The organism is Actinoplanes sp. NPDC026619 (assembly GCF_040638295.1).
Lineage (GTDB): Bacteria > Actinomycetota > Actinomycetes > Mycobacteriales > Micromonosporaceae > Actinoplanes.
On sequence record NZ_JBEZYA010000006.1, the window covers coordinates 1 to 57,671 of the forward strand.

Genomic DNA, 57,671 nt, shown 5'->3' on the forward strand with positions numbered 1-57,671 from the left:
AACTCCGGCGGGAACGCTTTCGGCATGGGATACATCCTCCCAGCGAGGACTCACGTCCTCACAGGTCAGGAGTCAACCGAACCGGGGGCAGTCCCTTGCGACTACTCCGTCGGCTTCGCTGCGATCATCTGCAGCGAACGTGAGGAAGCTGAAGGCTGTGAGTTCAGAGCTGGACATGGAATCGACACTGAGCCCGCCGGCGAGTGCGTCCAACACGAGTTCGTCGAGCGTGCTCTGCAGGTCGGTAGATGCGTCTTCGTCTCGCAGGAACCGGGCCCGTTGGACGGCGCGCTGAGCGTCGGCGGCGGAGCTGAGATAGACCGCCTTGTTGGGCACGACGACGGCCATCGACCGGGGGGCGACATGGGCGCGGCCGGCCCGGCCGATCGCATTCAGCAGCTGGGCGCGGGTCTTGTCCTGCCGTTGCTGTTCGCTGGCGTTCTCGTCGTAGCCGATGTCGGTTCCGCCGATCACGACCGCGGTCGCGGGCAGGTTGAGCCCTTGGGCCATCGTCCCGGTTGCGTATAAAGCGATCGCGGCCTCGCTGTCGAAGGCGATTTCGCTGGCGCGTTGCTCTTCGCGCAGCAGCGCGCTGGTGTGCACCGCGACCCGGCGCTGCAGCAACACACGGAGCGCGGAGGGCACACCCAGCTCGAGATCTGCCAGCCGGATGAGGGCGGCGACGGGGCTGTCGAGCTCGATTGGCTCGAAGGCGGTCAGCCCGGCTGCGCGGAAGCCGTCGTGCCGGCTGCGGGGCAGGAAGGCGAGGACTTTGTCGCCGCGCTCGCCGAGGCGTTGCACGATGGCTGCTGCCGTGGGTGTGCAGTAGCCGTCGGGGACGATGTTCCGGTCGCGGTTGACCGCAAGGGTAGCCTCGATGTCGGTTCGGACGAGCTTATAGTCGCTGTCGCTGCTGCTGGTCCAGGCCCCTTGTAACCCTGCGAGCAAGGCGACCGGAGCGTCAAACTTCTCCTTCTTCCGGTTCGGCCCCATTTTCTCGAGGCGTCTCAAGGCGGCCGTCCCGGCTTCGATGCCCCGCTCGCGGTCAATGCCGGCGATCGACCGAAGGGTGCGCGTCGGCCGCCACGGCGCGTCGACCACGGCGGCTGGGGCTCCCGTAGCCGCGCTGAGCCACTCGCCGATCTCACCCGGGTTCGCGATCAATGCGGACATGAGCAGCAACCGCGCTCCTGTCGCACGGTGCATGATCTCGGCGAGGACGAGTTCTGCGATCACTCCACGTCCGCCGCGCTCGCCGAGCAGATGAGCCTCGTCGAAGATGCACAGCGAAAGGTCGGCGAAGGCCTCCGGATTTTGGCGCAGTGCGAGCGAGCATTTCTCCGGCGTCATCACCAGCACTTGACGTTCGTTGATGTCGTCAAGGGACTCGCCGGAAAGCTGTGTGTATTCGGCGCCGCCGAGAAACTCGCGAGCCATGGAACGGCCGAACACGTCGGCGACTTGCCGGCGGATCTGACCGACTAGTGCGTTCGTTGGGGCCAGGTAGAGCACCCATCCGCGGGACAGGGCTTGACTGATGGCGAGTTCAGCGACCGAGGACTTGCCCGAGCCAGTCGGCACCGTCACCACCGCGTGGGCTGTTGGCCCGGGCAGCGCCCTGTGTGCGTAAGCCTGCGCAGCGGGCCACAGCAGCGGTCTGCCAGTGGCGCGGGTCCGTTGGTAGGCCCCGAATTGGTCGCCGGGATCGTCCGGCGGTGGTGGGACGCCGCGGAGCGAACGTCCACCGGTCTCGTCGCAGGCTGAGGCGAGTAGCAGCAGCAGGTGGTGCAGGTCAGCGTGACCAGCCGGGCGGGGTGTCCCGTTCTGCCGGTTTTCGAGCTGCTCGGCGAGCGCTCGGAGCGCGGCGCCAGCTTCGGCGTCGGGTGCAGGGCCGAAGGTGAGCCAATCGAGATGCCCGCCGACGTGGAGCCCGATTCTGCGCCAGAGTTCGCGGCGCACCGCGAGGTGCAGCGTCGGAGCTTGGTCGGCCGATGCTGGCACGCCCTCGTCGTTGAACACCGACACCCGGCACAACGCCAGAATCCGGTTGGCCGCCCATGCGACGACCGGCCCGTCCTCAGTTGCATCGTCGAAAGCGTTGATGCCCAGGTCGGCGACGGTCAGTGCGGCGTTCGCGTCGTAGCCGGCCACCAGATAGAGCAATGCCGCCTCGACTCGTTCGAAGGTACGAACCGACCCGAGCATCCAGGATTGGCCGGCTTCTGCCGGCTCTGGAACTCCGGAAGGCCCGGCGGGCAGCAGCTCGTGCGCGATTGTCAGCGCCTCGGCGGCGACGAAGGCGCACGCTCGCACCGTCGACCGGTCGGCGGCCAAGGGCAAGATGGCGTGCAACTCCAAGGCAGTCGCCATGCGGCGCAGCATCTCCACGGAAGCGCCGGTTGATTGCTGGTCGCCGAAACGTGGCGTCGTTGTCTCCAGCCACGCCGCGGTCAGCAACCTCCGAATACTGTCGACATCCAGGTCAGCGACCTCGGGCAGCGCCGCTAGGAGGCCGTCTATACCGCGATTGAACACTAGAGGATCACCTCGTCGACGGCGGCGCGCATGGCGTCTGCCACCGCGTCGAAGAAGCCGTGGAAGTCCGGAAGCTGCACGACGATGACGCGGCGCCGCTGTGCCGGCTGCTTTAATTGCGCGAGCTTTGGTCGTTTGGCGGTGACGTCAAAGTTTTCTTGGAACACCACGATCGGCAGGTAGGAGGCGTTGTCAGTCCATAACGAGTCCTTGACCTGATCCTTGAGGCCGGGATCGAGCACGAATCGAAACGCGGCGAGCCGTGCGCGCAGGTCAGGCCCGTGGATGCCCTCCTCGACCTCGATGAACAGCCCTGCCGCATCGGTGAGGTTTTCGCTGGCTGCGGCTCGGGTCGCCTTGCTCTCGCCGATGCCGACCCCGAGCACATTGTTCTGTACGTAGGTGCTGACCGAGTCCAGACCCTGCCGGTTCGGCGTTTGATGAATCTCGGTCAGGGTGCACACCTGGCCATCAACACACGATGTGACCTTGTGGGCGCTGAGCGTCAACAGTGCATGCCCGACGCCCTCACCGATCCAGGCGTTGCGGCGCGTATCGCGCATGAGTATCTGTTTCGGCCCGGTGAATACGTTGTCGGGACCGATCAGGCGGTTGACGGTGCCACGAATTTCCTCGCGGCGATCGACGCCTCGTGCAAGAAGGTCCTCGAACAACTGAGCATCAAGGCCGACGGCGCCAGCCAGTGCGCCGACCAGATAGCGCCCCAGCGCGACGGGAACCTCGATCGAGTCCAGGCCGGAGACTTGGACGACGGTGTGACTCTCGACGAGCGAACCAGGATGGAAGACGAGACTCTTTTCAAGTTGGCTCAACGATGCGGTGAGCAGGTCGATGACGCTGCTGGTGCCCGCGGCCAACCTGTTCTCCTTTCACCGGCTGCAAGCAGCAAGTCCCCGAATCGGCCTCGGCGGCCGTAACCATGGATGGCGTAGACCACATCATGCACTGGCGCGGGCGCCCCGCGTCGATGGGCTCGCAAATTCGCCCGCGCGATCCTGAGGTCGCGGTGGTCGCCGCGATCCGGCAGTTCACCCCGACGTAGGGGGCAGGGGCAAGCCCAACATGCGAGCCATGGTCAAGCCGGACGGCACCGGCGCGGCGCCGTGCTGGAACACGATGCTTGCCCGCTGTTCGGCCTTGATCAGGGATTGAGGACTCGATCCCACACGGTGACGCTGACAGGTACCCCATCGTCCTTGCGGGCACCGATCCGCGCAGCTGTGACCTGGTGCTCGGAAGTAAGGAAGCAGTACCACAGATGCGAGGTCGTCTCGGGTACCGCGCTAGTAGTAGCGCCCTGGCCCCGCTCGATCAGAGACGTGCAGTCCTCCAGCGATCCGCTACGAGATTTGAAGAACAGCCCTTGCCCATCGGGGATTGGCGCGGCCTTGAGGTTGCCATTGGCCCAGCCGTCGACGTAAAGATCCATGCTGTCGCCATCGGTGATCGACACACCGCGTTGGATTTTTGTCGTGCCGGTGTCCAGGTTGATGCCTTCGCTGGTGTCGAGGTTGACGCTGTCGTTGTAGACCACGTGCGCCGGGCTCGTACCGTGCGCTGACGGTGTCGAGGTCGACGGGTCCGAGATCGGTTCGGTGGTCCTCTCCGACGTCGACTGTCGAGTTGAGGTGGCCGGGCTGTTTGGTGCTGAGGATGGCAGTGGCTGGCCGTCGGGCCGAGCCTGCGGTGTCGTGACTGAGGGCTGCGGTTCGTCGCGCCCGCCCCACACGCCGTCGCCGAAGGCGAAGGTGAGGATCGCAACGACAACCCCTATCACGGTCAGCGCGCCGACGAACCTCCTGTCCGCCATGAACTCCCACACCTGCCTCCATAGCGGCGTGGCGCGGTCCGATTCGCTCAAGATCAGCCTTTCGAGACAATGGATCCTCTGCTCTAGAGTGTCCGGTCCGCGCAACCACTGGGAACTGACGAACGGTCCGATTTGCCTACCATCCGGCCGCACCGGGGCTACCTGTCACACCCTCGCCTCTCCCGGCGGGATGAAGGCCGCCACCGCCACGCCTGCTCAACCCGCTGTCGGGGCCGGAGCTCGGGACGTCACACGCCCAATACCAGCAGCAGGTGCTCCGGCACGGGCGTACCACCGAACTGATGACCAGCTGAGCCGGTCACGAGCTTCTCGGGCGCTGAGACCCAAGCTGCCCAACTGCTGGCCGTCGGACCTGGCCTCGTGCGGGCGCGGCAACCCGTAGCCGCTACGGCGCTTACCGGAAGACGTCGGCGAAGGTATAGGCCAGTGCAAGTGCCTGCTGGTTGCCGGCGGCGGCGAAGGTTTGCAGGAGATGCCGAAACGCCGCTATTCCGTGGCTGTCATCCAGGACGAGGGAGCGTTGTTCGGTCAACAGCCGTTGCAGGTAGTCGATCACGAGGGTGCCGGCAAGGCCGTCGTGGGCGTAGGTGTTTCTTGGTGGTATGGCGGCGGCGATCGCTTGCAGTGCCCGGCTTTCGTCAAGTCCGGCGAGGAACACCATGGTCTCTACGGCGTGGTGAATGGTCTGCGGGTCGTGCAGTTTGGTGCAGGTCGATAGGACCGGGAAGGCGAGTTCTCCGAAACTTGCCAGGGCGGCCAGTGGTGCGGGTTCGCGGCCTTGTGTGTGGTCGAACGCGCCGCTGGCGAAGTAGATCTGCTGGCTGATCTCGTGGGCGACCTGCGCCGCGCCGCGAAGCTCGGCGAGTTGCTCGGGCGGCAGGTCCGCGCCGGTGAGGTGTTCGGCGCGGTTGCTGGTCCATCGTTTCAGGCACGCCTGCGCGGCGAGGCCGAGCAGCTGGAATGCCCTCTGTTGCTCGGTTGTCCCGTGTGCGGCGAGGTAGTTGCGGCTGTGCCGGGCGAACGCCGTGGCCGTGGCCGGGTACTGGGGTGCTTGTTCGCACCAGCGGTGGATGGTGCGTGCCGCGAACGGGGTCTGCGGTACGCATGCCAGGTAGGTCAGCAGTGCCATCAAGCTCGTGCCGAGGTCGTCGTTGACTGCGGCGGCCAGTATGCTGGTGTCGGTCTCGAGCAGCTGCTCGAGGACGGTGTCGACGGCCGTGGCGTCGTCACGTACGGTCGAGCTCAGCTGGTCGATGAGCCCGGCGCACACCACCCGGTTGGTTTCGGTGAACGCCCGCTGCCCGATCTTGGCGGCGAGTTCAGCTGCGGAGACGCCGGGGTGCAGGGCGGTGACCATGCGGGCCGCGTGCATGCGCACGAGCGGGTTGGTGTCGTCCAGGGCGGCGGTGACGGCGGCGGTGATGTCCTCGCCGGCGTCGCTGTCGCGCCACTCGGGCCGGCGCAGGAGCACTCCAAGACCGGTGATGGCGCTGTCGCGTACGCCGGGACTCCAGACGATGCTCATGACTGTAACTTTCCGGCGTGTGGGCTGGTCGCGGCGTCGGCGAGGATGGCCAGGACGCGTCGGCCGATCGCGGTCTCCGGCCGGACCTGCGGATCGTAGGCCAGGGCTTGCGCTGCCCGCACGAGCAGCAGGTGGAGTTCGTCCGGCAGCGGTATCAGGGTAGTCAGCTGGGCGTCGGCGTCGGTGAACAGCCGGGGCAGCTGAGCTGCGGCGGCCGGCCTATCCTCCTGATTGGTGCCGGCCGTCGCGTTCAGGGCCTCTTCCAGGGCCGCGATCGTTGCTACTGCGGCCTCGGACGCGAGGCGAGTGCCGCGTTCAGACAGCCGATCGATGATCGACCAGGACCCAAAGGTCGCAGTCGGGCGGGGTCGGGGTGTGGCCGAAGGCGGCCCGTCGGGGCCGAGCTCGGCGAGGCGGGCGGCCAGGCCGGGCGAGGTGATCAGGTCTGGTCGCAGGCATCCGAGCAGGGCGTCTTTGACCTGGTGGGACAGCTCGTTGGCGTCAGCTAGGGCGTGGGCGTTGAGGACCGCCGCCTCGAGCCGGCCGGCCAGTGCGGGGTCGTGTTCGGCGAGCGCGCTCAGCAGTGTGGCGGCGGCCGCGTGGGTGTCCGGGTGGGCCAGCAGCGCACCGGAGTCCATGGCGGGCAGTAACGCGCGGGCCAGGTGGTCGGCGTTGTCGGTGGAGGGCATCAGCGCCGTCCACGCGGACGTGTTGTGCAGCCGTTCGACCAGCATTGCGACCGCCGGTTGCGCGGCGGCCGGGTCGGCGTCGGCCAGCGCGGCGGACAACGCGGCTGCGGCGGTCGTGCCGACATCACGGCCGGCCAGGGTGATGTCTCTGCCCCAGCTGAGCCATCCGCGGATTCCGGGCATCGTCAGCGGCCAGGCGTCGTGGTCGGCCGCCGGGGTGTCGCCGGCCAGCAGCTGGCAGAAGATTTCGGCGCCCAGCAGCAGGTCGGCGGTGCAAAGCGCAGAAAACGATTGGCCGAGCCGGTAGCTGCTGAACGCGGCCTGGTCACGGCGCGACTGGTTGAGCGTCAGCAGTGGTCCGCCGCCGAAGGTCACCTGCTCGTCGCGGGTCTCCTCGAACAACAGGACGGTGGAAGCGATGCGCCGGGCCAGGCCACGATCGATCGGGACCACGGCGACGACGCAGTCGGCCAGCCAGGTCAGCACAGTGCCGCCCCACATGCGCAGCGCGTGCAGGTCGTCGATGACAGCGGCGACGGCGGTGCGCACCTCGGCGCTCTGGGCGATCGTGTGGGGCAGTTGGCGGGCCACAAAGCCGGCCAATTGTTCGTGGGGCTGTGGGTCGATGCGGCAGGCGTCGAGCAGCGCTGCGATGGCTTGCCCACGCTGGTCCGCGCCGGGCTGTCCGGCGATCATCGGGGTGCGGTCCTGCAGTGCGCTGATCAGGTTGGCGGCCAGGCCGGCATCATGATCGGACCCGCCCGCGTTCGTGGCGAGGCGGGCGGCCAGTACGGACAAGGGCTCGACCGCCGACACCGCGTCGGCCAGCACTGCCGTCGTGCGCAGCGCACTGACGAGGTGCCCGATGAACTCCTGCCGCGCCGGCGGGCCCCCGCGGTCGTCAGCCGAGTCCGGTGGTGGGGCGAGCGCGGCGAGGTCGTCGGGTACCTCGATCAGCCTTAGCAGCCGCGCGGCGAACGCCAGCGAAGCCAGCACGTGCGCCGATCCGGCGACCTGCAAACACAGTGGCCAGAATCCGCCGGCGTCACGGCGTGCCCAGAGCAACTCCACCAGCATTTCGAAGCTGGGCCGCACGATCAGCGGCAGGGACGGATCTGCGTCGAGCAGCCGGAGAAGACGGGCAGGTTCGACGGGGTCGTCCAGCACGTAGAGCGCGGCCGCGTAGTCGAACAGGATGTTGTGGGCGAATGCCAGGACCCGGCGGCTAGCGGTGTGTGCGCCGTCGGCCGACAGCACGTTCGCGCTGAGCATGGCCTGCACGGCGCTGCTGTCGGCGCCGGTGACGGCGGGCTCGGCCTCGACGATACGCAGCCTGCGGTCGTTGACCATCTGCCGGCTGATACGGGCGAGTAGCGCCTCGCGGGCGGTGCTATCGGTGTCGCGGACCCGCCACGCCCACAAGGCCGACATCAGGTCCACGCGGCTTCGCGCCGCCCGCAGCTGCGCGGGCTGGCCGGCGGACAGGTGCTCGGCCAGACGGGCTGCGATCGCCAAGTTGAACGGGTTACGCAGCAACGTGTGCAGCTCGGCGGGTGCCTCGGCGAGCAGCGACGCCAGCGGCAGCGCCGTGACGGCGGCGGCCAGTTCGTCGTCGGTCAGGTCGCCCACCAGCAGATGCCGCACGCTGCTGAGCCGTAGGTCGGTCGCCGCCGGCGTTGCCGAGACCGGCGTACCGGGAAACGCTGCCCTCAGCTGCTGGTTGTTGCGGGCATCGAACGTGCGCACGGTCGCGGCTACCTGCCAGCGCGAGCCGCGTAGGCCGGTCACCACGGCTCCCAGCACGTCCCGGTCCTCTGCCCCCCGCAGCGCGTCCACGCCGTCGATCAGCAGCAGGGCGGCCGGTCCGGTCCAACCGCGCAGCACCACCGGCAATGGCGCGGCCAGGATGATCCGGTTGACCCCGGCGATGTCGGCAGCCCGCAACACGACCACGTCTTGCGCCGTGGAGCGAACGGTAGCGAACTCCTGCGCCGCAGCCGACTTGCCGGCGCCGGCATCCCCGACGATCAGCACGTTGTCGTCCCCGGCGGCTGCGAGCTGTTCTCCGACACCTCGGGGGATGTAGATGCCGCCTGCCACCGGCAGGACCGCTTCCGCCTGCATGGCCTGCAGGTTCATCGCGGAGACCTCACGCAGCGCGGCGATGTCTTCGGCGTACCTGGCCAGCGGCGCCAGGGCGATCTTGCGCTGCGACAGTGCGACGCCGAGCGCTGCCCGATCCCGCCAGCCACGCGCGATTGCAGTTGCTTGGCCTACGGCGACCAGCGCCGGCCACGCATCGCGGGCCTTGGCGTTGCTCTGCACGACCGTCGCCAGCGCGGCGACCGCGCTCGACTGATCCGGACGACCCTCGTCCGCGTCGATCGCCAGAACCCGCAGCGCTCGCAGGAACCGGCGCAACTGCTCATCATCCGGGTCAGGCTGCCCGGCCGCCGTCCAGAAGCGGCGCACGTGGACCAGGACGATATCGAGGGCTTCGCGCTGTTTCTGGGTCAGTTCGTGCCCCAGCGGGGTTCCGGGCGGCTGGGAGCCTGTCCGCGCCAAGGCCTTGGCAAGGTTCACCCGAACCGTGGCCGGGGCCGCCGCATCGGTGCACAGCACCACCATGTCCCGCTCAGGGTCCAGCGGCCGTGCAGCGGCACCGACCACCGGCAGCCGGCCCAGCAGATACTGCCCGACCGCCTGCTCCAGCGCCTCCGCCAACGGCCCGGTAAGCGACTTGCCGAGCGACAGCCGACCCTTGGCCTGGAACAGCACGAAATTGTCGGCATCGGTGCGGGCCGCGACATCATCGACATGCTCGCCTGTCTGCGCCCCGACCTGAACGACGACACCAGCGACGGCGTCGGGCATCAACAGCGGCCGTTCCGCGGCCACCGCAGCCGCCACCCACGCGAACACCAGGTTCTGCAGTTCCACGCCGAACGCCCCACCGGCGCCGCCTGCGGACGCGGCCGACGTCACCCGCTGGCGGCGCTTCCCCGCTGCCGTCGCGCGGCCGACAGACGCCTGGGCCGGCTGCCCGAAATGCGGCACGTGACGTTGCTCCTTTCCTTAATCCGAGTCCATTGCTACGCATCCGGGACCAACCGGCACGCGGACCGGGCACCCCGAGAGCGCATCGTCGCTGCTGAGATTATCCGGCGTGGCTTGACCCACCTCCACGGACCCTCACTACCGGTGTTCGCTGTCTGACAACCCGTTTAGGGAGGGTCGGCCGACCGCCCACATCCCGGCCGCGTTCGCGCCGGCGCATCTCCGGCTGCCCGCGTCACGTGATAAGAGTGTGGTGGGCTAGCCCGGTGGTGATAGCCCAACACCGAACTCGGTGAGGTCCCTGACGCTTGCGCACCGCAGCGGACACCGTGGCATCACCGCCCGCCCGGTTCCACGACGGGTCATGCGGCCCCGCACGTCGTGGTCCGTTGCATCGGCTTGCTGGTGTTAGCGGCGCGCCCTGGCTCACTCATGCCGTGCTCGGCCTGGATCGCTGGCTGCTGCCCAAGCTGCTCGGCCCGGCGGAGAGCTCGTTGCGGATCAGAGAGCTTGAGGGAACGCGGCTACATGCGGTCAATGAAGCCGCCGAGACGCTGCGGCGCGTCGAGCGTGACCTTCACGACGGTGCGCAGGCTCCCCTGGTCGCACTTGGCATCCGGCTCGGACGGGTCGAAAGCCGGCTCGACAAGGCCGATGTCACCCACGCACGAGAGCTTCTTCGCGAAGCTCGCGACGACGTTAAAACGATCATTGTCGGCCTTCGTGAACTGGTACGCGGGATTCACCCACCCGCGCTCGATGCCGGCCTCGAACCGGCGCTGGCCACGCTCGCCGCCCGAGCACCGATCCCGACAACGGTGCGCGTCCAACTACCGAACCGGCCGCCCGCCGCGGTCGAGACGATGGTGTACTTCGCCGTCACCGAGCTGTTGGCCAACGCCGGGAAGCATAGCCAGGCGACGGCCTGTGCCATCGGGATCGCCACCGACGGGGACACGCTGCGCCTGACCGTCAGCGACAACGGGACCGGCGGGGCGAACTGCGGCGGCGCCGGCACCGGGCTGCGCGGCCTCGCCGAACGCATGCGCACCCTCGGCGGCTCGTTCGCGATCAACAGTCCACCCGGTGGCCCCACCATCATCACCGTGGACGTTCCGCCCACAGCAAGCACGGCGAAGGCAGACGCATGAGGGTGGTCATCGCAGAGGACACGGCAGTGCTCCGAGTGGGCCCCATTCCGCTGCTGGAGGAGCAGGGCTACGAGGTCGTCGCTGCCGTGGCCGACGGCGAGGCGTTGAAGGCCGCGGTCGGCCGCCTCCGGCCAGACATCGTCGTCGCCGACATTCGGATGCCCCCAACCCACACCGACGAGGGGCTACGCACCGTAGTGGAACTGCGTACACAAGATCCAGATCTGAAGGTGCTGATATTTTCGCAGTACGTCGAAACTCAGCACGCGAGCCGGCTGTTGGCCCGTAGTTCTGCCGGGGTCGGCTACCTGCTCAAGGAACGCGTGTTGGACGTGAAAGACTTCACCGACGCGCTGGACCGCGTCGCCGCGGGCGGCACCGTACTCGACCCCGAAGTCGTCAGCCAACTACTGGGAGCCGGACGCAGCCGAGCCGCGGCGAGCGCACTCAGCCCTCGCGAACGCGAAGTCCTGGCGTTAATGGCCCAAGGCCGGTCGAACCCCGCGATCGCCGCGGAACTGACCATCACCGAACGCGCAGTGGAAAAGCACGTAGCCAACATCTTTACCAAACTCGCGCTGCCGGTCTCCACCGCCGACAGCCGCCGCGTGCTGGCGGTGCTGCGCTACCTCGGCGAATGACACGGCCGCCCGCCCCACCTCAATCTTGCGAGCCGAGGCCGGCACCTGCGCCATCATCGACACGGCGACACGGCGTGCGCACCGCCGCACTTTGCTGCACGCCTACCTCTTCATTGGTGTCCTTGACAACGAACGCGCGTACCTACCTCGGCCCGAGTGAGCGGGGATGCCAGTGGGTAAGACGCTGAAGCCATGGCGGTTGTCGTGCTCGTCAACCAAATGGAGCCGCTGACAGGGCCAGTGTCATCGCCGCCTCGCTTCTAATGCAAATAGTTGAAACTCGGTCAAATGGTGCACTACCCCAAGATGGTATCGGCGCGCGCGTCGGGCGGGCGCATTCACATTCGGTGGTTGCTGTTGGGGTCTGTGGGACCTTCCGAGGGTGAGCTATTTTGGCTGCTTGCCCACGCTGCTAGCGCGGTGCGGTTCCGCAGATCGAGTTTCGCAAGGATTCGCTTGACGTGGCTATCGACAGTGCCCGTGGTGATGTGGAGACGGTTTCCGATCTCCTTGTTGGTCAGCCCTTCCGCGACGGCTTCGACGATTTGGTCCTCGCGTTTCGACAACCCGTTGCGCATTGTGGTCCGGCGGCTACGAGGTAGGGGGTCGCCGAGCGCGACACCGATCGCCATGTCGTGGCTTCGCTTGCCGGTGGCGAACAGCACGTCGACAGCGTGCTCCGAGAGGTGGCCACCGATCAGGTTCCGGGCGCATATGTGCAGGCTCGCGAACGGTGCGAGCCCGGCGAGTTGGATGCCGAGTTTGTCCTGGCGGGCTTGGGCGGCGCCGAGTAGCCAGGCCGCCCGGCGGGCTTCCTCGCGGGGTTTCGGTGCATCACTGAGGCTGTCCGCCAAGATCCAGACGCATAGCGCTATCGACCAGGTTTGACCCCACGCGTCATCCATGTCTTGCTGAAGCTGCAAGCATCGGTTGAGGTAGGTCGTCGCCTTTTGTCTGTCGCCGCTCTTCAGGGCCGCGAGGGAGGATGTCCACAGCGCCCACGAGATCGCCCAGGGCGCTTTGGCCTCGTCGGCTTCGCGAAGGTAAAGACAGCTGGCATCGACAGCGTGTTCGGGCTCGCCGGCGAACGCGTAGCTCATCGCCCACACCATCATCGCCATGTGGCGATCGCCGTCCAACTCGTCACCGCTCATGAGATCGCGCGCCGCTGCGAGTAGGCCAATCCCTTCGCGCAGGCCATCGCCCAGGGACTTGTGGCCGCCGATGGCGAACAGCACGGCTGGCAGGGTGGGCATCCGGTGTTCGCGGAGTACCCCTTCGGCCCTGGCGATCAGAGCGCCGGCGTCGTCGCTGTTGCCGACTGTTACCGCCATCCAGCCGGCCATGGCGATGGTGGTAGCGATGTCCGCGGCCTCGGTCGGATCGGCAGCGCTGCCGGAGGCGGCGAGCACCCGGCGCAGGAGCTGGCTGACGAGTCCCAGGGATCCCCAGAAGAAGGGTGCTCTGCTGCGAACGAGGTTGCGGCAGATCGCTCGCGCGGCGGCTGTCTCGCCGTTCACGAGGCAGTGGTCGACGACCGCGAGGATGTCGGGTAGCTGCCGGTGGACCGACTCCATGACGTCGAGTTCAGCGGGGCCGAACCAGGACTCTGCTGCCTGGGCTACGACGCCTTGGAAGTAGTCGCTATGCGGTCGACGCAGGTGATCGGCGGCGCCTTGGCGGTCGAGTTCGCGGAGCCCGTAGTCCCTCACGGTGTTGAGCATGGTGTAGGTGGTGACGCCGGAGCTGCTGTCGGCGGTCAGCACGGACTTGCGCACGAGGCCGGCGACAAGGTGGGTGACCTGCGCCGATGCAACACCTGCGGGGTCGGCAATCGCCGTCAGCGCAGCGAGCCCGACGGGTCCCGTGAATACGGACGCGATCGCCCAGATTCGCTGCTCATCAGTGGTGCATTGCTGGTAGCTCCAGGCGACGATTTCCTCGATGTCGCTCAGAACCCGGAATCGATCCTTGAGTAGGCCGAGTAGTTCGCGCACCGACAGTGCAGGAGCCAGCGCCGCGGCGAGGTTGATGGCCAGCGGGAGACAATCTAGCTTCGCGCAGAGGATTTCGACGTCGGGATCATCTGCGAGAACGGTAGGGTCTGCGCCCGCCGCGACCGCCTGGGTGACGAAGAGGCCCACCGCGTCGGCAACGGCGAGCGGCGGGACCAGAACCGTGTGCTCACCTTCCACCTCGAGTGCCTGACGAGAGGTCGCGAGGATCCTCACCTGCGGTGCCGCCATCAGAAGGGTGCGGACAAAGGTCCGGGTCTGGGGAACGAGCGACTCACAGTTGTCGAGGACGAGCAAGACTCGACGGCCGCGAAGATGATCGAGGATCGTGTCGAGGTCCGCAGTTCCGTTGTGGCGGATTCCCAACGACAAGGCCAGATGGGCGTAGAGGCCCTCAGGAGTCCGGTCGGCCGGATTCGCCAGCGCCTTAATGTCGATCATCCAGGCCCCATCGGCAGCCATGTGCTGCAGAATCCGGAGCGCGAGTCGCGTCTTGCCGACGCCGCCCGATCCCGTCAAGGTGAGCAGACGCACATGGCCGAGCAACCGGCTTGCTCGCTCCAGCAGAGCCTCTCGACCCACGAACGCGGTGATGTCGATCGGCAGAGTTCCGTGGATTCGCCCCACGATCATCAGCGGAGATTACCCCGATCTAGGTATCAACGTGAATCACATTCCCCAATTCCGGCGATGCGAACAGGCAGCCGCAGCGGGGAGACTGAGCCGCAGGCGCAATGTTCGCGCAGGTCGGTGGAGTGGCCGAACACGAAGCCGTCGTCCCGCCAGCCCGATGCGTTCGTCCTCATCGGACTAGACGCGGGGGTTGTCCGGTGCAGGCTTGAGGAGAGGCCCGAAGGTGACGTTGAACGTACTCGAACGCATGGTTCGCGACTATTACCACCCAAACGCTGCGGCGCCGGCCGAAACGCAGGAGCGCAAGGTCCGCGACTACTACGACCAAGGCGCCGCCGAGGCCTTCGCATTGCACATGGGGCCCATGTGGTTCCACGGGGCCTGGAAGGTCGAAAAGGCCGGCGGCACCGCGCTTGAAGCAAGACACGCGATGCTGCGACGGATCGCCGATCGGACCGGAATCGGCCCCGGCAGCCGCGTGCTCGAGTTCGGGTCAGGAGTGGGGGGCGCAGCCGTGGCACTCGCCCTGATGACGGGCGCCACGATCGTGGGCGTCTCGAACTCGGAGTGGCTCAGCGAACGCGCCCGTCGGCTGGCGCACGAGCAAGGCGTGGCTGACCGGGTGACCTTCCTGACCGTCGGAGACCACGACTACAAGCAGCTCGCAGCTTTTCAGGACGGGGCATTCGAGGGTGCGTTTCTTCCTGAGTGACCCGCTCGATGAGCATCGATGTCGACCCGTTGCGGCATTCGATGGCCGGTTGGTATGGGTTGGCTGACCGGTGTTCGGTGGGGGTGGGCGGGTGGATGGTGATCAGATCGTGCGGTTGCTGGCTGAGCGGGAGGCGGCGGCTCGGGTCGAGTGGCTGCGGCTGGAACAGGAGGCCGCGCAGATCGCCGGTCTGATCGAGGCGTGCCGGCGGGAGATCGAACGGCTGACGGTCACGCGGGAGGTGCTGTCCGGGCTGGTCACTGTCCCGGCGGAGCCGGTGTCGGCGGACCCGGAGCCGGCCCCGGACGGGGTCTTCGCGGATCAGTTGCTGGCGATCCTCGCCGAGGCGGGCCGGCCGGTGCGGTGCCGGGAGGTCGTCGCCGTCATGGGCGAGGACCCGGCGGTGGCCCGGCATGGCGAACGGGTCCGGCACCGGCTGAAGAAGCTGGTGACGGCCGGGCGAGTGATCGAAGTGGAGCCCGGACTGTTCACTCTCACGAATGATTGCGCCCCCTCGCCGGAGTGACCCGGCCGGAGTGGCTGCGACGCGTTGGCGGGTCTTCCTGGATGGCCTGGGTTTGTCGAAGAACCGGCTGACCCGAGGAAGACCCGATGGCACCATATCCCTGTCCCGAGCCCGGCAACGCCGCTTTTGCCGCGTCCCGGGCCCTGTTCGACGCATTGATCACCCGGCTGAGTGACCCGCGGATGGCGACGCGGCCGGAACATGCTGTGGAGGAGTTCATCGTCGGCTCCGGCCGTGACGTGCTGCGCCAGGCGTTGCAGGATCATCTCGACGCCCGCGCCGCCGCGGAACGGCGCCTCGCGGAGGTGACCGGCGCCGACCAGGTGCCACGACGGCGGGCCGAGCCGGGGCATACCCGGCTGCTGTCGACCACGCTCGGCCAGGTCGAGGTCACCCGGATCGCCTACCGCCGTCCGGGAGTGTCCAATCTGTATCCGGCCGACGCCAGGCTCGCCCTGCCGGACGGCCGGTACTCGTTCCCGCTGCAGCAAGCGGTGGTGCACGAGACCGTGACCGGCGCCCTGCGGCAGGCCCGCGACGGCCTGGGCCGCCTCCTCGGGGCCCGGGTCGGCACCCGGCAGTTGATGCAGATCACCACCGACGCCGCCCGCGACGTGCGCGACTTCTACCCCCAGCATCCCGTTCCCGCGCCGGCCGTCCGTCCCGGCGGCCAGGCCGGGCCGCGTGACCTGCTCGTTCTCAGCATCGACGCCACCGGCATCAACATGATCGATTCCGGGCTGCGCGAGAGCCCACCGGTCCGTGACGACGGGCCGCAACCCCCGTCGGCCCAGCTCTCCTGCCGCGAACACACCGGCCGCACCCGCATGGCCGTGGTCACCGCCGTCTATGACGCGGCACCCGCGGTCCGCGGCCCGGCCGACATCATGCCCGCCGACGCGACCGAACGCGCCACCCGCCGGCCCGGGCCGAAAGCCGTCAACCGGGAGGTCGATGCGTCGATCGTCGATTCCACCGCCCCGATGACCCGCCGGTTGTTCGACCGGGCCCAGCAACGCGACCCGCAGCACCTACGCCGCTGGATCGTGCTGGTCGACGGCAACAACCACCAGATCGACCGCATCAACGCCGAAGCCCACACCCACGGCGTCCGGATCAACCTGATCCTCGACTTCGTCCACGTCCTGGAATACCTCTGGAAAGCCGCCGAGGACCTGCACCCCACCCAGCCCGGCCGCGCCGCGTTCGTCGCCCGCACCGCCCGCGACCTGCTCGAACACCACCCAGCCCGCGTCATCGCCGACCTGACCAGCTACTACGAGGCCACTGCCCAGGCCGGCACCACAGCATCCGGACTGAAACGCTGCATCGACTACCTCACCGCGAAACAGCCCTACCTCATCTACCAGATCGCGCTGACCATGGGCTGGCCCATCGCCACCGGCGTCATCGAGGGAACCTGCCGCTACCTGGTGAAGGACCGCCTCGCGATCACCGGCGCCCGCTGGAGCCTGCCCGGCGCTGAAGCCGTCCTCCTACTACGAGCAGTGATCACCAACGGCGACATCGACGCCTACTGGAGGTTCCACCTCCAGCAAGAACACCAACGGACCCACACCAGCCGCTACCAGCACCAATACGACCTGGCGGCCTGACCAACATCGAGAAAGTCACTCAGAGAGAAACGCACCCGGCATTCGATGGCGCCTACGTCAACGAAGCAGCTTGCCACCTGCCCGACAGGCCGTCCCTCTTCCGTTCCCTGCGGCGCGTCGTCAAGGGACCTCTCGCGGTCCTCGATTGGGCCGAAAGGCCCTACGGTGATCTCCAAACCGCCGCGCAGATCGCAGAGTTCATCGACCCCGTTTGCGAGCTTTTCCGCCTGGCCAGACCTCTGGGCACAGTCCAGTCGTACGCATTCGACATGGACGGGGCCGGCTACGAAATCATCGAGGCGCAGGACGAGTTCGCCGGAGACCTGTGCCTTGGCAGCACCGAGACCGCCGACCACTGGTCTTCCTACCAGGGCCCCAGTAGCGAACTGATCTTGGACGGCAAGGAAGCGCTCGACAGAGCCCGGCATGCCGGGGTCTTCACCGTGGGCTGGTGGGTTGCACGTCCCCGTTGAGTCAGCCAGACCGCTCGCCCCTGCAGCTGGCGTCGCCGCCGCACCTGCGCCCGAGCATCGAAGCGGCGGGGACTGCGGGTTCGCGTGCGAGAACCCCAGGCATCCCAGCATCTCGGCCTGGCGACCGACGCGATAAACCAACCTGAACGCTATCGACAATGGGGTGTGGCACGTGTTCTGCCTTGCTAAGGTTCAGCGCTTCTCGAAGATCATCACTTCGACGCCTGTCGCCATCCCAAAAGGGAGAAGCGATGCCCACACGTAGCCTGGCCCAGGAAACCAACCAACTCGCCCTCATGGTCCGAAGCTGGCGTGCGCGTCTGAGTCCCAGAGACATCCCGGGACTCAGCGCCTCCTACCCCCAGACACGCGGACGCAGCCACGCCAGCAAGGAGCTCCTGGCGCTCCTAACCGGCTACAGCCTTGGCTGGTACAGCGCACTCGAGCGCGGTGAACCGCAGAACTACGGCGAGGACTTCCTCAACCGAGTCGCTCAGGCGCTGCGACTAAACCCTGCCGAGAAGAACCACCTTTTCGTCCTCGCTACCGGTCACGAGGCTCCAGCTGACCACGATTCGCGGATACGGCCGACGCCGACCATCGAACGTATCCTTGACGCGCTACCGTGGCCCGCCTACATCAACGACGACGCCTGGGAACTAGTCGCCTTCAACACCCACATGAGCACCTGGTTCCCCTGGGTAGCGGGCACCGAGAACAACGTCATGCGGTGGGTGTTCACCTACCCGGACGCGAAACGCCAGCTCCACAACTGGGGCACCGAATGGGCGCCGCAGATGTTCGCCCAAATGCAGTACGCCCTCGCCAGACAGCCGGACAACAAGCGGCTCGCCGCCCTCATCGACGAGATACTCGACCACAGCGAAGAAGCCCGACGCTTCAAGGACCAGCCGTTGACCTTCCCCCACCCTGACGGCCAGCGCCGCACCCTGCGCTTGCCGTTGCATCGCAAACTTCAAGCCATCGAGCTCGTCGCGTTCGAACCAATGCGGGCTGCCGGCAGCCGGTGCATGATGCTGATCCCGCTCGGCCCCGAGGGCTGACGGTCCGCCTGTACAGCCTGCCCTCAACAGGTGATCAATACGGTCAATGCTGATGGTCGTCGACCGTACCCGCGACTCGCTTTGGGGCGGGTCTCCCCCAATCCCTGCGAGAGACGCGCCTCGGACAGTTTCTCAGAGCGCGCCGACGGCATCGATGCCGCGTCGACGATCGCCGCAGTGGGCTGCGGGATCAACGACGTGTCTGCGGCTGTCGGGGTTCCCGGCGGGGGAACGCTGTTCCTGTTTCCGACCTGTTGGTCGGCTTTGACGTGACCGGGATGTGGCTGCCGTGGCACACCGTGCTGGTGATGGTCACGTGTTCGGCGGCCTTGGCCCTGGTGGAGACCGGCTGGGCGCAGGCGCGGCGTCGATCAGGTGCTGGGTCTGGTCGAGGGTCATCCTGAGCGGACGGTGCCGGGCTTCGACGTCTCGGCGTCGCCTTCGGCATCCGTGAACTCGTGGGTTACTTCGTCTTGAGGATGAAACCGAATCCGGTCCGCCGACCGCGAAGGCCGGCCTGCTCTGTCCACGGCATCCTGCACGCTGGCGCCTTGCGCCCCTTCGCCGCGGTGGTGAACCCGCGTGCCGGTTCAGATGATCGTTTGGTGCTGATCATGCGCATTGCGTCTGAGGACGACGCCAACCCTGTGCGGCGTAGCCGGTACCTTGCACGTTGCCTAGGCGTTGGGCCAGAGCGTCATGGGTCCTGCCGGAATTGCGATGGCTTCGACGTGGGAGCGGCTGATCGCCACTGAAGGCGGTCCGCCATGGTGAGCAGACAATCCGCTAGCCCGGTTGCAGGCAGAGTCGTCGCTATCGCTGAGGACAACAGCGAGACCTGACCGCACCGTCTGCAGTACCAGCAGCGCCGCCACAGCCACAGTGCGCGCTGCACCTGTCGGCCGCGCCGGCTGCCGTTATTGGCCCTGCGCCGCCTGAACCACAACACGATAAGGGCGCACCCCGCGATGAGCGAAAGCACGGATCCCCATGGCTCTGGTATTCGAGCTGCGCTACGCGACATGCCAGCCTCGAGTGCCGTCAGCCCGACTAGCGATACCAACCCGACTGCCACCATCGCCAGGAGGCGGTGGCCGAAGGAGCGAGGCGGCCCCAACGCCGACGCGAGCGCACTCGGCTGGGCGCTCCGGACCCGGACGGGAATGGGAGGCCCCGGTGCGCCATAGATGCGGCCGCGAAACTCGTTGACCCGCCTGTCTTCGCGGTAGATCACTGGAACCGATACCAACTGATCGGCCGACCGGCACTGGAGGCATACAGCAAGTTGCGTTGCGTACTGCCGCTGCCGCTGCCGGGGTTCCGGCGCGGGCGTTGCCGTCCGTGTCGAGCGATCAGCCGACGCCGGCACGCCGGGCTGGTCGGTCAGAGCGCGATGGCGCTTGTCTGCGTGCGTGTCCAGGTTCTCCATCTCCTCTCGACTTGTATGGCCGCAATTGATCGAGCAAAGCGTGAGCTCGGGTTGCGCAAGCTCCTGAGCGGCGAAATCCGATTAGTGAGGCTCGTCCGGAGCATCGCATATAGCGTCCGTGATTCTGTCAAAGACTGCAGCGACGCCGCGTTATCGGGCCCGACTTAGGCCGCTTCGGCAACGAGTTTGTTGAGCCGCTTGACGAGGTCCGCCGATCGACCGGGACGTACCCGCACGTAGAGGCGTAGCGTGGTGAGTTCATCTTCATGGCCGAGATGCTCCTGAACGTCTTTGACGCTTGCGCCAGCGTCAATCAAAAGAGAGGCGCACGTCCCTCTTAGGTCATGCGGGAGGGCAGTGATGCCCGACCGAACCACTGCCTTGTCCCATGAGTCACGCCGCCAGTTGCGGTATCGAAGATGCCGAGCCAAGCGGTTGGGGAAGACGAGCAGCGACACCTTTCTGAGGCTGCGAATCTCCTCGACGACCGCGTCCGGAATATCTACCGTCCGGGTGGCGTAGGTCTTCGTTGGCCCGACAATCAGTTTTCCCATGGTGTCTTCGACGCTGAGGCAGACATTGACCGTCTTCGCCGTGAAGTCGATATCCGACCAACGAAGGGCAAGCGCCTCTCCGATCCTCAGTCCCGTGTAGGCAAGGAAGCGGACGAGGGCCCGGTCGCGGGGCAGTCTCATGCCCGCGGCCAGCTTCTCCACCTCCGCTGGCGTCAAGACCGGACGATCAGGGCGCGGCGGTTCCTTCAGCCTGATGGAGCGGTCTGTTGCCGGGTTACGCGGGATCGCACGGTCGCGAACGACACGGTCGAGAACGCGCTTGAGAACCCCGAGCGCTTCGAGGATTTTCGACGCGCTGACGCCCACTGCGACCATGCCGGAGATCCAGTCGTCGACCCGGTTGCCGTTGATGCGGCGGACCGGCATTGCGCCGAAGGTCGGCTCGATTCTAAGCCGCCATTCACGAATGTAGCCGGCCTTCGTTCCGAACTTGAGATGCTGGATGGAGTTTTCGTAGCCACCCCACCAATTACTCAGCGGACGCATTGCCGCCTTCTCGTCGGTGGCGGTGCCGTCGTCAAGTTCCGTTCTCTTGCGAGACAACCACCGATCGGCGCTTTTCCGATCGGCGAAGGTGATCGGGCCGGGTAGCAGCCTGCCTGTGTCCGGATCGGGATACCGCGCCTGGAATCGACCGCTGGGCAACTTGCGGATCGCGCCCCATCCTCGTCGTGAAGCAGTCATCTTGTTCATCGCTCCTCGTCGTTGCTTAATGCGTTTTGGCACGTATCTGGCACGCCAGGCGTCAGACGGTACGTCGCAGCAAGTCAGAGCAACAAGAACAAACTGTTCCTAAACCGTGTGTCGCAGGTTCGATTCCTGCCGGGGGCACCTCTTCATCAGCGTGAACGCCTATTTCCACGGAAGCCAGGGCGCCTGGCGTGCTTCACCTCGCATCGCGCATCCCGTCGGCCGGAGCTGCCACACGTCGCGCTCCGGCGGCGGCCGCTGGCGCTGCGTCACTATGATGCATCGACAGCAGTCGTCGTCTGGGTGGGAGGCGGATGGCACCGCCGAGGCCGCGTGGGTCGCATGGGGGCGGCGAGGGTGAGGACGGGGCGCCGGCTGTGCACCGGGTGCATGGAGGCGGCGCGAGCATGGCTGCGCACGAGAGTGCGGTGTCGGCGCGGCTCCAGGCGGGTGAGGTCAACGACGGCGCGGCGGGCAACGTCGGTCAGAGCGGCGACCCCGGGCCCTCGCTCGAGTCGGCACGGCCGGGAGCGACAAGCCGGCATGACTTCGTCGACAACCTCGTCAGCGATCCCAAGTCGGTCGCTGGCCGGTCGGCGCAGGACATCGCCGATCAGTTCACCGCGGCCGGCTATCCGGCTCATGTTGAGCAGAGCACCAAGAGAGGCACCTCGCAGCGGGCGCAGCAGGTGCGCATCCAGGGGCATCCCGAGGTGACGAACGTTCAAGTTCACCCGGGCGGTGGACGGCACACCCCGGAGGGCTCGCCGTACTGGAAGATCTCCACGAATACGGAGGGGAAGACTTGGGTCATCCCGAGAGACTTCCGAGGTGCAGACGAGCTGGGCGGGAACGTGGTGCGCTATGACGAATGACCTGATCAAGGTGGACCGGGTTCGCGCCGCGGACGAGGCTGTTGCTCTCGAGAAGCTGGGGGCGGATCTGCTCGGGGTCGACCTGACGCCTGATCCGCGGTTCGATGACGGCCGCGAGATTCCGGTCGAGCAGGCCGTCGGCATCTATGCGGTGTTGGAGCGGGCGACGCTCGTGCCGATGATGGACCTCGCCGACGACCCCGACCGGATCCTGCGCATCGCGAATTCACTTCACGCCCGTTTCGTGCAGCCGGTTGGGCGGGCTGTTCCGCCGGCCATCGTGCGGGCCGCGCTCAGCGAAGCCGGCATCGGAATTGTGTACGGCGGCGTCGAGATCGCACACGACGACGACCCGGGCTGGGTATTCAGCGACTACACCGCCGAGCAGGACCTCGGAGCTTCCTTCTTCCAGGCCGACGTACTGCCGGAGTACCGCGACTCGTGGGCGTTCCTGCGTGACCGTGCCCCGGAGTACGAGGACGAGTTCCAGATCGCCGACCTGGACCAGCTCGCCTCCGAATACCCGCTGGTGGTGGGCTTCGACTTCACCCCGGGCAACGTCCGCGAGATCCTGGGCGCACTCCCCCGTGTGCGCGGTCTGGTTCTGACGCTGGGCGATCACGCCCGCCGCGGTGGGGTGCGATTCCACTCCTATCTCGACACGATCGACACGCTTCAGGTCCTCAGGGGGTGACCGGTCGATGGCAGAGGGGTTCTCGGTCGAGATCGAGGAGATCCGCGCGCACGCGGCCAAGCTCGACGCGTTGCGGCAGCGGTTCGGGGCGATCAAGTCGGCGAGTGCGAGCATCGGCAGCAACGACGCCGCGTACGGCTTGCTGTGCAGTTGGATGGCCGGCATCCTGGAGCGCCGGCACCAGAAGCAGGATCAACTTTTCACCCACGTCGAAAGCAACCTCGACCGCGCCGCCCAAGCACTGATCAAAACAAGCCAGGAGTACGCCGACGTCGACGACTCGGCGGCGGGCCGCATCCGCCGTGCCGGGCAACTCTAGGAGTCGGCGGTGGCGGACAGGTCGCTGGTCGCGGGCGTCGTCACGACGCGTACGGGAACGACGGGGTTTGGTCTTGCGGACAGCTTTCAAGGTCTTGACCAGGCGGTTAAGGGTGGAAGCTGGGTGGAGGGCGCGCTGGCCGGCGGTGCCTTCGCGACCGAGGTGGCGGCGACCGTACTGGACCCGTTCAGCTCTTTGCTGTCCAGCGGGCTGAGCTGGGCGATGGAGTATTTCGAGCCGCTGCGCGAGATGCTGGATCACCTCGCCGGCATCCCCGATCAGGTTGTCGCGAACGCCCAGACCTGGTCGAACATGGCCGGCGAGCTGCAGTCGCTGGCCGACGATCTGCATTCGAGCCTCGCCTCGGACCTGCCTGGTTGGCAGGGGACGGCGGCGGATTCGTATCAGAGCCTGATGGCCAACAACGTCGACGGACTGGGCGGCCTGGGCGTGCTGGCGTCGACGATGGCGGCGGCCACGCAGGCGGCTGGCAATCTCGTGCAGTTCACCCGGGACATCGTCCGCGATCTGATCGCCGACCTGGTGGCTCGGGTGATCGTCTGGGCGGCCGAGTCGCTGCTGGTCGTGACGATCCCGGTGGTGGCCGCGCAGATCGCGTCGGCGGTGGTCAAATGGGCGGGCCGGATCATGGGCTACACCAGCGCGCTGGTCACGAGCCTGACCAATCTGCGGGTGCTGCTCGAGGGGTGAGCGGTCAGCCGAGGCGGTCTCGGCGGCGGGCCAGCTCCGTGCGGTTTCGGACGTCCAGCTTTCGGAAGACGTTGCCCAGGTGGAACTCGACCGTCTTTACCGTGACGAACAGGCGCTCTGCGGCCTCCTTGTTGCTCAGGCCGTCGGCCACCGCCACCGCCACCCGGATCTCGGCGCCGGTCAGGGCCGCCTCCCCCGGCTTTGACGCCAGCGGCGGCGGGGGCGTGTATGACGGGCGGCCGCCGGTCACCTGGCGTAGGTCGGCCTCGACCAAGGTCAGCATTCCGCCGGCGCCGATGGCGGCGTAGCCGGCGCACGCGGCCTCCAGCAGGCGCACCGCCGGCGCTCGGCGGCCCTGGCGGCCGTGGTGCGCGCCCAGCAGCCACGACATCCGGGCGCGGGGCAGGCGTTCGGCCGGGCGGGTCAGCTCGGGCAGCACCGCCTCGAACTCCTGCATGCGCTGCACGTCGTCGGGGGCGGCGATCCAGGAGCGCCAGGCCGCCATCGCCGGGCCGCCCGGGAGGAACACCGGGGCCGGCGGTACGCCGTCGAGCAACGCCGCAGCCGCCGTAGGGGCACCAAAGAGTGCGTGGTGCGTGGCCAGTTCCCAGCGGTATTCGAAGGTCAGGCCGGAGTCGACGCCCATGCCGGCGCCGACCATCAGCTCCAGCATCGCCACCCATGCCTCGGTGTCGCCCTGGGCGAAGTGCAACGCCGCCGAGCCTTCGACGATGTGCCCGGCCACCCACTCCGAGCCGTTGCGGGCGGCCAGCGATCGCGCCTCGGCCAGGTGCGCGGCCGACGCGGCCAGGTCGCCGCGGAGGGCCTCGCATTTGATCAGCCACGAGGTGACCTCGGCCTGCACGTCGGGGCGGCCCGCCTGCAGGGCCAGGTCTCGGGCCTCCAGCATTTCGGCTTGGCCGCGCACCAGGTTGCCGGCCCACGCGTCGCCCAAGCCGATCATGGCGAGCAACCGCGCGCGAGCTGCGGGATCGAAAGCCAACTTATCAACGTATGCCGCGTATTTCTGGCGAGCCTCGTGCGGGCGGATCAGCGTCAGCGTCACGAAGATCGCGCACTCCAGGTAGAGCGGATCGTGATGCAGGCCCAGCGAATCGAACAAGAGCAGCGCAGATTCGAGATGGAAAGCCGCGGCCGGGGAGCCGGCTCGGGAGAGGGCCACCCCGGTCGCGACCGAGACGAGAAAGGGCTCCTCGGCGGCGAAGCGGGACATCTCCGAAGCCATCGGCTGCAACGAAGCGGCGCCCGCGTTGCGGGTCAGGACGAGGAAGGCCTGGAACAACTGGCGTGGGTCGGCGGACTTCAAGGCCGAGTCGCGCAACGCCTCAGCCTCAAGATCGCTGGACACGGAATGCATGATCGCTGGACACGGAATGCATGCTATGGACTAGGGATCTCCCTGGTGTATCGACCGGTTGGTGATCAACATGCTTTGAGCTGTCAAACATGTCGACCGAAAGCCGGAGTGATGACTGTCGACAGTGCACTTTCTTTGCCGTACGCCATCACGGGGCTGGCCACCCTCATCGGACGGGTAATCACCATCGATGAGTGGGCCACCGCCGCCAAGATCCCGGCCCGTGCGGGTGGGCTGATGAGCGGTGAGCTCGTCGAACGCGTGCTCGGCATCGCGGGCAAGAGCTGGGATCCGCACACGTTCGCCGACCTCGGGCGGATCGCCGAGGTGGGCCGGGAGGCGTTGCTCTCCGCCGACCTCGAGCCGCGGGACATCGACACGATGATCGTGGTGACCTGTTCGCCGTACGAAATCATGCTTGATCAGGATGCCTTCCGGATGGCCCGGGAATTGCAGTTGCCGGACGACGTCGTGCCGATCCAGATCGGCGCGGGCTGTGCGGGCCTCGCCCGCGCGGCCGCGCTCGCCGCTCGTCTCAACTCGCGCAATGCGCTGATCGTCACCTACAACGCGCCGTCCCGGATCACCGGTGACCTCGAGGGCGGCGTCAACCCGATCTACCTGCACAACGACACGCATCCGCTCGGCAAGAGCCTGTGGGCGTCGGCGGGGATCTTCTCGGACGGCGCGGCGGCGCTGGTGCTGAGCCGGCAGGAGGAGACACCAGGGCTGGTGCTCTACTCACGGGACTCGCAGTCGTTCGGCGAGGAGCCGGGATTCACCGATCCGCTGATCCACCACTTCGGCGGTGGCTCGCGGCACCCGTACGGCACGCCTAAGGCGGCCGAGCTGGCCTGCTACGGCATGAACGGACCGGCCGTGAAGCGCTATTACACCGAGGGCATGATGCTCAACCACGCCGCGCTCAATGCGGCTCTTCCGGGTTATGTCGATCGGGTGCGCCGGATCTACACACATCAGGCCAGCCCGGCGCTGGTGCAGACGTTCGCGAAGCTCGCCGGGCTGCCGGCCGGCAAGGCTCCGACCAACGCGAAGCGGTTCGGCAACCTGGTCAGCGCAAGCACGGCCAAAATGCTGCACGACGATGTGTACGCCGGGGACGTCACCAACGGCGATCTGATCTGCGTCTCGGTGGTCGGTTCCGGGCCGGAACGCGGCGCCTACGTGCTCCCGCTGCAGGTCGTCAAGGTGGTCGAGCCGGCCGGCGGCCAAGACTGACCCAGGCCGATCGCATCGAGCGGCTCAGCGCTCGATGCGATCGGTCACGGCGTCAATATTCCTTCTTGATGACGAAGTAGGAGCCGCGGATCGTGCCGGCCAGCTTCGACTTCTGGCGGGCGAATTTGAACGCGCTGAGCTCCTCCGGGATCTCCATCCCGTCGGAAAGCTTGAACCCGACCGCCCGTTTCCCGCCGTCATCAATCGTGTACATCACGTTGATCGACAGGCCGCTCTCGTAGAAAACGTAGGCCATCCGAATGTTCTCGACCTGGAACGCGGTTGCCTCGAGCGGTGGAGACGCGATGACGATGCCGCGTTCTTCCTCGAGGATGCGGCTCACCCAGTCGATGGTCGCCTGGGCCTCGTTCGCCGGCTCTACCGTGAAGGTGTGGTCGTACTTGTTTTTGAAGTACCGGGCCTCGTTCGCCCGCAACCCGGCAAGCGCGACCGTGACCGGCGACGACTCCAGGCCGACGGTCGAGACGGCGCCGAAGTCCACCGCATAGGGCATGACAGTTCCTCCACTGTTCCGAAGACCCCGAGCGTAACCGCGGGTGGTCAGCCGACGCCCTGGATTGCGTCCGTGGTGACGTGGATGCCGGCGCCCAGTTCGACGATCTGGTCCTGGGTCAGGCCCAGGCCCTGCCAGACCTGGACGATCAGGTAGACGCCAGAAGGCTGCTTCAGCCACAGCTCCCAACCGGTGTCCCCGCCCGGCGCGGTCGGCGCGGGGCCGTCCGGCGTCTCGCCCTGGAGGCTCTTGAGCAGTACGCCTTCCTGGTCGCCGACCTTGACCTTTTTACCGTCGCGCGAGGGGCCGTGCTGGTCCTTCGACTCGAGCATGATGGCGATCTTGCCGACGAACGAGCTGCCGTCGGCGAGCGGCTCGGTCGACGGGTTGACGTTCGGGCCCAGGTGCTTGGCCTTCTCGGGAGCGAGCACCAGGGAGCTGAGGTCGCTGGACTGGATGAACCAGCCGTCCGGCACTTTGTCGACGGTAAAGCCCTCGGGCTGCTCGCCCTTGTACGCGACCAGTTTGACCGAGGCCGCGCCCGCGACGATCTGGTCGCCGGGCGCGGTGGCGGTGTTGGTGCCGGCCGGGGTGCTGCCGCTGGTGGCGACCGCGATCGCGGCGGCCAGCGCGGCGGCGCCGAAGGCGGAGCCGGTGAGGGTCTGCACGGCGCGGCGGCGGCGCAGCGCGCGGCGTCCACGGGTCAGGTCGGCCTCGACCTGGGTCTCGGTCGTGGTGGAGATCGGACCGGCGATCTCGCGGAAGTGGTCACGCAGGTCGTTCATGGGGTGGCTCCCTGTCGCAGAAAGGCTGGCTGGGCGATGTGCAGTGCGGCACGGAGACGGTCCAGGCCCCGCGAGGTCTGACTCTTGACGTTGCCTTCCGAGCAGCTGAGCGCGTCCGCCGTCGCTGCCACGTCGAGGTCGTAGAAGTAGCGGAACACGACCGCCGCGCGCATTCGTGGCGGCAGTTCGCGCAGCGCGAGCTTGACGGCTTCACCAACGGAGCCGACGGAGCCGTCCGCTGGTGTGGCGACGACGTCCGGGAGCTCGGCCATAGTCTGCTCCCGCCGCCGCCAGATCCGCCGCCGTTCGTCGATCAGCGCGTTGACCAGCACCCGGCGCAAATAACCCTCGGGGTTGTCGGCACGCTGGAAGGACGGCCAGGCGACGTAGAGCTTGGTGAGTGTCGCCTGGACGAGGTCCTCGGCCAGGTGCGTGTCCCCCGCGGTCAGCAGGTTCGCCGTGTGCAGAAGGTGAGGCCGCCGGCTGACCACGAATTCGTGGAACTGCTCATCTCGCTCGGTTCTGTCTCGTCTCACACCCGGATGACGATTGGCGTTCCGGCGGGGTTGCATCGCCCCATAATTAACTGCGCCTGCCAACAGCCCACGCGATCAGGCCGGTCAGGGCGAGCGCGGCGGCGAGCACGCACGCTCCGGTCCAGCCGAACCGGTGGTGCAGCAGGCCGGTGGCGGCCGACGACAGGGCGCCGCAGGTGAAGACGGTGGTCATGAAGACGGTGTTGATCCGGGCACGAGCGTCGGACCGCAACGCGTAGATCTCGTGCTGGCTCATCACCTGGTGGGCCTGCACCGCGAAGTCGAGCAGGAAGCCGGCCAGCGCCAGCACCACGATCGACCCGTGCCCGACCGCGGCCAGCACGGCCATCAGGGCGGCCAGCAGGAGCGCCCCGCCACTGCCGATTACGCCGTACCCCCGGTCGGCCAGCTTGCCGGCCAGCGGCGCGGCCGTCGCGCCGCCCGCCCCGACCAGCGCGAAGATCGCGATCTGGGCCTGTCCGAAGCCGTGCTCGCCGATCAGCTCGTAGGCGATCGCCGTCCAGAAAGCGCTGAATGCACCGAAAAGCAGCCCCTGGCAGAGGGCGCGCCGGCGCAGCGCCGGCTCGGTGCGGACCAGTTCCCCGACGGTGCGCATCAACGCGCGGTAGCCGGTGGTGTGTGACGGTACGAAGTTGGGGAGCATCCGGCGCAGCGCGAGAGCCAGCAGGATCATGAAAGCGGCCGAGACGAAATAGATCGCCCGCCACCCGAACAGCTCCGCGACGAAACTCGACACCGTCCGGGCCAGCAGGATCCCGAGCAGCAGCCCGCCCATCACCTTGCCGACCAGGGCGCCGCGCTGTTCCTCCGGCGCGAGATGCGCGGCGAGCGGCACCAGGATCTGCGCGACCACCGAGGTCACCCCGATCAAGACCGAGACGACCAGGAAGATTGAGTACGCCGGGGAGACCGCCGCCAACAGCAGCGCGGCCGCCGTCCCGATGAGCAGCCGGGTGGTCAGTTTCCGGTTCTCGACCAGGTCACCGAGCGGGAGCAGGAAGAGCAGGCCCAGCGCGTACCCGATCTGGGTGAGCGTGACCACGACGGTCGCCGCGCCCTGGCTGACCCCGAAGGCATCGGCGATGAGGTCGAGCAGGGGCTGCGAGTAGTACAGGTTGGCCACGGTGAGACCGCAGGCCAGGGCGAGCAGGACGGTCAGCGATCGGCGCACTCGCGCCAGTCAACCTGGTCGAGGGCCAGGTCGCGACGCTCAGTGATTCAGCTCTCCCGGCTGGTGGGTGGCGATGAAGCGGGCAATGTAGGAGTCGAGTCGGACCGACGGTTGCCAGCCGAGCTCGGCGGCCCGGGTGATGTCGGCCTGGCCGCGCACCCGCTCGCCGCGCAGCGCCGGCTTCAGCTCGTAGTCGACCCCGAACAGCTTGGCGACCTCGATGACCGGCCATTCGTGGCCGGCGCCGAGGAGATAGCCGTCGCCGCTGCCCTTCTGGGCGACCAGGACGATGCCGCGGACGATGTCGTCGACGTGGGTGAAGTCGCGGGTCTGGGTGCCGGGCGACACCACCGGCAAAGCCTCGCCGCGGAGGTAGTGGTCCTCGAAGATGCCGATCACGGTGGCGTAGCGGCCGCTGGTGATCTGACCGGGCCCGTAAACGTTGTAGAAGTAGGTGATCGCGTAGTCCAGGCCGTACCACGACGAGTAGTTGCGGATGTACTCGATGTTCTTGGCCTTGGTCCACGCGTACGGGTTCAGGTTCTCGTCCTGCCCGTCGTTGCCGAACTTCGACGAGGAGCCGGCGTAGATCAGCTTCGACCCGTTGGCGGAGGCGAACTTCACCACCTCCTTGGTGCCGAGCATGTTGAAGTCCCAGGTCAGATCGTGGTCGTCGAACGACTGCACGATCCGCGAGTATTCGCCGAGGTGGAAGACGATCTCGGGGCTGGGGAGGCCGCGCTCGGCCCAGATCTTGGCGAGGTCGACGGTCGAGCCGTCGATATACGTCACCCGGGGGTCGTTGACGTGATTTTCCGGGACGCCGGTGAAGTAGTTGTCCAGCGAGACGACCGCCGCCTGGGGAAAGTCGATGAGCAGCGCCCTGATCAGGTTGGCTCCGACAAATCCGGCGCCACCGGTCACCAGCAGTGTTTGGCTCACGAACATCCTCCGAGGTCCCGACTTAGGCGGCCCAGGCTACCAATACGAAGCGGCCCCGCCCGAATTCAACGAGCGGGGCCGCTTTCGATGATTTACCAGGTGGCGGGGGCCGGAGGCGCGACGACCGGGGGACGGTCGTCACAGGTGATCGTGTTGGGAAGCAGCCACGGTGCGAGCCAGCCGCCGTCGTTGCCGCCCAGGTCGGTCACCGAGAACTCGGAGCCGGCCGGGGTGAAGTTGAACGAGCCGCAGTTGTTGATGCCGACCGCCCCGACGTTGCGGGCGTCGACGTTCTCGAACGTGGCCGACCCGGCAACGCGGGCGCTGAGCACACTCGTACCGGTGCCGTCGATCTTGATGTTCTTGAAGTGGGTGTTGGTGATCGAGTAGAGGTCCTTGACCGGCCAGTCGGAGACCAGCATGACCGCGTTGTACGTGCTGTCCAGGAAGTTGTCGCCGACCACCTGGATGTCCGCGTCGATGCTCCGGTCCAGCGCGTAGATCCAGATCGCGCCGAGCCCGATCTTCCAGTTCAGCTCGTAGGTGCCGGCCCGCACGGTGGTGTTGTCGGTGAACTTCAGCGAGCCGGTGAACGGCACCGCGCCGAAGCGGGAGCCGGCGTGCAGCGCGCTGCCCTCCCGGATCGGGTCGGCGATCAGGTTGCCGGAGACCGTGTTGTCGGTGCCGCCGTAGATCGCAATGCCGTTGGCCAGCACCGGCGTCTGCACGGTGTTGTGGTCGAACGTGTTGTTCGCGTCCGCGGTGCCCTCCGACCACATGGCCAGGGCGTCGTCACCGGTGTTGCGCAGGAAGTTGTTCTTGACGAGCGACTTCGTGACACCGGTGTGGAAGTTGAGGCCGTCGGCGATCTGGTCGGCGATCACATTGTTGGTGACCTTGACGTTCGACATCGGACCGTCGAACCACAGGCCAACCTTGGTGTGGTGGATGTAGAGGCCGTCGATCGTCGAGTCGCTCATCGCGCCGCCGACCCCGTTGACCTGGTCGGTGTCGATCCGCTCGCGGACGTCACCCTCGATCGCAAATCCTGACAAATGCACGTTCCGCGAATTCTCCCCATAGAAACCGACGCCCAGATGGGTCGATTTGTCCGGCGCGGGCGTGGACAGCGCGATCTCGTGACCCTTGATGATCGTGTACCAACTGCCAGCACCGAGAATCGTCACGTCGTCGACGATGAGGTGCCGGTTGACCTGGAAGGTGCCCGGCGGGACATAGACCGGCAGGTGCGTCTTGCGCGCGAACGCGATCGCCTTGTCGAAGGCCGGCGCCGAGTCTTTCCGTCCGGTGGGGTCGGCCCCGAAGAGCAGCACGTTAGCCGACAAAACGGACACGCGAGGAGGCCCGACCAACTCGGAGTCGAGCAGGTCGATCACGGTCCAGGCGGCGCCGACCGACGCGGTCAGCCGGACCTTCTCCCCTGCCTGGTAGGTCGTGCCGAGCAGGAGCCGCTGCTCGTCATAGAAGTGGCTGGGCCGGAACGGCTTCGTGATCGTCGGCGCCGGCGTCGTCGCGGCGGGCACGCAGGCGCACTCGGTGATCCACCAGTCCGGGTGCAGAAGGTCCGCGGTGGGGTCGTTGCTGAACGAATATTGGTTGTAAAGATATGAGTATTGCGAGGTCAGCGACATGGTGCGGGTGGTGTTGCGGACCTTGACCGACAGCGGCGCGGTGATCCCGCCGCCGGTGGGGGCGTCCGGGATGCTGTAGCGGACGTTGATCGCGTTGGCCGCCTTGGGCAGGGTGAACTCGACCCACTGGCCGGGGGCGAGCTTGACCGCGGTGCGGCCGGAGGCCTCGGCGGGCAGGGTGTAGGCGGTGCGGTCGGGGCCGATGACCGTGCCGTTGGTCGCCGCGTTCTCGGCCTCCTGCTCCTGGAATGCGACGCTCGCGCCGCGCCCGGCGACGAGCGCCGGGTCGAGGGCGGCGCGGGTGACCTTCGGTTGCGGTTTTTCCGAGGCGTACGCGGTACCGGCAGCGCCGACCGCAAGGCTCAGCCCGGCCGCCAGCACGGCGGCCGTATATCTCGCCAGGGTCATGGACGGGCTCTTTCTCGAGGGAGCGAGCCTCCAAGCGGGACGGACGCGTGGAGGTGAGGTGACGATAGGACCGCTGTGACGCAGTACACAAGATGTTGTCGATGTTTTTCGCGAGATTGCTCGCCCGTTGCACAGCAGCATCGTTTTCTTGCGAGAGCGCGCGTTCTCGTCAGATCTTCGGGTTGCCGACCGATAGCAAGCGGTGTGAAACCATCGGCAGCCGCAGACGTCACCCAGCTGGTGCACGTGGGACGTCAGCCGATCTTTGACGTCCAGGGTGACGTGATCGCCTACGAGCTGCTGTTCCGTGGCAGCGTCGACGCCGTCGCGGCGGGGCGTCAGGACACGTTCGCCACCAGCACGGTGATGGTGAACGCGTTCACCGAGTTCGGCATCCGTGAGGTCGCCGGCGATCGGCTCTGCTTCATCAACCTCACTCGCGAGTTCCTGATCGGCGAGATCGCCCTGCCCTTCGGCCCGGAACAGGTCGTCCTCGAGGTCCTGGAGACCGTGCGGATGGACGACGAGGTGGTCGCCGGGGTCACCGCGCTCGCCGAGGCCGGCTACCGCATCGCGCTCGACGACTTCGTCTGGGGCTCCGGGCACGAGGTGCTGTTCAGCCTCGCCTCCTACGTGAAGCTCGACCTGCTCGACGGCGATCTGTCCCGCCTCGACGAGGTGGTCGCCGCCTGCCGCCAGTACCCGAACATCAAGATCGTCGCCGAGCGCCTCGAGACCGAGGAACAGCTGGCCATCGCCGAGCGCTACGGCATGGAACTGCGCCAGGGGTACGCGCTCAGCCATCCCCAGGTGCTCACGGTCGCCAGCCTGTCACCGTCCCGGCTGCGCCGCCTCGAGCTGGTCGGCGCGCTCAGCGCCGAGGAGCCGGACGTGCAGAAGATCGTCAGCATCATCGCCAGCGACCCGCCGCTGTCCCTGCGCGTGCTGCGGGCCAGCAACTCGGTCGCGGCCGGGCACCAGAACCGGGTTTCCTCGGTGCGCCAGGCCGTGGTCATGGTGGGCCTGCCGAGCATCCGGCAGTGGGCGCTGCTGATGGTGCTCGACGACGCCGGCACCACCAGCGAGGAGCACATGCTCGGTGTGCTCACCCGGGCCCGGCTCTGCGAGAACATCTCGACCTGGTTCGGCGCCTCCTCGGACGGCGCGTTCATGGCCGGCGTGATCAGCGGGGTCGCCCAGCTGCTGCAGATCGACCCGATCTCGATGATCGAGCAGTTCCCGCTCGCCCCGGCGATCGTGGCCGCCCTGACCGACGGCTCCGGGCGACTGGGCCGGGTGCTGCGGGCGGTCGACTCGTACGAGAAGGGCGAGTTCGGCACGTTCGACCTGGCCGGGCAGTACATGGACGCGGTCCGCTGGTCGACCCTCGCGCTGTCCCACTCGAAGCTGGCGGCGGTCTAAAGCTCGTCGGCCCGGGCCAGCAGCGCTCGGCGTTCCACCTCCGACGCCGCGGCCGCGGCGGCCGCGCGGAACAGCTCGGCGGCCCGCTGCGGGTCGCCGGCCTTCACGGTCAGGTCGGCCTCCACGGCGATCGCGGCCGGATGCCCGGCGAGGCTCTCCGGCAGCAGGGCGAGGCCCGCCTGCGGGCCGTAGGCGTAACCGTGCGCCACCGCCCGGTTCAGCTCGACGATCGGGGTCGGCTGAAGCCGGGCCAACTGGTCGTACCAGCCGGCGATCGACGGCCAGTCGCTGCGAGCGCCGGCATGACCGGCGGCGATCCGGGCCTGCAGGGCGTAGGGGCCCTCGATCGGGGTGCGCGCCAGGATCTCGAGGCCCTCGGCGATCGCGGCCAGATCCCAGCGGGAGCGATCCTGCCGGTCCAGGGTCACCAGATCACCGAGCTGGTCACGGCGGGCGTGCCGCCGCGAGTGCTGCAGCAGGAACAGCGCCAGCAGTGACGGGACCTCCGGCTCGGCCGGCATCAGCGTCACCAGCAGGCGCGCGAGACGGATCGCCTCGTCCGCGAACGCGGGCTCGCCGTCCGCGTCGTACCCCCGGGTGAAGAGCAGGTAGAGGACGGCCAGGACCCCCGGCAGACGCTCTTGCAGGGCCGGCCCGGACGGCACCCGGTACGGAATGCGCGCGTCGGCGATCTTCGACTTGGCCCGGGTGATCCGGCGGGTCATGGCCGTCTCGGTGACCAGGAACAGGCGGGCGATGTCCGCGGTCGGCACGCCCGCGACGGTCCGCAGGGTGAGCGCGACCCGGGCCTCGGGGGCGAGCGCGGGGTGGCAGCAGGTGAAGATCAGCCGCAGCCGGTCGTCCTCGATCTCCTCCGGCAGGCCTGGTGGCCAGCGCATCGCCACCTCCTGGAGTTTCTTCTGCTCGACCGTGGCGCGCCGGAGCACGTCGACGGCCCGGTTCCGGGCGACCGTCATCAGCCAGCCGCCCGGATTGTCGGGAACGCCGTCGCGGGGCCACCGTTCCAGCGCGGCCACCATCGCCTCCTGGGCGCAGTCCTCGGCGAGACTCCAGTCGCCGGTCACTCGGATCAGAGTGGCGACGATCCGCCCGTAGGAGTCCCACATGATGCTTAGAACTCCTGGTAGGGGCGGATCTCGAGCCGGCCGCCGTAGGCCATCGGATGCGCGGCGGCGACGGCGATCGCCTCGTCGAGGTCGGCGCACTCGAGGATGTCGAAGCCCACGATGACCTCCTTCGTCTCGGCGAACGGGCCGTCGGTGAGCAGCACCTCGCCGCCGCGGACCCGGACCGTGGTCGCGGACGACGGTGGGACCAGCTGGTTCCCGGTGACCCGGCGCCCGTTCGCGTCGTTCTCGGCGACCCACACCTCGATGTCCGGAGCGGCCGACTCATCGGTCTCCGGCTCGGTGTCGGTGCAGACGAACATCATGTACTTCATCGTTGTCTCCCTGGGATCGGTTTTCACCAGGGTGACGAACGGCCGGCCGGGATCCGGACAACGGCGGCAAAGAAATTTCAGGCTTTGGTACGGGCCTGAAGCTCGTCCACCATCTCGGTGATCCGGCGGTACTCGGTCTGGATCGCGGCGAGGACGAGATGGCGCTGGATGGACGTCATCTCCGGATTGTCGAGCAGCTGGTCGAGGTTTTCCCCGAGCTCGGACAGCGGCTCGCGCAGGTTGTCCGCGGCCACCTTCGCGAAGTGCTCGGTCGCCTCCTGGGCCGCTTCCTGGGCGAGCTGCTCGCGATCGGGGATGTTCATCCGGTCAAGCGCCTCGTTGAGAGCCGTCCCGAGATCGGCAACCTCGGGTGGGCTGGTCACCACCGGCAGTCGCTGCTCGGGGGCGTCGGGCGTGATCGCCTGCGCACCCTCGGCCAGCTTGACCAGCGGCTTCATCACGAGGCCACCGACGAACCAGGTGCCGGCTGCGGCGACAAGCGCGGCAAGAACCACAATGAGATCAATCATCACAACATTTCCGGAATGGTTCTCCTCCACGTCCTGGAGGTTGATCAACACCTGCAACTGCGCGCCGGTCTTGACCTTTTCGGCCCATGAGCGCCAATGCGATCCGTCCGCGGCGGTAACGGTGGAATAGCCGTCCTTGACCGGGATCGAGAACTTCGTCGTCGCGCCGACCTCGGCCCGCACCGTGGTGCCGTCGAGAAGGCGGACGGCGAAGGAGCCGTCGGTGGGCAGCGTGCCGGACTTCGTCGCGGCCGTGCGGACCTGTGCCACTCGCGTCGCAAGGGCGGCGTCCACCGAGTCACGGTCGCGATGATCGGCGTACAGCACGACTGCCAGACCGGCGAGCGCGACCACGAGGGCGACGACCGCCGTGATGGCGAGAGTGAGTTGTACGCGAATGGTCCTGGGCCGGAAAACCCGAGGTAGCGGCTCTGACACGTCCCTACCTGCCGTCGAATCACATGGGGGGCGGCTAAGAATCGCAGGCTCGGGTTACCCTGTAAAGGCCCGGTCGAGAGGCGCTGCAACGGATCCGCTCAAGGTGTGGGGTCCGCCACGCTCGGCCGCAGGCTTGCTGACGCAAGGGCGCCTCCCTAGAGGGAGGGAGCCCCTCTTCATGTCCGACAAACTGCAGGTTGTGAACGGTCTCGAGTTCGCCGTGGCCGATCTCACGCTGGCCGAGGCCGGCCGCCATCAGCTGCGCCTGGCCGAGCACGAGATGCCCGGTCTGATGTCGCTCCGCGAGGAGTTCCGCGAGTCGCAGCCGCTGCGTGGCGCGCGCATCGCCGGTTCGCTGCACATGACGGTGCAGACCGCCGTGCTGATCGAGACGCTGGTCGAGCTCGGCGCCCAGGTTCGCTGGGTGTCCTGCAACATCTTCTCGACGCAGGACGAGGCGGCGGCCGCGACCGTCGTCGGCAGCGGCACCGTCGAAGCGCCCACCGGCGTCCCGGTCTTCGCCTGGAAGGGCGAGTCCCTGGACGAGTACTGGTGGGCCACCATGCGCCTGTTCGACTTCGGTGACGGCGCCGGGCCCAACATGATCCTCGACGACGGCGGCGACGCCACCCTGCTCGTGCACAAGGGCGTCGAGTTCGAGGCGGCCGGCGCGGTCCCGCAGGCCACCGAGGCCGACAGCCACGAGTACACGATCATCCTCGAGACGCTGCGTGCCTCGCTGGCCGACGACCCGCAGCGGTTCACCCGGATCGCCGCCGAGATCCGCGGCGTCACCGAGGAGACCACCACCGGTGTGGCCCGGCTCTACAAGCTGGCCAAGGAGGGCACCCTGCTCTTCCCGGCCATCAACGTGAACGACTCGGTCACCAAGAGCAAGTTCGACAACAAGTACGGCATCCGGCACTCGCTGGTCGACGGCCTCAACCGCGCGACCGACGTGATGCTCGGCGGCAAGCTGGCCGTGGTCTGCGGTTACGGCGACGTCGGCAAGGGCGCGGCGGAGACGCTGCGTGGCCAGGGCGCCCGCGTCGTGGTCACCGAGATCGACCCGATCTGCGCGCTGCAGGCCGCGATGGACGGCATGCAGGTCGCCCCGCTCGAGGACGTGCTCGCCCAGGCGGACATCTTCATCACCACCACCGGCGGCACCGACATCATCACCGCCGACGACCTGGCCGGCATGAAGCACAACGCGATCGTCGGCAACGTCGGTCACTTCGACGACGAGATCGACATGGCCGGCCTGGCCAAGGTCGCCGGCGTCGAGAAGGTCGAGATCAAGCCGCAGGTCCACGAGTGGCGGTTCCCGGACGGCCACTCGGTGATCGTGCTCTCCGAGGGCCGGCTGATGAACCTGGGCAACGCCACCGGCCACCCCAGCTTCGTCATGTCGAACTCGTTCTCCAACCAGGTCATCGCTCAGATCGAGCTGTGGACCAAGCCGGGCGAGTACGACAAGCAGGTCTACGTGCTGCCGAAGCACCTCGACGAGAAGGTGGCCCGGCTGCACCTCGACGCGCTCGGCGTCAAGCTGACCACCCTCACCAAGAAGCAGGCCGAATACCTGGGCGTGGACGTCAACGGTCCGTACAAGCCCGAGCACTACCGCTACTGATTCGTTTGATTTTGTGACGGGCCGCGCTGCCTGAGGCGGCCCGTCATAGAAAGATGGAGCAGGTGCACCATCTCGAGGCAATCCTGCTCTATGTCCTGATAACCGTGGCCGTCATCGTGGCGACCCGGTGGGTCTCCCGCCGGACCGGGCTTCCCTCGGCCGCGTTGCTCACCATCATCGGCATCGTCTATGCCTTCCTGCCCGGGGAGAACATTCCGCTCAACCCGGAGCTGATCCTGACCTTGGTGATCCCGCCGCTGCTCTACAACGCGGCGCTGGACTCCTCATTGCTCGACATCCGGCACAACCTGCGCATCGTCATCAGCCTCTCGGTGCTGCTGGTGCTCGCCACCGCGATGCTCGTCGGCGTCGGCTTCCACCTCTGGGTGGCCGGGGCGACGCTGGCCGCCGGGGTGGCGCTGGGCGCCGCGATCGCCCCGCCCGACCCGGTGGCCGCGCTCGCCGTCGGGCGCCGGGCCGGCCTGCCCGGCAACCTGATCACCCTGATCCAGGGCGAGGGCCTGCTCAACGACGCGACCGCACTGACCATCCTGGCCGTCGCGGTCGATTCGGTGGACGGCAACGGATTCTCCTTCCCGACCGCGATCGGCCGGTTCGTGATGTCGGCGGCCGGCGGCGTGGTGGCGGGTGTGGTCGTCGCCTACGCGGTGCGACTGCTGCGGAACCTGCGCGAGGACCCGATCAGTGCCAACGCGATCTCGCTGGCCACCCCGTTCGCGGCCTACCTGCTCGCCGAGCGTGTCCACGTCTCCGGCGTGCTGGCCGTGGTGGTGGCCGGCCTGATCATCGGGCACAACGCGCCCCGCCACTCCACCGGCGCCAGCCGGCTGCAGACCAGCGCGGTGTGGCGGCTCGTCGACTTCGTCCTGGAAGGCTTCGTCTTCCTGCTCATCGGTCAGCAGTTGCCGGAAGTCGTGGATCACCTGCACGAATACGAGACCAGCACGATCGTCATGGCGGTGGCCATCTCGGTCGGCGCCGTCCTGCTCCTGCGGCCGCTCTGGCTGGTGGTCACGCAGCTGCTGCCCAGCCGGATGCACGCGCGGCTGGGCGGCTCATCCGACGGGCGGGAGGACCAGGCGCTCGACAGACGCGAGGTCGTGGCGCTCAGCTGGGCCGGCACCCGCGGCGTCATCTCCCTCGCGGCGATCTTCACGCTGCACGAGAACGTGCCGGACCGCGACCTGATGCAGTTCTGCGCGTTCGTGGTCGTGCTGGTCACGCTGCTCGGTCAGGGGCTGACCTTCGCGCCGCTGGTCCGCTGGCTCGGCCTGCGGGCCAACAGGGCCGACCTGGCCCGGGAGCGCAACGAGGCCCGGTCGGCGGCGGTGCAGGCCGCGATCGACCGGCTCGACGAGATCAAGCAGGAGGAGCACGACCACATCGAGGACAAGGCCATCGACAGCATGCGCAAGCAGCTGACGATCCGGCTGGAGCGCTATCGCCGACGGCTCGATCTGATCGAGCAGTCCGAGTCGGACGAGGTGCCGGTGTCGCCCCAGTACGAAGCCGCCCTGGTGGTGCGCCGCGAGGTGATCGACGCCCAGCGCGAGGAGCTGCTGCGGTGGCGGGACGCCGGCAACCTCACCGACGAAGGGCTGCGGGTGCTCGAGCGCGAGCTCGACCACGAGGAGCGGCTGGCCGAGCGCTCCTAATCCGGGAGGTTACGCCGCCGCAGGCCGAACAGGCCGGCGGCGGCCAGCACCACCGCCACCGCCACCAGGGTGACCACCGGCGTCGCCGGGACCTCCACGCCCGGCAGGTGCGGGACGTGGGTGAACGGCGAGATGTCCAGGAACCACTGGTCGAGCTGCAGGGTCGAGCCGACCAGCAGGATCAGCAGGCAGAGCGCGGGCGCCGCCCAGGCAGCCGGCGACCAGCGCGGCATCAGGCCGAACAGGAGCACCGTCACCCCGGAGATCACCCAGATCGCGGGCAACTGGATCACGGCGCTGCCGACGATGCCGCCGAAGCTGCCGTCCGGCGAGACCAGGGCGGTCACCACGCCCTCGGCGAGCAGCGCCACCGCCGGTCCGAGCAGCGAGAACAGCAGGTGGCTGCCGGCCCAGGCAGATCGTGAGACGGCCGTGCTCAGCACCGCCTCGGCGTGGCCGCTCGTCTCCTCATCACGCATCCGCAGGGCGGCCTGCACCGCGTAACAGGAGGCGATCAACCCGACGATCGCGGCGATGCCGGCGAAGTAGCTGTTGACCAGCTGGTCGGAGCCGCCGCCGAGCCGGGTGAAGAGGTCGCCCACGTTCTCGCTCTCCTTGGCGATGTCGACGACGCTGCCGCCGACCCCGCCGAAGATCACGCCGAGCAGGCTGAGCCCGACCGTCCAGCCGATGAGCAGGCCGCGGTGCAGCCGCCAGGCCAGGGCGAAGGGTGTGCCCAGCCAGGCCGGCGCCACCGGCGGGCCGAGCCGGGCCGCGAAGGTCCCGTCGCCGAGGTCGCGGTGCGACCGCAGGTAGACCCCGCCGGTCACGGCGGCGATCGCGAACACGACCCCGACCAGCACCGGCCACCAGTTCGTCCCCCCGTACGGAAAAATATGCGTCACCCAGCCGAGCGGGGACAGCCAGGACAGCCAGCTCGGGCCGCCGTCACCGAGGGCGGCGATGTCGCCGCCGACCCGCAGCGCGTAGGCGACGCCCAGCACCACGACCGCGAGCGATCGGGCCGACCGGGCGCTGCTGGTGAGCTGGGCCGTGACCGCCGCGACCCCGGCGAACATCAGGCCGCTGACCGCCAACTCGGCGCCGAACGCCAGCGACCCGGCGGTGTCACCGCTTTTGCCCGCCATGCCGGCGAACGTGAGCAGGCCCACGAGCAGGCTGGCGACGCTCGTCGTGATCAGGGCGGCGGCCAGTTGCGCCTGGCGGCCGACCACGGTCGCGCCGATCAGCTCGGTACGGCCGGCCTCCTCGTCGGTGCGGGTGTGCCGGATGACGGTGAGCAGCGCGGCCAGCCCGATCATCACCGGCACGAACCCGGCCCGCCAGGCGGTCATCGCCGCGAACGAGTCGCCCTTGAGCAGGCCGTACAGCGCGACGAACCCGGCGTTGCCGGAACTGGCCGATGCGTACGCAATCCGGTCGGCCTCGGTTTTGAAAATGCCCTCCAACGACGCGAAATAGGCGAGCGGAAGCAGGCCGAACACCAGCACCCAGAGCGGCAGGACGGCACGGTCGCGGCGCAGGATCAGGCGGATGAGCTTGCCGGTGCCGGTCATTTCCCGTCGCCCCGTTGGTACTGCTGCAGGAACAGCTCCTCCAGCGTCGGCGGCTGGCTGACCAGGCTGCGCACGCCCACCTTGACCAGGCTCTGCAGGGCCGGCTCGAGCGCGTCGGTGTCCACTTCGAAGCGGACCTTGCCGTGCTCGGTGCGGAAGCCGTGCACGCCCGGCATGGTGGCCAGGCCGTCGGGCGGGCCGGCCAGCTCGGCCTGGATCGACGTGCGGGTCAGATGACGCAGGTCGTCGAGCGTGCCGGTCTCCACCGTCCGGCCCTCCCGGATGATCGTGAGCCGGTCGCAGAGCGCCTCGACCTCGGCGAGGATATGGCTGGAGAGCAGCACGGTGCGGTCGCCACGTCGTTTCTCCTGCAGGATCACCTCGCGGAAGACCTCCTCCATCAACGGGTCGAGACCGCTGGTCGGCTCGTCCAGGATGAGCAGCTCCACATCGGAGGCCAGCGCCGCCACCAGCGCGACCTTCTGCCGGTTGCCCTTGGAATAGGTGCGGCCCTTCTTGCGCGGGTCGAGCTCGAACCGCTCCACAAGCTCCTTCTTGCGCGCCGGATCGAGCCCGCCGCGCAGCCGCCCGAGCAGGTCGATCACCTCGCCGCCGGTCAGGTTGCGCCACAGGGTGACGTCGCCCGGCACGTACGCCAAACGGCGGTGCAGCTCGGTGGCGTGCCCCCACGGATCGTCGCCGAGCAGGCTCACCCGGCCGCCGTCGTGCCGCATCAGCCCCAACAGGATGCGGATCATCGTGGTCTTGCCGGCGCCGTTCGGCCCCAGGAAGCCGTGCACCTCACCGGTGCGGACCTGGAGATCGAGCCCATCCAGGGCGGCGACCTTGCCGAACCGCTTGATCAATCCCTCGGCGTCGATGGCCTCGGTCATGGCTGCTCCTCGGGGGTCTGGAACCGCTCAATTGCCCCGCGCAATTGGTCGGCCTGCTCGGGGGTGACCAGCGCTTGCGAGAAGATGTCGAGAGAGGCGGACAGCATCCGGCCCCAGCCCTCGGGCTCGGCGGTGTTGACCCCGAGCACCCGGGTGAGCTGGTCGCCCATGGTGAACATCGACATCTTCATGACGCAGAGGACCGCGGAGTAGGCCCGCGGGTCGGCCACCTTCAGATCGGTGCTGCGCACCCACTGCTCGCCGTAATCGACCAGGCGGTCGAAGAGGGCCTGGGCGGTGGGCGAGCCGTCGACGAGGGATCGGATCAGGTAACGCTGCATGCGCAGCCACGCCGGCTCGATCCGCTCGAGGGACGGGAACTCCAGGAAGCGGGTCTGGACGCCGGTCAGCTCGTTGATCACGAACTCGTCGCAGGCGTCGCGCAGCCCTTCCTTGGAACCGAAGTGGTGCCGGAGCAAGCCGGAGGAGACGCCGGCTTTGAGCGCGATGTCGCGGACGGTGGCGCCGGCGATGCCCTGCTCGGCGAACAGCTCGATCGCAGCGTCCCGGATGCGGGCCCGCGCGGTCAGATCGCTCTGGCTATTCACGCGTGTAGCGTACTACACGCGTGTGTAGCGTCAACCGGCGACAGCGCCGTTGATCGATACGCTGGTGACCGCCCCGCTCTTCAGCGACCAGCGTTCCAGCAGGTCGGCGTAGGCCCCGGAGCTGATCACCCGGTCCAGCGCACCCTTCACCGCGTCGCGCAACTGACTGTTGTTCTTCGCGAACGGGATGCCGAACAGGCCCGGCTCGTACTGCAGCGCCGACGCCAGCTGGAAGTAGTTGGCGGACCGGTTGTCGGTGGTCAGGAACGCGGCGGCCGGGAAGTCGTTGAGCACCGCGACCGCCCGCCCGGTCCGCAACTGGAGCAGCGCGTCCGCGTTCGTCTTGTACTCGTTGATCTTCATCGGCTCGGCCTTGCAGGCGCTCTGCGACCGGTGCAGCAGATCGGCCTGGCTGGTGCCCTTCTCGATCGCCACGACCTGCCCGCACAGGCTGGCGAGGTCGACGACACCCCGCGGGTTTCCGCGCTGCACGATGATCGACGAGCCGGCCGCGAAGTAGTCGACGAAGTCGGCCTTCTTCTCCCGGTCCACGGTGTCGGTCATCGCCGACAGCACCCCGTCATAGGTGCCGTCGGCCACCTTGTCCAGGGCGGTCTGGAACGAACCCGTGACGATCTCCACCCGGACGCCGAGGACCTTGCCGATCGCGTCGGCGAGGTCCGGCTCGAACCCGATGATGGTGCGGCCGTCCGCCGCGAACGACTCCATCGGCGCGTAGCTGGCGTCGGTGACGAACCGGATGGCACCGCGGTCGCGCACCGCCTGCGGCAGCGAGTCGTGCAGCGCCTGGTCGAGCTGCACGATCGCCTGGTTCTCCGGCTCGTCGAGCACCGTGGCCACGAACGTCCGGTCGATCTTCAACTCCACCAGCGGCACCCCGCGCAACCGGGCCAGACTCGTGTAACCGGTGCCGAAGTCGTCCAACGAGAAACCCACACCGCGGCCGACGAGCCGGTGGATCGCGGCCATCGCCGCGTCCGCGTCCTCGACCATCGCGGTCTCGGTGATCTCCAGGATCAGCCGGCCCGGAACCGTGCCGAACTCGTCCAGCAGCGGCTCCACCATCCCGGCGAAGTCGGCGGCGCTCAGGTTGCGGGCCGACACGTTCACCGACACCGTCCAGTCCCGGCCCACTGACATCCACGCCGCCTGGTCGGCCAGCGCCCGCCGCAGCACCCACGCGGTCAGCGGCTCGATCAGACCCGACTGCTCGGCCGCCGGCAGGAACGCGGCCGGCGGCAACAGGCCGCGCTCCGGGTGCTGCCAGCGCACCAGCGCCTCCACCCCGCAGATCGCGCCGTCGGACAGGCGCACCTTGGGCTGGTAGAACAGCACCAGCTCGTCGCGCTCCAGGGCGTGCCGCAACTCGGCCTGCACGACCAGCCACTGCGTCGGCTGCGCGGTCCGCTGACCGGCGTAGACGACGATGTCGGCAGTGCCCCGCTTGCCCTGGTACATCGCCGCATCCGCGTGGCGCAGCAACACCTCCACGTCGTCGCCGTGCTGCGGATACAACGCGATCCCGAAACTCGCCTCGATCGCCAGCGGCACTCCGTCCAGCACCATCTCGCTGGTCAGAACAGCACGGAGAGCTTCCAGCAGATCCCGTACGCCATCAGCACCCAGCCCCGGCAGAATCAAAGCGAATTCGTCACCGCCCAGCCGGGCCACCGTGTCCTGCGGCCGCAGGCCGCTCCGCAACCGCGCCGTGATCACCCGCAGCAGCTCGTCGCCCGCGTGATGCCCGAGGGTGTCGTTGACCTCCTTGAACCGGTTGAGGTCGACCACCACCACCGCGCCACCGCTCTCGTCCCGCCGGCCCGCCGCCAGCGCCGCCGCGGCCCGCTGCCGGAACGCCTCCCGGTTGGGCAGCCCGGTCAGACCGTCGTGCAGCGCCTCGTGCTCCTGCCGAGCGGCATACTTCCGCAGCGACCGCGTCGTCGACCAGGAGATCAGCCCGAGCGCCAGATAAAGCACCCCGAGCCCAACACCGAGCCGCCAGTACGTCACCCGCATCTGCTCGTGCACCCGCGTCGCGATCTTGTCGTAGGGCAGATAGAGCTCGAGCACCCCGACGCCTTCACCGGACGCCCGCGCGAACACCGGTTGCAACACCCGGATGATCACCCCACCGGCCGCCGAATCATCCGCGACCAGGCTGGCCTTCGCCGACCCGACCGAGGCCGACTGGAACGCCGGATCGGAGACCGGCACCCCACCCGAGGTCGACCCGTCATCGGAGTAGACGACCTGGCCGGCGAAGTTGCGCAGCCGCATCCGCAGCACCGAACCGTGGTAGAGCGCCAGGTCGGTGGCTTTCGCCAGCGACTCCCGCTCATCCTCGGTGAGCCCACGCGTCAGGTCGGCATCATCGAGCGCCGGCGCAACCGCCATCTCGGCGATGACCGCCGCCTGCGCCATGCCTTGGTCCTGCCCCTGCTTGGTGGCGTCGACCCGCCCGCCGTTGAGCAGCAGTGTGGCAAGCGCCCCCAGCGGCAACAGGCTGACCAAAAGATAGGTAGCAAACAGCCGCGAACTCGACCGCGCCGCCCGCCGCCCACCTCCGCGTCCCCACACGGCAGCTCTATCGACTCGGTTGCCATTGGGTTGAGAAAAAGCCCCCCAAAAGCGTCAGCCAACGCCCTGGTAAGCCGTGAGCAGCTCGTCGACATAGGCGGGTGCGAGCGCCCGAATCTGATCCTCCGGCAGCGCACCGGCCAGCGACTGGACGGCCAACTCGACGCCGACGCTGGTAGGCCGCCCGAACTGGGCAACGAGGTGTGAGACGCCACGCGGTACGTTCGCGGCGCAGGCCGGATGTTCGGCGAGCTCACCCAGGCGCGCGCCGACGGCGGCCGGGGTTACCGGAGAACGCATGAGCCGGATGACATCAGCACAGTCCTTCGGCTTGATCCGGTGTCCGCGACCGCGTGCGCCGTCGGCGATCCGATCCGCGATCTTGTGGCTCTTGGCGATCAGCAACGCGCTGGGACCTGCGACACGGATCGTGGTCCGGCGGGGATCCCGGTCCGGCTCCAGGCTGACGATCGGCATCTCGGTGTTGTCATAGACAGTCGCTTCAATTCCAGGGGTCCAGCGGGTGGCGTTCTTGCCATGGTCCGGAAGGCGCGCGTCTCGGCGACCGTGGCCAGTCGCCAGTTGCTCCGGAACCAGCAGGTCCACGGAGACCATGGTCGGCGTGCCTTCGACCGTGGTTCGCGCCTGCCAGATGCCGGGCTCGATGCCGCCGCCGGACTTCACCTTGAGGGTGAAGCCGGCCGCGCCCATTGCTTCGACAATCTTCGGGTCCGGGCCCAGCAGAGCCGGATCGAGCCCCAGGTCGGCATCGGTGGTGTAGGGGGCAACCGTGACCTCGAAGTCGGCGTCGCCGACCTGGAGGTAGATCGCCTGGGCACCGACCAGAACAACGGCGTTCCGGTGTTCGCCCAGGGTCTGCAGTGCGTCGAGAAGAATCCGACGAGCGGCGACGTAGAGAGGATCGGGGGTGGTCATGAGACCAGTTTACGTACGACCAGGTATCTGATCCGTGCGCCAGGCCGAAGGATTGTCGGCCATCCATTCGAGCAAAGCGCTTCCCTCCTCGGGGAGGCGGCCGTTGCCGGCCAGGCAATCGAGCACAAGCTGTGACAGTCCTACATAGAACGTGCCGTCGCCGGCCTTTCGGGCCCGGACCAGCTGAGACGAATCCGAAGCGCTCAGCAGGATCACGTTCGCGCCCTGGTCGGTGGGCATGAGGGTGTGCTGCGCGGCGAAGGCGTCGGCGTCCGGGACGTAGAGGGTGAGCTGGGTCGGCGCGGCCACTTGAACGTAGGGCTGGGCCGCGAAGCTGCCGGTGACCACCGCCCGGTCGTCGCCGGTCAGCTGCCGCAGCAGGGCGTTCGGACCGGTGCGGGCGAGGTAAGTGCGGCAGCTGTTGCTCTTGAGGAGCGAGTAGTTCTCCGCACGGGCGATCAGCAGCCGCGACCAGTCGACCTCGGTGACCGCCCGGCTTCGGGGGGCGCGGCGGATGAGCCGCTCGTCGGCCAGCGCCGCCAGGGCACGCGAGACATATCCGTTGCTCAGCCCACTGGTCGCCGCGAGCTCGACCAGCTTGTAGGGCGGAGCGAAGTCGACCAAGGTGCGGACCAGGGCGTTGATCCCGGCCCCGCGCAGTTGCACCGGCCGCTTGACCGGCGGCTGGGGGTCGTTCGCGGCGCCGTCGACGCGCAGGTAGACCGCCGGCCGGGCAATCCGGACCCGCACGTTGCCGGTCAGGTCGAGGTAGTTGAACCCCCGCTCGACCAGCAGGTCCCGAGAGCGCGGGCTGATCCAGGGGGCGACCACCAGAATCGACTGAGGCAGCACGTCCCGAATCGCGTCGACGTCACTCGGGATGAACCGGTTGAACATCAGCACGAACAGCTGACCCCGGTCTTTACGCGCGCGGATCTCCCAGACGGCGTCGGCACCGCTGTCCGGACGGGAAACCGGCACGACTTCCATCGCGTCGTCGGGAAGCAGCTGCGCCAGCAGCCTGGCCGACGCGGACAGCAAGTTTTCCCCGCCAGTTGGCATCACGGTAAAAGTTTGCCACAAGACGCGGGTTTTTCGGTCTTCGAAAAACCCGGCGATCTAGGAAAACTTTGCCGCTCAGCAGAACTTTTCCTCGAAGCCTACGGCCGCCCGCACGCCGGGAAATCAGGGTTTGATCGGGGTTGGCGGGGGCCGCGGGAGAGGCCTTGAAGGGCTAACGTCGGCGTCCGTGAGCACACCCGTACCGATGCCGCCTTCTGACCATGAGCGTGAGCGGGCCGCCGAGCTGTTGCAGCGGGCCTGTGGTGACGGGCGCCTGACGCTCGAAGAGTTCAGCGTGCGGGTCGGGGCGGTCTGGGCCGCCAACACCGGGCAGGAGCTGGAGCTGGCGACCGCCGGCATGGCCGTCACACCGATCGTCGGGTCGGCGCAGAGCATCGACAGCGTCACGACGATCTTCAGTGAGACGAAGCGGCGCGGCCGGTGGCGGCTGCGGTCGTCGCGGCTGTGGTTGCGCACGTTCTTCGGGGCGACCACGCTCGACCTGCGTGAGGTGCTGACCAGCGAGAGCACCATCGAGATCGGCGGGCTGTGCCTGTTCGGTCAGATCACGGTCATCGTGCCGGAGGGTGTCGAGGTCGACCTGACCGGCGCGGTCGTCTTCTCCAACCATGACCTGCGGCTGGCGCCGGTGCCTCGGGTGCCGGGCACACCCGAGGTGCGGGTCGACATCGCCACCTGGTTCGGTCAGGTGCAGGTGATCAGCAAGCGCTCACTTCCCCAGTAACGGCGCTATCTGCACCCACACGTCGTCGAGCGTCCCCTGGAACTGGTCGTTGTCCCGGAACGAGCCCTTTCCACCGACGCTCAACGGGATCCGGTTGTCGATCGACAGATCCGGCGGCACGATCGTGCGGCCCGAACGCACGCCGTCCACCAGGATGATGAGTGCCGAGCCGGCCCGCCGGCACTCCAGCGAGTGCCATCGGTTGTCGGCCACGCCGACCGTGCTCATCGCCACGTGGATCTCCGGATCCTCGTCGTCGACCAGCACGCAGCTGGGGTGGCCGGCGGCGCCGTCGATCTGCAGCTTGTATTGGCTGCCCCGAGCCGAATAGCCCTTCTGCAGCACGTTCTCGCCCTTGGTGGTCTCGTTGCCGGCCAGCAGGACCGACGCCCCGAAGCGGATGTCGCGCCGGCCGGGGTTGAGATCGTCCGAGGTGACTGTGCGCAGCGCGATCCGCGGGCACGGCTCGTCGTGGCAGGGCTCCGGGAAGGTCAGGGCGCTGCCGCCGGCGTGCGCGACCGTGCTCAACGACCCACCGTGCCGGGCCACCGGGCTCAGGTCGTGCCCGTTCCCGGTGACGTCGGCGAGCGGCGCCATACCGTCGAAGTTGTAGTGGACGACGTCCGGGATTGCCGGGGGCGAAGGCGAGGGGGACGGCGTGGGCAAGGGGATCGTGGTGGCGCCCGCCGACGAGCCGAGGAGGCCGATCGTGGCCAGCGCCACCGCGACCAGGATTACGCGCCGCATCAGCCGAAGGACGCGAAGCGCTTCTGGGAACGACCGCCGATCGTGGTGAAGTCACCGCCGACCGCGACCGTTCCGTGCTCCCGGTCGACTCCGATCGTGCGAACGCCGGCGATGCCGTTGGCCTGCGGCGCCCAGTCGCTCAGCGAGCCGTCGCCGCGCACCGCGGCCAGTTTGACCCGGGACACCGAGCCCTCCCGGCAGGTGCCGTGCGCGCCGACCGAGCTGCTGGTGCAGGCCCGGTCGAAGTGCCCGCCGACATAGGCGGTGCCGTCGAGCACGGCGATCGCCTGGGCGTCACCGTCGAAGACCTGGCTCCAGCGGGTGCTGCCGGTGCTGGTGAACGCGGCGGCCCGGCCACCCGGTCCGCCCATGGCCGCGTAGACGCCGTTCGCGTCGGTGGCGATCGAGTAGACGACGGCGGGGGCCGAGGGACGGAAGCTCTCGTCGACGTCGCCGCTGGTGGCGTCGACCGCGGCGAGGCGCAGCGTGGAGCGTACGTCGCCGGCCTTGTGGAAGGCGCCGCCCAGATAGACCTTGGAGTTCCGGTAGGCGAGCGAGTAGACGGTGTCGTCCGCGCTGGGCGTCCAGTCGTCGTCGAGCTCGCCGTCGTCCAGCGAGAACGCGGCCAGTCGCGACCGGTCCTCGCCGTCGACCCCGCTGATCGTGCCGGCCAGGTAGAGCCGCCCGTTGCCGACGGCGAGAGCCCGCGGGCTGCCGTCGACGCTGTGCCGGAAGGAGGAGACCGCACCGGTGCCGGCGTCGATCTTGGCAACCGCATCGCGGCTGCGACCGGAGATCTGCCCGAATTCGCCGGCGGCGAAGACGGAGCTGTCGGAGACCGCGAGCGCGCGGACGGTGTCGTCGGCCCGCGGCGCCCAGTCACGCAGCGCGCCGGTGCTGGCGTCGAACGCGGCGAGCCGCTCCCGGGCGACAGTGCGGCCGTTCACGCTGGTGCTGGTAAAAGATCCGCCGACGTAGACGGTGTTGCCGCGGTACGCGATCGCGTAGACCGAGCCGTTGAAGGAGGGCGTCGCCCGGACGGTCTGACCGACCGCCGCGACGGCGGGCTGCGCGACGGCGCAGGCCACGAGAGCCGCCACGCCGCCGACGGCGAAGCGCCGGACATGCTGAGAGATTCGCACGCCGAGCTAAACGCTCGTCCCCGTGATCAGGATGCGTGTATCCGCCGGGTCGAGCCGGACCGGCAGGCGCCGGCCCGGCTCGGGTGAGATCAGCTTCCGGTCGGGTAGGGGCGGGCCGCCGCGGTGCCCAGGGACATGAACGCAGGCAGGTTGAGGTTCCAGAACGACGTCATGCACGAGTACTTCGGGAAGAAGCCGCTGCAGCTGGATCCGTTCGGGCCGACCTCGATCGTGTAGCCGGGAACGCCCAGCGTGCCGTAGATCCAGTCGTCGGTCGCGCCGGGCGCGAAGTAGTTCAGGCCACCGTCGCCGTGCACCACGTCGTACCCGTTGGACTTGCCCATGGCCGTGGCGATCGTCTTGAGATCGGTGTTGTTCGGCGCGAGCGAGTTGGTCCAGCCGTACGGATAAATGTTGAGCTCGGCGTAGCTGTGCAGGGTGAGGAACGTCCCGGTGGTGGCGGTGGTGGCCGCCGTGAAGTCGGCGGCGGGCTTGGTGTCGCGGTAGATCTGCGAGAGGAAGCCCTGGATGCCCTGGGTCTCCGGCTCGCTGGCCGCGCTGGCGCCGGGGTAGGTCTCGCTGCACTTGGTGCCCTGGTTGACGTCCCAGTGGTAGCTCGAGTTGCGGTTGAGGTCGACGCCCTTGCCGGTGCCGGAACAGCCGTTGGTGTGGGCGTTCTTGCGCTGGGAGACGGGGCTGGTGGAGTTCGACGAGACGATGTCCACGCCGTCCGGGTTGGCGATCGGGATGACCCACAGCTCGGTGGTGTTCATCAGGTTGGTCACGGCGGTGTTGGTGCCGTAGTTGTTCACCAGGTAGTCGATCCACTTGTAGGCGAGCTCGCCGGTGGAGAGCTCCCGGGCGTGCATCTGCGCCATCAGGGTGAACTTCGGCTTCGAGCCGCTGGTGTTCAGCGCGCAGTCACCGGTCGCGATCTTGGTGATGCACAGGGCCTGGACGTCGTGGCCACCACTGCCCTGGGTCTTCAGCCACGACGAGCCGATGGTGCGCAGCACGACCAGGTCAGGGTGCGCGGTGGCGACCGACTGGTTGTGCGCCTCGTGCCCGGCCGCGGTGTGGTAACCGCCGTAGTAGGTGTCGGAGGCCGCCACGAACGACGGATCCACCGGCTGATAGAGCGGCCCGGCATAGCGCACGGTCAGGCCACCGCGCCGCAACCGCTGGGCGTCGGCTTCCGAGGCCAGGATGGGTACGCCGTTGGTCAGCGGCCCTTCGAGCACGTCATAGCCGCGCCGGTTGAGGTCGGCGGCCAAACCATCGGCGGCCGGCCCACCGGCGGTCGCGGTCGGCGACGTGACGTCGTAGTAGGCCAGTTCGGTCGTGCTCGGGACGGCCGCGGTGGCACTGCCGGGCATCGTGAGCCCGGCACCGAGCAGGACGAGCAGTACGCCTGCTCCGGCGGCGATCAGCCGCTGGAGACGCGAGAACCTGGTCATCGGTACCTCGATCGTGGGGGCCGGCGTCACCGTGCGCCAAGCCGTAAGGAATCCACCATCATCGATCAAAGCCCGCGCGTCATCATCCCAAAAGGGACCTATTGCGAATCGCGCCGCCACGGCAGGAACCCAATGCCGGTCAACAGCACCGCGGCGAGGACGATCAAGGCGGTCTTGGCGCTGGTAGCGGCGGCAAGAAGGCCGGCCGCGGCGATGCAGGCCGGCTGAACGATCTTGTTGGTGATCGACCAGGCCATCACCACGCGGGACATGTGCTCGTCGTCGGTCGCGTTCATCCGGTAGGTCGCGAACGTCGGGCTGAACATCCCGGCGAACAGCACCAGCAGGAAGTCGGCGGCGGTCAGCATGACCAGCCCGACCGTGCTGGCCGGCGCGAACGGCACCAGGAAGAGCCACAGGTTGCGGCCGACCCCCGCGAACAGCAGCACCCGATGTTCGCCGAGCCTCCGCCGCAGCGGCTTGACCACCAGTGAGCCGACGATGCCGGCCACACTGGACACACCGGTGATCAGGCCGAACTGCCACGCCGAGAACCCGAGATCGCGTAATACGAAGACGGTGAGCAGCGGGGTGAGGGCCATCAGGCAGCCCCCGAAGATCATCGAGTTCCAGAACAGCGCGGTCAGTCCGCGGTGCCGGAAGATGTAGCGCCAGCCCGCGGTCAGGTCCCGCAACCAGTGGTGCTCGGCGGTGCGCGGCGCGATCGGCTCCGGGTTGCGCAGCCCGCGCAACGTGAGCGCCGAGATCAGGAAGCTGACCGCGTCGAGGGCCATCGCGACGGTGGCGCCCAGCCAGGAGATCAGCACGCCACCGATGGGCGGCCCGGCCGCGTTCGCGGTCCACAGCGTGGTCTCGAACTTCCCGTTCGCCTCGGCCCGGTGCGGCTCGGGCACCAGCGTGCGCAGTTGCGCGACGCCGGCCGAGTCGAAGGCGAGGCGGGCGGCCATCTGCAAGACGGCCACCACGCACAGGTGCCAGTAGGTCAGCACGCCGAAGAGCGCCGCCACCGGCACCGAGACGACGGCGGCGAAGCGCAGCAGGTCCGACGCCACCATCACCGGCAGCTTGCGGTGGTGCTCGATCCACGGCCCGAGCGGCAGCGCCACGACGGCGCTCACGATGCCGGCCAGCACGGTCAGCAGCGACACCTGGAAGTCGGAGACCCCGAGCACCAGCACCGCCACGATCGGGAGGGCCGAGTAGCCGACCGCGCTGCCGACCTCACTCGCCGCGAACGCCGCCCACCGGCGCCGGAAGTCCGCCCGCCACGCCGTCTCGGTGGTAACCACGGCGCCGAAGCTTAGGTCACATCCCGACGCACCGCGCTCGCCACACCGACCGCCGCGAAGACGACCGCGTATCCCGCCAGCACGAGCCCCGCCAGCCACGGCGTCACCCGGTCGGCGTTGTTCGGCAAACCCACCAGCGCCTCACCCAGCGCGAACGGCAGCCATCGACCGGCGTCGCCGATCAACTGAGCGACCACCCCCTCGACCAGCGCCAGCCAGGCGAGCGCCGCCGCCACCGCCGCGCCGACGTTGGTGATCACCGCGCCGACCCCGACGCCGAGCGCGGCGAACACGACGTTCCAGACGATCCCGCCGGCCAGGGTCGGCCCGAGCGCACCCAGATCGGGCCGGCCGCCGACCCAGATCGCGTCGGCGGTCAGCGCCGTCACCGACGCCGACGCCCCGAACACGAGACCGGCCGGCGCCAGCACCGCCAGCTTCGCGAGCACCACCCGCCGCCGCGCGGGCACGGCCAGGAAGGTGTCGGTGATCGTGCGGTGCCGGTACTCGCCGGCCATCGCCACGACGCCGAGCAGCAGCGAGAACAGCGAGACCAGGCCGACGTGCGCAACCGCCGCCCGCTGGTCGTCGCGCCGGGACAGCACGCCGCTCACCCCGGCGACCACGACGAGCTGCGCGATGGCCAGCAGCAGCCAGTTGCCACGCACCGTCACGAGCTTGCGCGCCTCCGCCGGCACACTCATCGCACACCGTCCGTGAGCCGCAGGAACGCCGTCTCCAGCTCGCCCAGATCGGCCAGCGGCCCGGCGAACCGCAACTCCCCGGCATCGACGATCACCACCCGATCGGCGATCTGCCCGACCTCGGCCAGAACATGGCTGGAGATCACGACGGTCCGGCCCTCGGTCACCATCGAGCGCAGCAGACGGCGCAACCACGCCATCCCGGACGGGTCGAGCCCGTTGCCCGGCTCGTCCAGGATCAGCACCGGCGGATCGCCGAGCAGCGCGGTGGCCAGCCCGAGCCGCTGCCGCATGCCGAGCGAATAACCACGCACCCGCCGATCGGCCGCGTCACCGAGCTCCACCTGATCAAGCACCGCCGGCACGCGCGAGGCGGACAGTCCCGACTGCGCCGCGGAAATCACCAGATGCTGGCGTCCGGTGCGCCCGGGATGAAAGCCGGTCGCGTCCAGCAGCGCGCCCACCACGCGGCGCGGATACGGCAGGTCGGCATAGCGGCGCCCGCCGATCGTCGCGGTCCCGGCGGTCGGCCCCACCAACCCGAGCAGCATGCGCAGCGTGGTGGTCTTGCCGGCCCCGTTGGGGCCGAGGAATCCGGTCACCCCGGGCGTCAGAGCACAGGTCAGATTGCGTACGGCGGAAACCGCCCCGAACTGTTTGGAGAGTCCACTGAAGACGACATCGGTCATCGCCCGACTGTCGCCGCCGAAGCGCCCGGCCGAATCCCCCGCCCGCGGCATCTTCGGAGTACCGCATCGGCGGTATCCCCCGGCGGCGCTTGCGGCCGTACCGTTTCCGCATGCGCCACCTCGCCCGGATGGCCCGGCACCGCCCGCACGTCGCCGACACCGCGACCGCAATCGTCGTGTGGGCGGCGGCGCTGCTGACCACGAACACCGGCCACCACCTGCGCGACCCGATCGCCGCCGCGGTGGCCGCGATCGCCTGCGGCGCACTCGCGCTGCGCCGCCGCCGGCCCTACCCGGCGCTGCTGGTGAGCACGGTCGCGGCCGAGGCCTATCTGGCCCGGGTGAGCAGCGGCGGCGGCACGCTGATCCTGGCGGCGCCGCTGATCGCGCTCTACACGGTGGCCGAGAGCGGCCCGCGCCGCCGCTCGCTGTGGGTGGCGGCCGTGTTGGTGCTGCTGATCGGCGCGTTCCACACGGTGGCGAAGTCGGGGCGCTGGCTCGGCGCCGAGAACATCGCGCTGGCCGCGCTGGGTGGTCTGGCGGTGGCGGCCGGCGAGGCGGCCCGCAACCGGCGCGCCTATCAGGCCGAGGCGCTGCTACGCGCCCAGGAACGGGTGGCCGCGGAGCGGCTGCGGATCGCCCGCGACCTGCACGACAGCGTCGGCCACCACCTCGCCCTGATCAACGTGCAGGCCGGGGTGGCCGGCCACGTGCTGACCGATGGTCCGGCGCCGTTGCGCGAGACGCTGGAGCAGATCAGGCTGAGCAGCCGCTCGGCTCTCGACGAGCTGCGTGACGCGGTCGGCCTGCTGCGCCGGCCCGGCGAGCCGTCCGTGCTGGTCGAACCGTCCGCCGGCCTGGATGACCTGCTCGCCACGTTCCGGCGGTCCGGCCTGACGATCACCTACCGGCCGATCGGCGAAGGCTTGCCGCCGGCGATCGACGCGGTGGTGTTCCGGGTGGTGCAGGAATCGCTGACCAATGTGCGCAAGCACGCGGGCTCGGTCGCGGTGACGCTCGACCTGCAGCGCGCCGGCGCCGACCTGATCGTGCTGGTGGCGAACGACGGGCCGCCGGTCACCGGCTTCGCCGCAGCGCATGGGCTGGTCGGCATGCGGGAGCGGGTGACCGCGCTCGGCGGCGAGCTGACCGCGACGCCACACCACGACGGCGGCTTCCGGGTGAGCGCCCGGCTTCCGATCGGGCATCCCGCATGATCCGCGCGATCGAGGATCCCGCATGATCCGCGTGGGTCTGGCCGACGACCAGCCGTTACTCGTGGCCAGTTTCGCCACGCTCGTCGAGTCCGCCCCGGACATGAGCGTCGCCGGGACGGCCCGCAACGGTCACGAGGCGATCGAGCTGGCCCGACGCGGCGACACGGACGTGCTGCTCATGGACATTCGCATGCCGGACCTCGACGGCCTGGCCGCCACCCGCCAGATCACCGCCACCGGAACGGCCACCCGGGTGCTGATCCTGACCACCTTCGAGATCGACGAGTACGTCTTCGCGGCGCTGCGCGCGGGGGCCAGCGGCTTTCTCGGCAAGAGCGCCGAGCCGCGCGAGCTGCTGCACGCCATCCGGGTGATCCACCGCGGCGACGCCCTGCTCACTCCGGCGGCCACCCGCAGCCTGATCGCCCGTTACCTGTCGCACCCCGAGCGCCCGGCGGGCCCCTCCGCGGCGCGGCTGGCCGGCCTGACCGATCGCGAACGCGAGATCCTGGCGCTGGTCGGCGCGGGCCTCTCCAACGACGACATCGCGGCGCACCTCGTGGTCAGCCCGCACACGGTGAAGACGCACGTCAACCGCACCATGACCAAGCTGGCCGCGCACGACCGGGCCCAGCTCGTGGTGATCGCCTACGAGACCGGCCTGGTCAGGCCGGCAGCAGGATGATGTGCAGGTTCCGCGGGCCGTGCACGCCCTCCACCCGGTTGAGCTCGATGTCGCTGGTGGCGGACGGGCCGCTGATCCAGGTGAGCGGCCGGGTCGGGTCGAGCCGCTCGAGCGCCTCCGGCACCGAGGCGACCACCTGATCCGTGCGGAGCACGCAGATGTGCAGGTCGGGCAGGAGCGAGATGATCCGCCGCCCCTGGTCCGGCGACGCGTCCAGCACGATCGTCCCGGTCTCCGCGACGGCGACGGCCGAGGCGGTCACCACGCCGTCGGTGGCCGCGATCCGGTCGGCGGGCAGTCCGTCGTCGACGAGCGCCTCGACGCCGTCGGGCAGCCAGCCGGCGGGCAGACCGGGCGGCACGACGACGGTTCCCGACGGCAGGATGTCGGAGATGGCCGCGCGGATGGCCGCCGTCACATCGATTTTGTCCACCGTCGGCCCGACCTGCGGTCCACTTCCCTCGATCCCCATCTCGGGTTCGGCCGGTACCAGCCGATGGACCACCGCCTTGTAGTCGATCAGGCGCTCGACCAGCAGATCGAGGTCCACCCTGGCCGGGCCACGGCGGTAGTCGCGGGGAATCTCCGGGGCCGGCGTGCCGTCGGCGAGCGCCGCGCGAATGCGGCCGAGAACGACGTCCTTCGAGCTCATCGGTTCCGCCACCAATCCCGGAAGGTCTCCGGCGGCGGTGCCGGCAGATCGCGACTGGCGGTCCAGCCGTTCAACGGCGGGGGCAAGCCGCGGCCTCGCCGGCCGGCGATCCGGGACAGCTTCGCGGCGCGCTGCGCGGACGCGTACAGGCGCGGGTGATCCATGGTGTACGCCGCGGCCGCCATCACCGCCGCTTCGGTTCGCGGATGCGGCGCCTGATTGCGCAGGTGCACCAGGATCGACGGGATATCGATCTTCACCGGGCAGGCATCGAAGCAGGCCCCGCACAGCGACGACGCGTACGGCAGGCTGGCATTGTCTTCCACCCCGGTGAGCTGCGGCGACAGCACCGCGCCGATCGGCCCCGGATAGACCGAGCCGTAGGCGTGCCCGCCGGTCCGCTCGTAGACCGGGCACACGTTGAGGCAGGCCGAGCAGCGGATGCAATGCAGCGCCTGCCGTCCCACCTCGTCGGCGAGCACCGCGGTGCGCCCGTTGTCGAGCAGCACCAGGTGGAAGTTCTGCGGCCCGTCGCCCGGCGTCACCCCGGTCCACATCGAGGTGTACGGGTTCATCCGCTCCCCGGTCGACGCCCGCGGCAGCAGCTGCAGGAAGACCTCGAGGTCCTGCCAGGTGGGCACCAGCTTCTCGATGCCCATCACGGTGATCAGCGTTTCCGGCAGGGTCAGGCACATCCGCCCGTTCCCCTCCGACTCGACGACAGCGAGCGTCCCGGTGTCGGCGATCGCGAAGTTGGCGCCGGACACCGCGACGGTGGTGCTGAGGAACGTCTCGCGCAGATAGCGCCGCGCCGCGCCGGCCAGCACCGGCGGATCGTCGGTCAGCGACGGGTCGACGCCGGGCATGGCGCGCAGGAATATCTCCCGGATCTCCGACCGGTTCCGGTGGATGGCCGGCACCAGGATGTGGCTGGGCTTGTCGTTGCCCAGCTGCACGATCAACTCGGCGAGGTCGGTCTCCACCGGGGTGATCCCGGCGGCCTCGAGCGCCTCGTTGAGCCCGATCTCCTGGGTCGCCATCGACTTGACCTTGATCA

48 protein-coding genes and 1 pseudogene (1 of these 49 running past the window's edge) are annotated in these 57,671 nt (G+C 68.5%); 18 read left to right on the forward strand and 31 right to left on the reverse strand.

Features of this window, described 5'->3' with window-relative positions; genetic code table 11:
* Positions 1-72: 72 nt before the first annotated feature.
* The 5 genes from AB0E90_RS14990 to AB0E90_RS15010 all read right to left on the reverse strand — a co-directional run bounded on the left by AB0E90_RS14990 (position 73) and on the right by AB0E90_RS15010 (position 9,658).
* Positions 73-2,535, reverse strand: a complete 2,463-nt coding sequence (locus AB0E90_RS14990; RefSeq protein WP_360404423.1) for a DEAD/DEAH box helicase — start codon at positions 2,533-2,535, stop codon at positions 73-75.
* Positions 2,535-3,413 (reverse strand): hypothetical protein, encoded by an 879-nt coding sequence (locus tag AB0E90_RS14995; RefSeq protein WP_360404426.1) that lies wholly within the window; start codon positions 3,411-3,413, stop codon positions 2,535-2,537. The genes AB0E90_RS14990 and AB0E90_RS14995 overlap by 1 nt, the downstream gene beginning before the upstream one ends.
* 284 nt (positions 3,414-3,697) lie before the next feature.
* Positions 3,698-4,378 carry a hypothetical protein gene (locus AB0E90_RS15000; RefSeq protein WP_360404429.1) on the reverse strand — a complete coding sequence of 227 codons (681 nt, stop codon included), beginning with the start codon at positions 4,376-4,378 and terminating at the stop codon, positions 3,698-3,700.
* 403 nt (positions 4,379-4,781) lie between these two features.
* Complete coding sequence (locus tag AB0E90_RS15005) at positions 4,782-5,912, reverse strand: hypothetical protein (protein ID WP_360404432.1); 1,131 nt, start codon at positions 5,910-5,912, stop codon at positions 4,782-4,784.
* Positions 5,909-9,658 (reverse strand): hypothetical protein, encoded by a 3,750-nt coding sequence (locus AB0E90_RS15010; protein WP_360404435.1) that lies wholly within the window; start codon positions 9,656-9,658, stop codon positions 5,909-5,911. Before AB0E90_RS15010 ends, AB0E90_RS15005 begins: the two co-directional genes overlap by 4 nt.
* A gap of 437 nt (positions 9,659-10,095) precedes the next feature.
* Between AB0E90_RS15010 and AB0E90_RS15015 the strand changes: the two genes are divergently transcribed.
* Both AB0E90_RS15015 and AB0E90_RS15020 read left to right on the forward strand, forming a co-directional pair.
* Positions 10,096-10,809 carry an ATP-binding protein gene (locus tag AB0E90_RS15015; protein ID WP_360404438.1) on the forward strand — a complete coding sequence of 238 codons (714 nt, stop codon included), beginning with the start codon at positions 10,096-10,098 and terminating at the stop codon, positions 10,807-10,809.
* Positions 10,806-11,450 (forward strand): response regulator transcription factor, encoded by a 645-nt coding sequence (locus tag AB0E90_RS15020; protein WP_360404441.1) that lies wholly within the window; start codon positions 10,806-10,808, stop codon positions 11,448-11,450. The genes AB0E90_RS15015 and AB0E90_RS15020 overlap by 4 nt, the downstream gene beginning before the upstream one ends.
* A gap of 338 nt (positions 11,451-11,788) precedes the next feature.
* On the opposite strand, the gene AB0E90_RS15025 is transcribed toward AB0E90_RS15020, so the two are convergent.
* Positions 11,789-14,098, reverse strand: coding sequence for a LuxR C-terminal-related transcriptional regulator (locus tag AB0E90_RS15025; RefSeq protein ID WP_360404444.1), 2,310 nt, complete (start codon positions 14,096-14,098; stop codon positions 11,789-11,791).
* 223 nt (positions 14,099-14,321) lie between these two features.
* On the opposite strand from AB0E90_RS15025, the gene AB0E90_RS15030 reads away from it, so the two are divergent.
* The 5 genes from AB0E90_RS15030 to AB0E90_RS15050 all read left to right on the forward strand — a co-directional run bounded on the left by AB0E90_RS15030 (position 14,322) and on the right by AB0E90_RS15050 (position 18,489).
* A complete protein-coding gene (locus AB0E90_RS15030) occupies positions 14,322-14,810 on the forward strand; it encodes a class I SAM-dependent methyltransferase (RefSeq protein ID WP_360404447.1) in 489 nt (162 codons plus the stop codon).
* A gap of 91 nt (positions 14,811-14,901) precedes the next feature.
* Positions 14,902-15,336 (forward strand): hypothetical protein, encoded by a 435-nt coding sequence (locus AB0E90_RS15035; protein ID WP_360404450.1) that lies wholly within the window; start codon positions 14,902-14,904, stop codon positions 15,334-15,336.
* Between the two features lie 86 nt (positions 15,337-15,422).
* Positions 15,423-16,952: an ISKra4 family transposase gene (locus tag AB0E90_RS15040; protein ID WP_360404453.1), complete on the forward strand. Its 1,530-nt coding sequence runs from the start codon at positions 15,423-15,425 to the stop codon at positions 16,950-16,952.
* Positions 16,953-17,221: 269 nt separating this feature from the next.
* Entirely contained in the window at positions 17,222-17,425 is a 204-nt protein-coding gene (locus tag AB0E90_RS15045; RefSeq protein ID WP_360404456.1) for a hypothetical protein, read from the forward strand.
* Between the two features lie 251 nt (positions 17,426-17,676).
* Positions 17,677-18,489: a helix-turn-helix transcriptional regulator gene (locus AB0E90_RS15050; protein WP_360404459.1), complete on the forward strand. Its 813-nt coding sequence runs from the start codon at positions 17,677-17,679 to the stop codon at positions 18,487-18,489.
* A gap of 1,593 nt (positions 18,490-20,082) precedes the next feature.
* On the opposite strand, the gene AB0E90_RS15055 is transcribed toward AB0E90_RS15050, so the two are convergent.
* The gene (locus AB0E90_RS15055; RefSeq protein WP_360404462.1) at positions 20,083-21,186 is read right to left on the reverse strand and encodes a site-specific integrase; all 1,104 of its coding nucleotides are present in this window, start codon (positions 21,184-21,186) and stop codon (positions 20,083-20,085) included.
* A 404-nt stretch (positions 21,187-21,590) separates the two neighbouring features.
* Between AB0E90_RS15055 and AB0E90_RS15060 the strand changes: the two genes are divergently transcribed.
* Genes AB0E90_RS15060 through AB0E90_RS15075 form a run of 4 tightly spaced genes read left to right on the forward strand, consistent with a single transcriptional unit; the run spans position 21,591 to position 23,782 of the window.
* Positions 21,591-22,058, forward strand: a complete 468-nt coding sequence (locus AB0E90_RS15060; RefSeq protein ID WP_360404465.1) for a hypothetical protein — start codon at positions 21,591-21,593, stop codon at positions 22,056-22,058.
* A complete protein-coding gene (locus AB0E90_RS15065) occupies positions 22,048-22,752 on the forward strand; it encodes a hypothetical protein (protein ID WP_360404468.1) in 705 nt (234 codons plus the stop codon). The genes AB0E90_RS15060 and AB0E90_RS15065 overlap by 11 nt, the downstream gene beginning before the upstream one ends.
* A 7-nt stretch (positions 22,753-22,759) precedes the next feature.
* On the forward strand, positions 22,760-23,071 hold the full coding sequence (locus AB0E90_RS15070) for a type VII secretion target (RefSeq protein ID WP_360404471.1): 312 nt from the start codon (positions 22,760-22,762) through the stop codon (positions 23,069-23,071).
* A gap of 9 nt (positions 23,072-23,080) precedes the next feature.
* Entirely contained in the window at positions 23,081-23,782 is a 702-nt protein-coding gene (locus tag AB0E90_RS15075) for a hypothetical protein (RefSeq protein WP_360404474.1), read from the forward strand.
* A 4-nt stretch (positions 23,783-23,786) separates the two neighbouring features.
* Here the strand turns inward: AB0E90_RS15075 and AB0E90_RS15080 are convergent, their stop codons facing one another.
* A complete protein-coding gene (locus AB0E90_RS15080; protein WP_360404477.1) occupies positions 23,787-25,151 on the reverse strand; it encodes a helix-turn-helix transcriptional regulator in 1,365 nt (454 codons plus the stop codon).
* Positions 25,152-25,271: 120 nt separating this feature from the next.
* On the opposite strand from AB0E90_RS15080, the gene AB0E90_RS15085 reads away from it, so the two are divergent.
* Positions 25,272-26,399, forward strand: coding sequence for a 3-oxoacyl-[acyl-carrier-protein] synthase III C-terminal domain-containing protein (locus AB0E90_RS15085; protein WP_360404480.1), 1,128 nt, complete (start codon positions 25,272-25,274; stop codon positions 26,397-26,399).
* A 52-nt stretch (positions 26,400-26,451) separates the two neighbouring features.
* On the opposite strand, the gene AB0E90_RS15090 is transcribed toward AB0E90_RS15085, so the two are convergent.
* The 6 genes from AB0E90_RS15090 to AB0E90_RS15115 form a co-directional block, all read right to left on the reverse strand.
* Positions 26,452-26,913: a phage tail protein gene (locus AB0E90_RS15090; RefSeq protein WP_360404483.1), complete on the reverse strand. Its 462-nt coding sequence runs from the start codon at positions 26,911-26,913 to the stop codon at positions 26,452-26,454.
* A 47-nt stretch (positions 26,914-26,960) separates the two neighbouring features.
* A complete protein-coding gene (locus tag AB0E90_RS15095; protein ID WP_360404486.1) occupies positions 26,961-27,698 on the reverse strand; it encodes a hypothetical protein in 738 nt (245 codons plus the stop codon).
* A complete protein-coding gene (locus AB0E90_RS15100) occupies positions 27,695-28,234 on the reverse strand; it encodes a SigE family RNA polymerase sigma factor (protein ID WP_360404489.1) in 540 nt (179 codons plus the stop codon). Before AB0E90_RS15100 ends, AB0E90_RS15095 begins: the two co-directional genes overlap by 4 nt.
* A 46-nt stretch (positions 28,235-28,280) precedes the next feature.
* The gene (locus AB0E90_RS15105; RefSeq protein WP_360404492.1) at positions 28,281-29,426 is read right to left on the reverse strand and encodes an MFS transporter; all 1,146 of its coding nucleotides are present in this window, start codon (positions 29,424-29,426) and stop codon (positions 28,281-28,283) included.
* A 39-nt stretch (positions 29,427-29,465) separates the two neighbouring features.
* Positions 29,466-30,368, reverse strand: coding sequence for an NAD-dependent epimerase/dehydratase family protein (locus AB0E90_RS15110; protein ID WP_360404495.1), 903 nt, complete (start codon positions 30,366-30,368; stop codon positions 29,466-29,468).
* Positions 30,369-30,460: 92 nt separating this feature from the next.
* Entirely contained in the window at positions 30,461-32,428 is a 1,968-nt protein-coding gene (locus AB0E90_RS15115; RefSeq protein ID WP_360404498.1) for a glycosyl hydrolase family 28-related protein, read from the reverse strand.
* A 246-nt stretch (positions 32,429-32,674) separates the two neighbouring features.
* Here AB0E90_RS15115 and AB0E90_RS15120 point away from each other — a divergent pair, with 246 nt between their 5' ends.
* Entirely contained in the window at positions 32,675-33,850 is a 1,176-nt protein-coding gene (locus tag AB0E90_RS15120; RefSeq protein ID WP_360404501.1) for an HDOD domain-containing protein, read from the forward strand.
* Here AB0E90_RS15120 and AB0E90_RS15125 read toward each other — a convergent pair.
* From AB0E90_RS15125 to AB0E90_RS15135, 3 genes are all read right to left on the reverse strand, one after another.
* A complete protein-coding gene (locus AB0E90_RS15125) occupies positions 33,847-34,977 on the reverse strand; it encodes a sigma-70 family RNA polymerase sigma factor (RefSeq protein ID WP_360404504.1) in 1,131 nt (376 codons plus the stop codon). The genes AB0E90_RS15120 and AB0E90_RS15125 overlap by 4 nt on opposite strands.
* A 5-nt stretch (positions 34,978-34,982) precedes the next feature.
* Complete coding sequence (locus AB0E90_RS15130; protein ID WP_360404508.1) at positions 34,983-35,312, reverse strand: YciI family protein; 330 nt, start codon at positions 35,310-35,312, stop codon at positions 34,983-34,985.
* A gap of 77 nt (positions 35,313-35,389) precedes the next feature.
* Positions 35,390-36,280: a HAMP domain-containing protein gene (locus AB0E90_RS15135; RefSeq protein WP_360404511.1), complete on the reverse strand. Its 891-nt coding sequence runs from the start codon at positions 36,278-36,280 to the stop codon at positions 35,390-35,392.
* A gap of 178 nt (positions 36,281-36,458) precedes the next feature.
* On the opposite strand from AB0E90_RS15135, the gene ahcY reads away from it, so the two are divergent.
* A complete protein-coding gene (ahcY, locus tag AB0E90_RS15140) occupies positions 36,459-37,916 on the forward strand; it encodes an adenosylhomocysteinase (RefSeq protein ID WP_360404514.1) in 1,458 nt (485 codons plus the stop codon).
* A 53-nt stretch (positions 37,917-37,969) separates the two neighbouring features.
* On the forward strand, positions 37,970-39,592 hold the full coding sequence (locus AB0E90_RS15145) for a Na+/H+ antiporter (protein ID WP_360404517.1): 1,623 nt from the start codon (positions 37,970-37,972) through the stop codon (positions 39,590-39,592).
* Here AB0E90_RS15145 and AB0E90_RS15150 read toward each other — a convergent pair.
* Genes AB0E90_RS15150 through AB0E90_RS15175 form a run of 6 tightly spaced genes read right to left on the reverse strand, consistent with a single transcriptional unit; the run spans position 39,589 to position 47,269 of the window.
* Positions 39,589-41,169 carry an ABC transporter permease gene (locus AB0E90_RS15150; RefSeq protein WP_360404520.1) on the reverse strand — a complete coding sequence of 527 codons (1,581 nt, stop codon included), beginning with the start codon at positions 41,167-41,169 and terminating at the stop codon, positions 39,589-39,591. The genes AB0E90_RS15145 and AB0E90_RS15150 overlap by 4 nt on opposite strands.
* Positions 41,166-42,062, reverse strand: a complete 897-nt coding sequence (locus AB0E90_RS15155) for an ABC transporter ATP-binding protein (RefSeq protein ID WP_360404523.1) — start codon at positions 42,060-42,062, stop codon at positions 41,166-41,168. The genes AB0E90_RS15150 and AB0E90_RS15155 overlap by 4 nt, the downstream gene beginning before the upstream one ends.
* Positions 42,059-42,670 carry a TetR family transcriptional regulator gene (locus AB0E90_RS15160; protein ID WP_360404526.1) on the reverse strand — a complete coding sequence of 204 codons (612 nt, stop codon included), beginning with the start codon at positions 42,668-42,670 and terminating at the stop codon, positions 42,059-42,061. Before AB0E90_RS15160 ends, AB0E90_RS15155 begins: the two co-directional genes overlap by 4 nt.
* 30 nt (positions 42,671-42,700) lie before the next feature.
* Positions 42,701-45,268: an EAL domain-containing protein gene (locus AB0E90_RS15165; RefSeq protein WP_360404529.1), complete on the reverse strand. Its 2,568-nt coding sequence runs from the start codon at positions 45,266-45,268 to the stop codon at positions 42,701-42,703.
* Between the two features lie 54 nt (positions 45,269-45,322).
* A complete protein-coding gene (locus AB0E90_RS15170; protein ID WP_360404532.1) occupies positions 45,323-46,204 on the reverse strand; it encodes a hypothetical protein in 882 nt (293 codons plus the stop codon).
* Between the two features lie 9 nt (positions 46,205-46,213).
* Positions 46,214-47,269: a hypothetical protein gene (locus AB0E90_RS15175; protein WP_360404535.1), complete on the reverse strand. Its 1,056-nt coding sequence runs from the start codon at positions 47,267-47,269 to the stop codon at positions 46,214-46,216.
* A 184-nt stretch (positions 47,270-47,453) separates the two neighbouring features.
* On the opposite strand from AB0E90_RS15175, the gene AB0E90_RS15180 reads away from it, so the two are divergent.
* Positions 47,454-48,011 carry a DUF1707 domain-containing protein gene (locus tag AB0E90_RS15180; RefSeq protein WP_360404538.1) on the forward strand — a complete coding sequence of 186 codons (558 nt, stop codon included), beginning with the start codon at positions 47,454-47,456 and terminating at the stop codon, positions 48,009-48,011.
* Here the strand turns inward: AB0E90_RS15180 and AB0E90_RS15185 are convergent.
* From AB0E90_RS15185 to AB0E90_RS15210, 6 genes and pseudogenes are all read right to left on the reverse strand, one after another.
* The gene (locus AB0E90_RS15185) at positions 47,997-48,758 is read right to left on the reverse strand and encodes a LamG-like jellyroll fold domain-containing protein (protein WP_360404541.1); all 762 of its coding nucleotides are present in this window, start codon (positions 48,756-48,758) and stop codon (positions 47,997-47,999) included. The two genes, AB0E90_RS15180 and AB0E90_RS15185, sit on opposite strands and share 15 nt — an antisense overlap.
* Complete coding sequence (locus AB0E90_RS15190; RefSeq protein ID WP_360404544.1) at positions 48,758-49,900, reverse strand: hypothetical protein; 1,143 nt, start codon at positions 49,898-49,900, stop codon at positions 48,758-48,760. The genes AB0E90_RS15185 and AB0E90_RS15190 overlap by 1 nt, the downstream gene beginning before the upstream one ends.
* 89 nt (positions 49,901-49,989) lie before the next feature.
* Positions 49,990-51,357: a M14 family zinc carboxypeptidase gene (locus AB0E90_RS15195; protein WP_360404547.1), complete on the reverse strand. Its 1,368-nt coding sequence runs from the start codon at positions 51,355-51,357 to the stop codon at positions 49,990-49,992.
* A gap of 98 nt (positions 51,358-51,455) precedes the next feature.
* Entirely contained in the window at positions 51,456-52,667 is a 1,212-nt protein-coding gene (locus AB0E90_RS15200) for an MFS transporter (RefSeq protein ID WP_360404550.1), read from the reverse strand.
* A gap of 11 nt (positions 52,668-52,678) precedes the next feature.
* A complete protein-coding gene (locus AB0E90_RS15205) occupies positions 52,679-53,371 on the reverse strand; it encodes a hypothetical protein (RefSeq protein ID WP_360404553.1) in 693 nt (230 codons plus the stop codon).
* A 71-nt stretch (positions 53,372-53,442) separates the two neighbouring features.
* A pseudogene (locus AB0E90_RS15210) lies at positions 53,443-54,060 on the reverse strand (ATP-binding cassette domain-containing protein); the annotation flags it as partial.
* Positions 54,061-54,170: 110 nt separating this feature from the next.
* Between AB0E90_RS15210 and AB0E90_RS15215 the strand changes: the two are divergent.
* Together AB0E90_RS15215 and AB0E90_RS15220 are read left to right on the forward strand one after the other, a co-directional pair.
* Positions 54,171-55,277: a sensor histidine kinase gene (locus AB0E90_RS15215; protein WP_360404556.1), complete on the forward strand. Its 1,107-nt coding sequence runs from the start codon at positions 54,171-54,173 to the stop codon at positions 55,275-55,277.
* A 22-nt stretch (positions 55,278-55,299) separates the two neighbouring features.
* Entirely contained in the window at positions 55,300-55,962 is a 663-nt protein-coding gene (locus tag AB0E90_RS15220) for a response regulator transcription factor (protein ID WP_360404559.1), read from the forward strand.
* Here AB0E90_RS15220 and AB0E90_RS15225 read toward each other — a convergent pair.
* Both AB0E90_RS15225 and AB0E90_RS15230 read right to left on the reverse strand, forming a co-directional pair.
* Complete coding sequence (locus AB0E90_RS15225; protein WP_360404562.1) at positions 55,943-56,614, reverse strand: LUD domain-containing protein; 672 nt, start codon at positions 56,612-56,614, stop codon at positions 55,943-55,945. The two genes, AB0E90_RS15220 and AB0E90_RS15225, sit on opposite strands and share 20 nt — an antisense overlap.
* Positions 56,611-57,671 carry the 3' portion of a lactate utilization protein B gene (locus tag AB0E90_RS15230; protein ID WP_360404565.1) on the reverse strand. The gene runs 367 nt beyond the window's last position, so only the last 1,061 of its 1,428 coding nucleotides appear in the window; its start codon lies beyond the right edge, outside the window — the gene reads right to left on this strand; the stop codon is at positions 56,611-56,613. Before AB0E90_RS15230 ends, AB0E90_RS15225 begins: the two co-directional genes overlap by 4 nt.

What these genes read in the sequence shown, in the direction of transcription:
- AB0E90_RS15220 (WP_360404559.1), top strand. Translation starts at nt 55,300, where the DNA reads ATGATCCGCGTGGGTCTGGCCGACGACCAGCCGTTACTCGTGGCCAGT.
- AB0E90_RS15205 (WP_360404553.1), bottom strand. Translation starts at nt 53,371, where the DNA reads ATGAGTGTGCCGGCGGAGGCGCGCAAGCTCGTGACGGTGCGTGGCAAC.
- AB0E90_RS15045 (WP_360404456.1), top strand. Translation starts at nt 17,222, where the DNA reads ATGGACGGGGCCGGCTACGAAATCATCGAGGCGCAGGACGAGTTCGCC.
- AB0E90_RS15090 (WP_360404483.1), bottom strand. Translation starts at nt 26,913, where the DNA reads ATGCCCTATGCGGTGGACTTCGGCGCCGTCTCGACCGTCGGCCTGGAG.
- AB0E90_RS15005 (WP_360404432.1), bottom strand. Translation starts at nt 5,912, where the DNA reads ATGAGCATCGTCTGGAGTCCCGGCGTACGCGACAGCGCCATCACCGGT.
- AB0E90_RS15025 (WP_360404444.1), bottom strand. Translation starts at nt 14,098, where the DNA reads ATGATCGTGGGGCGAATCCACGGAACTCTGCCGATCGACATCACCGCG.
- AB0E90_RS15020 (WP_360404441.1), top strand. Translation starts at nt 10,806, where the DNA reads ATGAGGGTGGTCATCGCAGAGGACACGGCAGTGCTCCGAGTGGGCCCC.
- AB0E90_RS15170 (WP_360404532.1), bottom strand. Translation starts at nt 46,204, where the DNA reads ATGACCACCCCCGATCCTCTCTACGTCGCCGCTCGTCGGATTCTTCTC.
- AB0E90_RS15060 (WP_360404465.1), top strand. Translation starts at nt 21,591, where the DNA reads ATGGCTGCGCACGAGAGTGCGGTGTCGGCGCGGCTCCAGGCGGGTGAG.
- AB0E90_RS15155 (WP_360404523.1), bottom strand. Translation starts at nt 42,062, where the DNA reads ATGACCGAGGCCATCGACGCCGAGGGATTGATCAAGCGGTTCGGCAAG.
- AB0E90_RS15065 (WP_360404468.1), top strand. Translation starts at nt 22,048, where the DNA reads ATGACGAATGACCTGATCAAGGTGGACCGGGTTCGCGCCGCGGACGAG.
- AB0E90_RS15150 (WP_360404520.1), bottom strand. Translation starts at nt 41,169, where the DNA reads ATGACCGGCACCGGCAAGCTCATCCGCCTGATCCTGCGCCGCGACCGT.
- AB0E90_RS15130 (WP_360404508.1), bottom strand. Translation starts at nt 35,312, where the DNA reads ATGAAGTACATGATGTTCGTCTGCACCGACACCGAGCCGGAGACCGAT.
- AB0E90_RS15085 (WP_360404480.1), top strand. Translation starts at nt 25,272, where the DNA reads ATGACTGTCGACAGTGCACTTTCTTTGCCGTACGCCATCACGGGGCTG.
- AB0E90_RS15195 (WP_360404547.1), bottom strand. Translation starts at nt 51,357, where the DNA reads ATGACCAGGTTCTCGCGTCTCCAGCGGCTGATCGCCGCCGGAGCAGGC.
- ahcY (WP_360404514.1), top strand. Translation starts at nt 36,459, where the DNA reads ATGTCCGACAAACTGCAGGTTGTGAACGGTCTCGAGTTCGCCGTGGCC.
- AB0E90_RS15040 (WP_360404453.1), top strand. Translation starts at nt 15,423, where the DNA reads ATGGCACCATATCCCTGTCCCGAGCCCGGCAACGCCGCTTTTGCCGCG.
- AB0E90_RS15095 (WP_360404486.1), bottom strand. Translation starts at nt 27,698, where the DNA reads ATGAACGACCTGCGTGACCACTTCCGCGAGATCGCCGGTCCGATCTCC.
- AB0E90_RS15145 (WP_360404517.1), top strand. Translation starts at nt 37,970, where the DNA reads ATGGAGCAGGTGCACCATCTCGAGGCAATCCTGCTCTATGTCCTGATA.
- AB0E90_RS15215 (WP_360404556.1), top strand. Translation starts at nt 54,171, where the DNA reads ATGCGCCACCTCGCCCGGATGGCCCGGCACCGCCCGCACGTCGCCGAC.
- AB0E90_RS15185 (WP_360404541.1), bottom strand. Translation starts at nt 48,758, where the DNA reads ATGCGGCGCGTAATCCTGGTCGCGGTGGCGCTGGCCACGATCGGCCTC.
- AB0E90_RS15115 (WP_360404498.1), bottom strand. Translation starts at nt 32,428, where the DNA reads ATGACCCTGGCGAGATATACGGCCGCCGTGCTGGCGGCCGGGCTGAGC.
- AB0E90_RS15125 (WP_360404504.1), bottom strand. Translation starts at nt 34,977, where the DNA reads ATGTGGGACTCCTACGGGCGGATCGTCGCCACTCTGATCCGAGTGACC.
- AB0E90_RS15225 (WP_360404562.1), bottom strand. Translation starts at nt 56,614, where the DNA reads ATGAGCTCGAAGGACGTCGTTCTCGGCCGCATTCGCGCGGCGCTCGCC.
- AB0E90_RS15050 (WP_360404459.1), top strand. Translation starts at nt 17,677, where the DNA reads ATGCCCACACGTAGCCTGGCCCAGGAAACCAACCAACTCGCCCTCATG.
- AB0E90_RS15070 (WP_360404471.1), top strand. Translation starts at nt 22,760, where the DNA reads ATGGCAGAGGGGTTCTCGGTCGAGATCGAGGAGATCCGCGCGCACGCG.
- AB0E90_RS15055 (WP_360404462.1), bottom strand. Translation starts at nt 21,186, where the DNA reads ATGAACAAGATGACTGCTTCACGACGAGGATGGGGCGCGATCCGCAAG.